General features: G+C 45.7%; 72 protein-coding genes and 3 tRNA genes (1 of these 75 cut by a window edge). 21 read left to right on the top strand and 54 right to left on the bottom strand.

Going from position 1 to position 56,279, the window contains the following annotated elements:
- Together K0A89_00705 and K0A89_00700 are read right to left on the bottom strand one after the other, a co-directional pair.
- Positions 1-436: the 5' portion of a hypothetical protein gene (locus K0A89_00705; GenBank protein ID MBW6517011.1), read on the bottom strand. 2,210 nt of this gene lie to the left of the window's left edge; the window shows 436 of its 2,646 coding nt (coding positions 1-436); its start codon is at positions 434-436; the stop codon falls past the left edge of the window.
- 21 nt (positions 437-457) lie between these two features.
- Positions 458-1,159: a hypothetical protein gene (locus tag K0A89_00700; protein MBW6517010.1), complete on the bottom strand. Its 702-nt coding sequence runs from the start codon at positions 1,157-1,159 to the stop codon at positions 458-460.
- A 382-nt stretch (positions 1,160-1,541) separates the two neighbouring features.
- Between K0A89_00700 and K0A89_00695 the strand changes: the two genes are divergently transcribed.
- Complete coding sequence (locus tag K0A89_00695; GenBank protein MBW6517009.1) at positions 1,542-3,230, top strand: hypothetical protein; 1,689 nt, start codon at positions 1,542-1,544, stop codon at positions 3,228-3,230.
- A 71-nt stretch (positions 3,231-3,301) separates the two neighbouring features.
- On the opposite strand, the gene K0A89_00690 is transcribed toward K0A89_00695, so the two are convergent.
- Both K0A89_00690 and K0A89_00685 read right to left on the bottom strand, forming a co-directional pair.
- Positions 3,302-3,643 carry a hypothetical protein gene (locus tag K0A89_00690; protein MBW6517008.1) on the bottom strand — a complete coding sequence of 114 codons (342 nt, stop codon included), beginning with the start codon at positions 3,641-3,643 and terminating at the stop codon, positions 3,302-3,304.
- 74 nt (positions 3,644-3,717) lie between these two features.
- The gene (locus K0A89_00685; GenBank protein ID MBW6517007.1) at positions 3,718-3,897 is read right to left on the bottom strand and encodes a hypothetical protein; all 180 of its coding nucleotides are present in this window, start codon (positions 3,895-3,897) and stop codon (positions 3,718-3,720) included.
- Between the two features lie 174 nt (positions 3,898-4,071).
- Here K0A89_00685 and K0A89_00680 point away from each other — a divergent pair, with 174 nt between their 5' ends.
- From K0A89_00680 to K0A89_00665, 4 genes are all read left to right on the top strand, one after another.
- Positions 4,072-4,857 carry a hypothetical protein gene (locus K0A89_00680; protein ID MBW6517006.1) on the top strand — a complete coding sequence of 262 codons (786 nt, stop codon included), beginning with the start codon at positions 4,072-4,074 and terminating at the stop codon, positions 4,855-4,857.
- Between the two features lie 159 nt (positions 4,858-5,016).
- Complete coding sequence (locus K0A89_00675) at positions 5,017-7,116, top strand: endonuclease MutS2 (protein MBW6517005.1); 2,100 nt, start codon at positions 5,017-5,019, stop codon at positions 7,114-7,116.
- 172 nt (positions 7,117-7,288) lie between these two features.
- Positions 7,289-7,717 (top strand): hypothetical protein, encoded by a 429-nt coding sequence (locus K0A89_00670; protein MBW6517004.1) that lies wholly within the window; start codon positions 7,289-7,291, stop codon positions 7,715-7,717.
- 73 nt (positions 7,718-7,790) lie between these two features.
- The gene (locus K0A89_00665; GenBank protein ID MBW6517003.1) at positions 7,791-8,972 is read left to right on the top strand and encodes an NDP-sugar synthase; all 1,182 of its coding nucleotides are present in this window, start codon (positions 7,791-7,793) and stop codon (positions 8,970-8,972) included.
- Between the two features lie 70 nt (positions 8,973-9,042).
- Here the strand turns inward: K0A89_00665 and K0A89_00660 are convergent, their stop codons facing one another.
- On the bottom strand, positions 9,043-9,684 hold the full coding sequence (locus tag K0A89_00660) for a glycosyltransferase family 2 protein (protein MBW6517002.1): 642 nt from the start codon (positions 9,682-9,684) through the stop codon (positions 9,043-9,045).
- 110 nt (positions 9,685-9,794) lie between these two features.
- On the opposite strand from K0A89_00660, the gene K0A89_00655 reads away from it, so the two are divergent.
- The 13 genes from K0A89_00655 (at position 9,795) to K0A89_00595 (ending at position 19,994) form a co-directional block, all read left to right on the top strand.
- Complete coding sequence (locus K0A89_00655) at positions 9,795-10,808, top strand: flippase-like domain-containing protein (GenBank protein MBW6517001.1); 1,014 nt, start codon at positions 9,795-9,797, stop codon at positions 10,806-10,808.
- A gap of 221 nt (positions 10,809-11,029) precedes the next feature.
- Positions 11,030-12,025 (top strand): glycosyltransferase family 2 protein, encoded by a 996-nt coding sequence (locus tag K0A89_00650; GenBank protein MBW6517000.1) that lies wholly within the window; start codon positions 11,030-11,032, stop codon positions 12,023-12,025.
- 141 nt (positions 12,026-12,166) lie between these two features.
- Positions 12,167-14,014, top strand: a complete 1,848-nt coding sequence (locus K0A89_00645; GenBank protein MBW6516999.1) for a PAS domain S-box protein — start codon at positions 12,167-12,169, stop codon at positions 14,012-14,014.
- Positions 14,015-14,065: 51 nt separating this feature from the next.
- A complete protein-coding gene (locus K0A89_00640; GenBank protein MBW6516998.1) occupies positions 14,066-14,875 on the top strand; it encodes a PAS domain-containing protein in 810 nt (269 codons plus the stop codon).
- A 9-nt stretch (positions 14,876-14,884) separates the two neighbouring features.
- The gene (locus K0A89_00635; protein ID MBW6516997.1) at positions 14,885-15,262 is read left to right on the top strand and encodes a roadblock/LC7 domain-containing protein; all 378 of its coding nucleotides are present in this window, start codon (positions 14,885-14,887) and stop codon (positions 15,260-15,262) included.
- A gap of 4 nt (positions 15,263-15,266) precedes the next feature.
- Positions 15,267-16,451 (top strand): GTP-binding protein, encoded by a 1,185-nt coding sequence (locus tag K0A89_00630; protein ID MBW6516996.1) that lies wholly within the window; start codon positions 15,267-15,269, stop codon positions 16,449-16,451.
- Complete coding sequence (locus K0A89_00625) at positions 16,452-17,141, top strand: RAD55 family ATPase (protein ID MBW6516995.1); 690 nt, start codon at positions 16,452-16,454, stop codon at positions 17,139-17,141.
- 143 nt (positions 17,142-17,284) lie between these two features.
- Positions 17,285-17,358 (top strand) — tRNA-Val (locus tag K0A89_00620).
- 159 nt (positions 17,359-17,517) lie between these two features.
- Positions 17,518-17,591, top strand: a tRNA-Phe gene (locus K0A89_00615).
- Positions 17,592-17,686: 95 nt separating this feature from the next.
- The gene (ahbD, locus tag K0A89_00610) at positions 17,687-18,742 is read left to right on the top strand and encodes a heme b synthase (GenBank protein MBW6516994.1); all 1,056 of its coding nucleotides are present in this window, start codon (positions 17,687-17,689) and stop codon (positions 18,740-18,742) included.
- Complete coding sequence (locus tag K0A89_00605; protein MBW6516993.1) at positions 18,739-19,194, top strand: AsnC family transcriptional regulator; 456 nt, start codon at positions 18,739-18,741, stop codon at positions 19,192-19,194. The genes ahbD and K0A89_00605 overlap by 4 nt, the downstream gene beginning before the upstream one ends.
- Before the next feature lie 71 nt (positions 19,195-19,265).
- Positions 19,266-19,604 (top strand): TfoX/Sxy family protein, encoded by a 339-nt coding sequence (locus K0A89_00600; protein MBW6516992.1) that lies wholly within the window; start codon positions 19,266-19,268, stop codon positions 19,602-19,604.
- Between the two features lie 183 nt (positions 19,605-19,787).
- Positions 19,788-19,994: a YwbE family protein gene (locus K0A89_00595; protein ID MBW6516991.1), complete on the top strand. Its 207-nt coding sequence runs from the start codon at positions 19,788-19,790 to the stop codon at positions 19,992-19,994.
- Between the two features lie 21 nt (positions 19,995-20,015).
- Here K0A89_00595 and K0A89_00590 read toward each other — a convergent pair whose 3' ends face one another.
- From K0A89_00590 to K0A89_00570, 5 genes are all read right to left on the bottom strand, one after another.
- Complete coding sequence (locus tag K0A89_00590; GenBank protein ID MBW6516990.1) at positions 20,016-20,780, bottom strand: 50S ribosome-binding GTPase; 765 nt, start codon at positions 20,778-20,780, stop codon at positions 20,016-20,018.
- 116 nt (positions 20,781-20,896) lie between these two features.
- Positions 20,897-21,433 (bottom strand): Hsp20/alpha crystallin family protein, encoded by a 537-nt coding sequence (locus K0A89_00585; GenBank protein ID MBW6516989.1) that lies wholly within the window; start codon positions 21,431-21,433, stop codon positions 20,897-20,899.
- A gap of 32 nt (positions 21,434-21,465) precedes the next feature.
- Entirely contained in the window at positions 21,466-23,721 is a 2,256-nt protein-coding gene (locus K0A89_00580) for a CDC48 family AAA ATPase (protein ID MBW6516988.1), read from the bottom strand.
- A gap of 76 nt (positions 23,722-23,797) precedes the next feature.
- On the bottom strand, positions 23,798-24,493 hold the full coding sequence (locus K0A89_00575; GenBank protein MBW6516987.1) for an ArsR family transcriptional regulator: 696 nt from the start codon (positions 24,491-24,493) through the stop codon (positions 23,798-23,800).
- 124 nt (positions 24,494-24,617) lie between these two features.
- On the bottom strand, positions 24,618-25,820 hold the full coding sequence (locus K0A89_00570; protein ID MBW6516986.1) for an MFS transporter: 1,203 nt from the start codon (positions 25,818-25,820) through the stop codon (positions 24,618-24,620).
- A 121-nt stretch (positions 25,821-25,941) separates the two neighbouring features.
- On the opposite strand from K0A89_00570, the gene K0A89_00565 reads away from it, so the two are divergent.
- On the top strand, positions 25,942-27,135 hold the full coding sequence (locus K0A89_00565) for a bifunctional 5,6,7,8-tetrahydromethanopterin hydro-lyase/3-hexulose-6-phosphate synthase (GenBank protein MBW6516985.1): 1,194 nt from the start codon (positions 25,942-25,944) through the stop codon (positions 27,133-27,135).
- A gap of 115 nt (positions 27,136-27,250) precedes the next feature.
- Here K0A89_00565 and K0A89_00560 read toward each other — a convergent pair whose 3' ends face one another.
- The 37 genes from K0A89_00560 to K0A89_00380 form a co-directional block, all read right to left on the bottom strand.
- On the bottom strand, positions 27,251-28,075 hold the full coding sequence (locus K0A89_00560) for a carbonic anhydrase family protein (GenBank protein ID MBW6516984.1): 825 nt from the start codon (positions 28,073-28,075) through the stop codon (positions 27,251-27,253).
- 91 nt (positions 28,076-28,166) lie between these two features.
- The gene (locus K0A89_00555) at positions 28,167-29,807 is read right to left on the bottom strand and encodes an IS1634 family transposase (protein MBW6516983.1); all 1,641 of its coding nucleotides are present in this window, start codon (positions 29,805-29,807) and stop codon (positions 28,167-28,169) included.
- 394 nt (positions 29,808-30,201) lie between these two features.
- Positions 30,202-30,483: a hypothetical protein gene (locus K0A89_00550; protein ID MBW6516982.1), complete on the bottom strand. Its 282-nt coding sequence runs from the start codon at positions 30,481-30,483 to the stop codon at positions 30,202-30,204.
- Between the two features lie 205 nt (positions 30,484-30,688).
- Positions 30,689-30,988: a hypothetical protein gene (locus K0A89_00545; GenBank protein ID MBW6516981.1), complete on the bottom strand. Its 300-nt coding sequence runs from the start codon at positions 30,986-30,988 to the stop codon at positions 30,689-30,691.
- Complete coding sequence (locus K0A89_00540) at positions 30,975-31,310, bottom strand: hypothetical protein (protein ID MBW6516980.1); 336 nt, start codon at positions 31,308-31,310, stop codon at positions 30,975-30,977. Before K0A89_00540 ends, K0A89_00545 begins: the two co-directional genes overlap by 14 nt.
- A gap of 97 nt (positions 31,311-31,407) precedes the next feature.
- Positions 31,408-31,836, bottom strand: a complete 429-nt coding sequence (locus tag K0A89_00535; GenBank protein MBW6516979.1) for a HEPN domain-containing protein — start codon at positions 31,834-31,836, stop codon at positions 31,408-31,410.
- Positions 31,829-32,386, bottom strand: a complete 558-nt coding sequence (locus tag K0A89_00530; GenBank protein MBW6516978.1) for a nucleotidyltransferase domain-containing protein — start codon at positions 32,384-32,386, stop codon at positions 31,829-31,831. The genes K0A89_00535 and K0A89_00530 overlap by 8 nt, the downstream gene beginning before the upstream one ends.
- A 76-nt stretch (positions 32,387-32,462) precedes the next feature.
- Positions 32,463-32,545 (bottom strand) — tRNA-Ser (locus K0A89_00525).
- 37 nt (positions 32,546-32,582) lie between these two features.
- Positions 32,583-33,602 carry an RNA-guided pseudouridylation complex pseudouridine synthase subunit Cbf5 gene (locus K0A89_00520; protein ID MBW6516977.1) on the bottom strand — a complete coding sequence of 340 codons (1,020 nt, stop codon included), beginning with the start codon at positions 33,600-33,602 and terminating at the stop codon, positions 32,583-32,585.
- Entirely contained in the window at positions 33,603-34,142 is a 540-nt protein-coding gene (locus K0A89_00515) for an AAA family ATPase (protein ID MBW6516976.1), read from the bottom strand. It abuts the gene before it with no gap.
- Positions 34,143-34,144: 2 nt separating this feature from the next.
- The gene (locus tag K0A89_00510) at positions 34,145-34,756 is read right to left on the bottom strand and encodes a DUF106 domain-containing protein (GenBank protein MBW6516975.1); all 612 of its coding nucleotides are present in this window, start codon (positions 34,754-34,756) and stop codon (positions 34,145-34,147) included.
- 12 nt (positions 34,757-34,768) lie between these two features.
- Positions 34,769-35,419: an adenylate kinase gene (locus K0A89_00505; GenBank protein MBW6516974.1), complete on the bottom strand. Its 651-nt coding sequence runs from the start codon at positions 35,417-35,419 to the stop codon at positions 34,769-34,771.
- Between the two features lie 4 nt (positions 35,420-35,423).
- Positions 35,424-36,965, bottom strand: a complete 1,542-nt coding sequence (gene secY / locus K0A89_00500) for a preprotein translocase subunit SecY (GenBank protein ID MBW6516973.1) — start codon at positions 36,963-36,965, stop codon at positions 35,424-35,426.
- A gap of 91 nt (positions 36,966-37,056) precedes the next feature.
- On the bottom strand, positions 37,057-37,542 hold the full coding sequence (locus K0A89_00495) for a 50S ribosomal protein L15 (GenBank protein MBW6516972.1): 486 nt from the start codon (positions 37,540-37,542) through the stop codon (positions 37,057-37,059).
- 5 nt (positions 37,543-37,547) lie between these two features.
- On the bottom strand, positions 37,548-38,009 hold the full coding sequence (locus K0A89_00490; GenBank protein ID MBW6516971.1) for a 50S ribosomal protein L30: 462 nt from the start codon (positions 38,007-38,009) through the stop codon (positions 37,548-37,550).
- Positions 38,009-38,629 (bottom strand): 30S ribosomal protein S5, encoded by a 621-nt coding sequence (locus tag K0A89_00485; protein ID MBW6516970.1) that lies wholly within the window; start codon positions 38,627-38,629, stop codon positions 38,009-38,011. The genes K0A89_00490 and K0A89_00485 overlap by 1 nt, the downstream gene beginning before the upstream one ends.
- 3 nt (positions 38,630-38,632) lie before the next feature.
- Complete coding sequence (locus tag K0A89_00480; protein MBW6516969.1) at positions 38,633-39,157, bottom strand: 50S ribosomal protein L18; 525 nt, start codon at positions 39,155-39,157, stop codon at positions 38,633-38,635.
- Positions 39,158-39,163: 6 nt separating this feature from the next.
- Positions 39,164-39,616 (bottom strand): 50S ribosomal protein L19e, encoded by a 453-nt coding sequence (locus K0A89_00475; GenBank protein MBW6516968.1) that lies wholly within the window; start codon positions 39,614-39,616, stop codon positions 39,164-39,166.
- Position 39,617: 1 nt separating this feature from the next.
- Positions 39,618-40,286 carry a 50S ribosomal protein L32e gene (locus K0A89_00470; protein ID MBW6516967.1) on the bottom strand — a complete coding sequence of 223 codons (669 nt, stop codon included), beginning with the start codon at positions 40,284-40,286 and terminating at the stop codon, positions 39,618-39,620.
- A 9-nt stretch (positions 40,287-40,295) separates the two neighbouring features.
- The gene (locus K0A89_00465; GenBank protein ID MBW6516966.1) at positions 40,296-40,832 is read right to left on the bottom strand and encodes a 50S ribosomal protein L6; all 537 of its coding nucleotides are present in this window, start codon (positions 40,830-40,832) and stop codon (positions 40,296-40,298) included.
- Positions 40,833-40,843: 11 nt separating this feature from the next.
- The gene (locus K0A89_00460; GenBank protein MBW6516965.1) at positions 40,844-41,236 is read right to left on the bottom strand and encodes a 30S ribosomal protein S8; all 393 of its coding nucleotides are present in this window, start codon (positions 41,234-41,236) and stop codon (positions 40,844-40,846) included.
- An 11-nt stretch (positions 41,237-41,247) separates the two neighbouring features.
- Entirely contained in the window at positions 41,248-41,415 is a 168-nt protein-coding gene (locus K0A89_00455; GenBank protein ID MBW6516964.1) for a 30S ribosomal protein S14, read from the bottom strand.
- Positions 41,412-41,984, bottom strand: coding sequence for a 50S ribosomal protein L5 (locus K0A89_00450; protein ID MBW6516963.1), 573 nt, complete (start codon positions 41,982-41,984; stop codon positions 41,412-41,414). Before K0A89_00450 ends, K0A89_00455 begins: the two co-directional genes overlap by 4 nt.
- Entirely contained in the window at positions 41,923-42,639 is a 717-nt protein-coding gene (locus K0A89_00445) for a 30S ribosomal protein S4e (protein ID MBW6516962.1), read from the bottom strand. Before K0A89_00445 ends, K0A89_00450 begins: the two co-directional genes overlap by 62 nt.
- A complete protein-coding gene (gene rplX / locus K0A89_00440; GenBank protein MBW6516961.1) occupies positions 42,636-43,001 on the bottom strand; it encodes a 50S ribosomal protein L24 in 366 nt (121 codons plus the stop codon). Before rplX ends, K0A89_00445 begins: the two co-directional genes overlap by 4 nt.
- A 17-nt stretch (positions 43,002-43,018) precedes the next feature.
- On the bottom strand, positions 43,019-43,417 hold the full coding sequence (gene rpl14p / locus K0A89_00435) for a 50S ribosomal protein L14 (protein ID MBW6516960.1): 399 nt from the start codon (positions 43,415-43,417) through the stop codon (positions 43,019-43,021).
- Positions 43,414-43,737: a 30S ribosomal protein S17 gene (locus K0A89_00430; GenBank protein ID MBW6516959.1), complete on the bottom strand. Its 324-nt coding sequence runs from the start codon at positions 43,735-43,737 to the stop codon at positions 43,414-43,416. The genes rpl14p and K0A89_00430 overlap by 4 nt, the downstream gene beginning before the upstream one ends.
- Before the next feature lie 25 nt (positions 43,738-43,762).
- The gene (locus K0A89_00425) at positions 43,763-44,098 is read right to left on the bottom strand and encodes a ribonuclease P protein component 1 (protein MBW6516958.1); all 336 of its coding nucleotides are present in this window, start codon (positions 44,096-44,098) and stop codon (positions 43,763-43,765) included.
- Between the two features lie 13 nt (positions 44,099-44,111).
- Entirely contained in the window at positions 44,112-44,312 is a 201-nt protein-coding gene (gene rpmC, locus K0A89_00420; protein MBW6516957.1) for a 50S ribosomal protein L29, read from the bottom strand.
- Positions 44,312-45,319 carry a 30S ribosomal protein S3 gene (locus K0A89_00415; GenBank protein ID MBW6516956.1) on the bottom strand — a complete coding sequence of 336 codons (1,008 nt, stop codon included), beginning with the start codon at positions 45,317-45,319 and terminating at the stop codon, positions 44,312-44,314. The genes rpmC and K0A89_00415 overlap by 1 nt, the downstream gene beginning before the upstream one ends.
- Before the next feature lie 2 nt (positions 45,320-45,321).
- Entirely contained in the window at positions 45,322-45,777 is a 456-nt protein-coding gene (locus K0A89_00410) for a 50S ribosomal protein L22 (protein MBW6516955.1), read from the bottom strand.
- 13 nt (positions 45,778-45,790) lie between these two features.
- Positions 45,791-46,204: a 30S ribosomal protein S19 gene (locus tag K0A89_00405; protein MBW6516954.1), complete on the bottom strand. Its 414-nt coding sequence runs from the start codon at positions 46,202-46,204 to the stop codon at positions 45,791-45,793.
- 6 nt (positions 46,205-46,210) lie between these two features.
- Positions 46,211-46,924, bottom strand: coding sequence for a 50S ribosomal protein L2 (locus tag K0A89_00400; GenBank protein ID MBW6516953.1), 714 nt, complete (start codon positions 46,922-46,924; stop codon positions 46,211-46,213).
- Between the two features lie 15 nt (positions 46,925-46,939).
- The gene (locus K0A89_00395; GenBank protein MBW6516952.1) at positions 46,940-47,191 is read right to left on the bottom strand and encodes a 50S ribosomal protein L23; all 252 of its coding nucleotides are present in this window, start codon (positions 47,189-47,191) and stop codon (positions 46,940-46,942) included.
- Entirely contained in the window at positions 47,192-47,950 is a 759-nt protein-coding gene (gene rpl4p / locus K0A89_00390) for a 50S ribosomal protein L4 (protein MBW6516951.1), read from the bottom strand.
- 5 nt (positions 47,951-47,955) lie between these two features.
- On the bottom strand, positions 47,956-48,972 hold the full coding sequence (locus K0A89_00385; GenBank protein MBW6516950.1) for a 50S ribosomal protein L3: 1,017 nt from the start codon (positions 48,970-48,972) through the stop codon (positions 47,956-47,958).
- A 55-nt stretch (positions 48,973-49,027) separates the two neighbouring features.
- Complete coding sequence (locus tag K0A89_00380) at positions 49,028-49,921, bottom strand: RNA methyltransferase (GenBank protein ID MBW6516949.1); 894 nt, start codon at positions 49,919-49,921, stop codon at positions 49,028-49,030.
- Between the two features lie 142 nt (positions 49,922-50,063).
- Between K0A89_00380 and K0A89_00375 the strand changes: the two genes are divergently transcribed.
- Both K0A89_00375 and K0A89_00370 read left to right on the top strand, forming a co-directional pair.
- Positions 50,064-50,183 (top strand): hydrogenase maturation nickel metallochaperone HypA, encoded by a 120-nt coding sequence (locus K0A89_00375; protein ID MBW6516948.1) that lies wholly within the window; start codon positions 50,064-50,066, stop codon positions 50,181-50,183.
- A gap of 2 nt (positions 50,184-50,185) precedes the next feature.
- A complete protein-coding gene (locus K0A89_00370) occupies positions 50,186-50,473 on the top strand; it encodes a DUF1805 domain-containing protein (GenBank protein ID MBW6516947.1) in 288 nt (95 codons plus the stop codon).
- 18 nt (positions 50,474-50,491) lie between these two features.
- Here the strand turns inward: K0A89_00370 and K0A89_00365 are convergent, their stop codons facing one another.
- The 7 genes from K0A89_00365 to argB form a co-directional block, all read right to left on the bottom strand.
- Entirely contained in the window at positions 50,492-50,731 is a 240-nt protein-coding gene (locus tag K0A89_00365; protein MBW6516946.1) for a hypothetical protein, read from the bottom strand.
- Positions 50,732-50,743: 12 nt separating this feature from the next.
- Entirely contained in the window at positions 50,744-51,847 is a 1,104-nt protein-coding gene (locus K0A89_00360) for a cytochrome c3 family protein (GenBank protein MBW6516945.1), read from the bottom strand.
- A gap of 26 nt (positions 51,848-51,873) precedes the next feature.
- The gene (locus K0A89_00355; protein MBW6516944.1) at positions 51,874-52,515 is read right to left on the bottom strand and encodes a hypothetical protein; all 642 of its coding nucleotides are present in this window, start codon (positions 52,513-52,515) and stop codon (positions 51,874-51,876) included.
- Positions 52,516-52,596: 81 nt separating this feature from the next.
- Positions 52,597-52,851, bottom strand: coding sequence for a hypothetical protein (locus K0A89_00350; protein ID MBW6516943.1), 255 nt, complete (start codon positions 52,849-52,851; stop codon positions 52,597-52,599).
- A gap of 94 nt (positions 52,852-52,945) precedes the next feature.
- Positions 52,946-54,724: a ribosome biogenesis/translation initiation ATPase RLI gene (locus tag K0A89_00345; GenBank protein MBW6516942.1), complete on the bottom strand. Its 1,779-nt coding sequence runs from the start codon at positions 54,722-54,724 to the stop codon at positions 52,946-52,948.
- 23 nt (positions 54,725-54,747) lie between these two features.
- Positions 54,748-55,218: a hypothetical protein gene (locus tag K0A89_00340; protein ID MBW6516941.1), complete on the bottom strand. Its 471-nt coding sequence runs from the start codon at positions 55,216-55,218 to the stop codon at positions 54,748-54,750.
- A gap of 84 nt (positions 55,219-55,302) precedes the next feature.
- Positions 55,303-56,184, bottom strand: a complete 882-nt coding sequence (gene argB, locus K0A89_00335) for an acetylglutamate kinase (GenBank protein MBW6516940.1) — start codon at positions 56,182-56,184, stop codon at positions 55,303-55,305.
- Positions 56,185-56,279 lie beyond the last annotated feature (95 nt).

Below are 56,279 nucleotides of genomic sequence, written 5' to 3'. Positions count from 1 at the left end.
CAGGTATGCCCTGCGGAGAAATGACACTGAGTTCCACTTTTTGACCCGCCTCGTACACTTCCCTTGTGGTGTTGATGGTCAGGTTGCCGGTAGTTGTTACAATTATTTCAAATTGAGTTGTGTCATTTACCTGCGGACCGCTTGCAACCACGGTATATGTTCCAAGGATAATGCCCTGTTGAGGAGAATATTCTGCTCTGTATCCTGAATCTGATGGAACCAGCACCAATGGAATTTCATTCCCCTGGGGGTCAATGATCCACGCAGTTAATTCAGAAGTATCATTGACAATGATGTTGACGGTATCCCATGGATTATAATATGGCCTGTCTGTGGCTATTACTGGTACCTGGTCCACCAGTGCCGATGCGCCCAGGGTAAAGACCAGGAGAAATAGTAGTATTGTTATCACTAACTGTTTTAATTCCGGTCTCATTTGTATAACCATCCAGAGATTTCATCTCCTGGGTTTCCAGTTGTGATAAGACCAAACACTAACAATAACCAGCATGAACAACCAGAACAATAATGACCACTTTACCGGTGATGTCGGAAGCGGGAGTTTGCTGTACTCATATTTCAGGTTCCACTCATCGGTACCCAGGAACTTCATGGTCCATGTAGTCACTTTATTCGATGTTTCAGGTTTGCTATTTGAATAGGTGACATGTCTCCCATCTTCCAGAACAAGATTTATCACAGCTTTATTGATGGGAATATTTGCATCAATCGGATAATACCCCTGAGTGAACAAAATGCCCTTATCAGTGAAATCAAGCGAATCATATTCAAGTTGTACTGTCATGCTTTCACCCGGAGAGATCGGGAACCACAGACCATAGCGAATCGTCGTACTTTCATCCCCTTTGGTCACAAGTACGTCATTCAACTGCTTACCCTGGACCAGGACCACAACATTCTTAATATCAATGGGGTCTGTCTGTTTTCCCGGAAGGGGGAAGCCAAGGATCTCATTTTGGGATGAACGTTTCAAGGTCGTGTATGCATAACCAGGAACAATGGGTTTATCGATAACATTTTTGATGGATAGGGTCTCTTTGACATGAACACTGTCACTGGCAACAGTTATGTTCACGTGGTATTCATCAAATACCTCTACGATTGTTTCTCCTGAGCAACTTCCGATAAGGAGCACCATGCATAGGAGAATCCAAAAACATTTTTTGTGAGAACTCATTTTATTCCGATTTACTCTTATAAATATGTAGATATATATATTTTATTGAAATGTTAAGTGGCGATTATTACCACGTATATTCTTTCTTTTCTGTCACATCTTATTGTAGTTAATCTACTAATAATTATTGCCATCATAGAATAATTGATTGATCCCGTATTCAGGGTTTACCTCAGTGTACACAACTGTACATGATACCACAACATTTGTGTTTACCGTCTATTGCTGTAATTCCTGTGTACTATATTCCACAGAACATTTATATATAAATTCCATCATATAAGTTGGTGGCAATCATAATGATGGTCATTATGTGAAATAAGATTAACTTTGGGGTGATCAAATGAAAAAAAATACGTTTAAACAGAATATTATCGGAGTGTTAGTAATAGTTTCCATCATAATTTTACCGGCATCTGCGGATAATGTTCTTGATATAACAGTGACAGAATATGCAAGCAGATTAGATACATTCAATGGGACCCAACCTTTATTCAGTGGAGGAATAAACGGTACAGGTCTTATCAACATTACCAATACACTATCTTCAACAACACTATATGACATAAATTTGAATTTAAGTTCGGGAACCACAGACAGTGCAACCTGGAATACAATTTCACCAGGAGTTACCCTGACACCAACAGGCAGCAATGTTATTGTGCACATCAATAACCTGAGTGGACTTGCGTCAGTACTTATCAGTTACAATATGACCTCCGCACCGATGCCGATCATATTCTCAGAAACATATGCGGCCAATAAAATTTTGGTAAATGATTCAACGAATGCCTCATTAACTTTGACGTATAACAGTTCTGTGAGTGTAACAAATATTCAACTAATTAAAGCTGCATCGGATGTGAACTCAAACAGCATTTCTGATTTCATTTTTTCAAATGATGCCGTAACGCTCGGAACTTCCCTCATAACTACGAACGATACGATTACATGGAATATACCGGAATTGAATGCTACCAGCACCACTGCAACTCTGAATTTCACGATCACAGAGAGTGACTCTGATGCCCATAATAGTTCAACGCCTCAATCAGCCACATTATTCAATGTGGGTAATGCAACCCTTTCCTTTACCGCAAGCAACAGTACAATATCAGGAAGTGGAGTGACAGTAAATGGGAATCCTACAGCTACAACACTGAATTTCCAGATAGAACTCCAGAAAAACCAGCTTGGCACCAGCGAAGGCGGTAGCGGTGGTAATGATTGGGGATTCACGCCAACAATTACCAACGGTGATACTGAAACAATCAATTTTTCAATTTCAGCCGTGACAGTATATGTTACTAATACCACGAATCTTGAAGCTGTTGTTAATACTACCACTTATCCGGCATTTACCCTGTCGAATTCAGGTACATGGACCCAATCAGAATGGCAGATATTCGACTTCCCGGACCCTGTGCCCGTGGGTTGGATAGATGTGGACTTATCTGTGAATCTCTCGAATATGGGAGGCCAGCTGACAGAATCATATTATACAAGCAATGGCTCATACATCCTGATCGAGCAGATATATGTCATTAGCGGATACCTCATCGAAGTTCGAAAGACCATTACTCCGAATGACACAACCGATTACTACGACATATCACTGTGGGTGCATAATAAAGGTAATCTTGCAACCCCACCAACAGTCGTAGTATATGATATAGTGCCCCAGAACTTCTCAATGGTCTATATGAGCAGGGCAGCAAACGGAAGCACATCAATAACTTCACCTATCATCGGACAGGCATACTGGTGGAATGTCAGTACCCTGCAGGCGGACGGTACTCCTGGCAACCAGACCTACGTCAACTACACGGTCAATGGTACCGGCATTTACCGGATGATGGACCTGTTCATAGTGGGTATTGATCCAACCTATTCACTGACCATGCAGTCCACTCCGGTGCTGTCCATATCCAACATTATGGTAATGGACGCAAACCTGGAATCACTGCTTGGCATCATGACAATCGGCATGTTAGTGATAGGAACAGTAGGAAGAAGAAGGCGATATAATTAAGGAGAGATGAGATCTCTCCTTTTTATATTTTTTTATAATTTGATTTGTATTCAAGTAGTATCGAAGTGGTCTTAATCTTCCTGCAGTACTATTTCACTGCTTTTCTTTACAATAGAAAATATCTGTTCCATTTCATTTTCATCTGTTATCGGGACCCTGACCCAGTGTTCGATATTTCTCTGTTTTGTTTGCTTTGTCTCGTTCAGACGAGGGGCGGATTGAGTATCTTCAATAGCCTGGTCTATCTTCGTGATAAGTACACCGTTTGTCACGAGAATGGCAAATGTCTTTCCCTCAGCCTGGTAGGAGGGGCATCCGAATGTCGTATTTTGAGTTACATGGGGCCAGCTAAGCACTTTCTTCTCGAAGACTGACCTTATTTCTTTCATTTCCTTTTCTGAATAATATTTCATTGTTACTATCCTGTAAGCTGCCAACTTACCGATTAATGGCTTGCAGTCAATATTTCCTGCAATTTCAGCAGGAATTATTTCTCAGACAGGACCTCGATCTGGGACTCGAGCGTCTCCAGCCTTCCGGCTATCTCGCTTACCACCTGTAACATCTCGTTAAGCAGCTGCAAAGTAGCAGCCCCATCAATGTCATTCTCTTCCACTTTTTCCAGACGGTCCTTCAATACCTGAATGTCTTTAATGAAATCTCCCATACAAACTAACCTCCTCATTAATACTATGTACTGAAAAGTATTAAATGTTGTTTATTACAGAGTGGAAAAATGAATACTACAATAGACTTACCATACCTGCATACAAAAATATAAATAAAATCAATGATGGAATTAATACATAACCTTATTATTTTTGATTAAAAAACAATTGAAGTGATAGTAATGATTCTAAATCATGCAAAAATAGTAACGATAATACTGTTAGCCATTCTTTTAACAGGCTGTACGACGAACGGAGCAGACTTTGATTCGGTAGTAAGGTCTATGCCAGAGATCCAGCAAATAATGAAAGCACACCCGGATGCGAAAATTACGGTCACGTACTGGACAACAGAAGAAGTAGAAACAATTTCTGGTGAAATTGGACTACAATGTGGGAAAAACATTACACCCCGGCCCCTGTATAAAGCAATAGTCAGCGACCGTGAAGTGGAAGTGGTAAACTGGATCGATCCCATCAATCGAGTGATCGTATGTTCACAATTGGTGCTTGTTCAGGAGACTGCCACCCCAAATCCGGAAGTAACTTCAACCGAAACTCCAACTGCTACGTTAACAGCAACAGCAACGGAAACCGAAACTCGCACCGCGACTGCAACTGCTACTATTACAGCAACTGCAACAGAAACGGAAACTGCGACCGCTACAGCAACCCCAACTGAAACTGCTACCGAAATTCAATATAATGTCATTGCAGTAGCAAGGCAATTAGATTCAAGCACATTCGAGATCACCTATTACGGCGGTTCGGATCATGGTATGCTGGAATCATTAGTATACGAGGTCAACGGTATATCTGGTACCAGTCCGGGAAAACCAACAGTAGGCCAGACTTTCACGGTCCATGATGCTGGAACACCGGATGGAAATGACCATATTGTAGTAACCGCGATATTCGGGAATGGAGCAGAACAGGTCATTCTGGATAGATATATTTAATTGAATATTCCTATCCACCCTCTTTTTTTGCGTATCTGGAAGAATATCCCCCCGTATCGGAAGGAACACCGATATTCCAAACCTGAGTCAAATTCAAAAGGTTAACATCCCGCAATAAGGAAAAACCATATATCGTTTAACTCCTCTGTGATATCCTGGATGAGCGATATAAGAGATATCCCGGGAATCGGAGATAAGACAGCCCGGCGCCTCCTCGAGCATTTTGAAAGCCATGAGGAGGTAATGAAAGCATTCATGCACCATAATGTGGCTGCCATTGCGGCAGTTCCGGGGATCGGCGAAAAGAACGCCATTGCCCTGGTGCAGGCATTTATTTTCAAGGACGAGAACATCTCACCGGACGACTTCCTCAGGACCCGCGAAGCGCAAAGGGTGTACCGGAGTTTACTGGATATAATCAAATCATATACCGGTACAGCATATGCAAGGGACAAGCTCAATATTTACTTCCCCATGTCCTCATCAAGAAAAGATAGTATCAATTCAAGGATGAAGGATGTGGCTGCCGCCTGCCGGATGGTGGAGATCATATCCTCCACGACAGGCAGTTCCGTGAAGCTTAAAGAGGTACTGGCAGGCATCAGGCCACTGAGAACAGCAAGCACTAAAAAGATACGGGACAGGGTCATAGTAGCAGCCGGCCATGAGGAATACCAGCAGGTCCAGGCCAGGTTCGGGAGTACCATCGACGTATTGCTGGCAGAATCCCCCCGTGAACTCGCAGATGCTGCTACCGCTTACCATCTCGTCACGGCATCCATAGCCATGGAAGGCGTGAACATACCCTATGATGCCCAGGTAGAGTATGCTGAACTGGCCGGCCTTGAGATGTGGGAAGTTGTACCGGAAGTTGAGGTCGCTTTGTTCTCACTGAACCTGAAAAGCATAACATCTGCAATAGAGGCATACAGGCTGACAGGAAATGCCGGGTCGCATGTCTTTGTGGATATCAAACCGGGCCATGTAGGCCGCCTGGGTTCGGCACTCGAAGTTGTTGGTGAAAATAACGATATCAAGACCGGGACAGATAGTGAGATGGACAGGATACAGTCTGCCCTGGAGAGACTGGATGACCGGGTAAAGACAGAAGAGAAGAGTGCGGACGGGCGGCTCCGGGAATTTCTTGAGAACAGTACTGTCACCCTCAGCGGCAAGGATCTCATGAATGCAATGGGCGGTGATGTGAAAGGGCTGCTGGACAGGGAGATATCGGGGCAGTATACAAGGATAGTAAAAGAAGCAGTGCAGGGAATAACTGGTGGTCTTGACCTTGATCCAAAAGAATCGCTCGTGCTTGATGATCTGTTCAGCAAGGATATCATGACCTCTATTGAAGCTGACAGGAACGTTGTGGAACAGCTCAGGTCGTTATTACGTGCCAGGCTGGCAAAACGCCGCATGGATATATTGAGGGGGGCCGCACGCAAACTATCTGACCTGAAAGATACGGCCAGGGCACTGGTATCGGATGCAATGGAACTGGATATGTGGTTCGCGATCGGCCTCTTCGCCAGGGAGCGCAACCTTACCGTACCCACCCTGGTGGATGAGCCCGGTATCCATATCAGCGCAGGTACAAACCTTTTTTTCCGTGGTGATTTCGAGCCCGTTGATTATGCACTGGGTACGGTTCACCCGGGAAGGAGGGCCAGGGAGTACACACCTGAGCGGGTGGCTGTCCTGAGTGGCGTTAATTCAGGTGGCAAGACCACCACGCTGGACCTGGTCGCCCAGGTGTTTATCCTGTCCCACATGGGATTTCCCGTCCCCGGCAGGGACGTGACCGTGGGGTTGATAGATGAGCTGTATTATTTTGGTAAATCCAGGGGCACCATGGATGCGGGTGCCTTTGAATCAACGCTGCGGGAATTCTCTGTGGTATGGGGGACAGGGAAAATGGCGGTCCTTGTGGATGAACTGGAATCCATTACCGAACCGGGAGCATCGGCACGGATAATCGGTGGCATCCTGGAGTCACTTGCCGAGAATCCCAATGCAATGGGTATCTTTGTGAGCCACCTGGCAGAGAGCATAATGGAACATACTTCGGCACCGGTACGGGTTGACGGGATTGAGGCACGGGGACTGGATGATGACCTGAACCTGATAGTAGACCGCAATCCCAGGTACAATTATGCTGCCAAAAGCACACCCGAGCTCATAGTGGAGAGACTGGTGCGCAGGGCAGACGATGACAAAAAGGATTTCTACCAGCGATTGCTGGACAAGTTCAAATGACGGGGCCAGATATTCTCTATTCCTGAACTCGTTATTCCCGGAGACTCTATTTCCTTTTTTGTTCTTCTCATCGTAACAGACCATATCAGGATTGTCCGGGGTATTGAAATAATTTATATGGTGGAAGTGCCAACTCTCATTAAACGGAAATCTTTGATGGAGTGGAAATAGTATGACATCAGATTATGAATCCTTCTGGGATGCAGATAGTTTCGCTGTGGTAACGGACAGAACAAAACCGGCAATGAAGTGGACGATACATGAACTCACCAGGCGGGGTAAAAATGTATCTACGGTAGACATATCAGATAAACCGGACGCGGGAACATTCAGGGACGTATCCGGACTGCCTGACGGCGTCCAGGGTGCCGTCATAGGAATTACGGGTAAACAACCCGCAGTTATCATGGATGCACTTGCAGCTAAAGGCATCAGCAACATCTGGGTACACTTCTCTATCGACACGCCTGAAGTGAGGGAGAATTGCGGCCAGGACGGGATGCATTGTGTCACGGGAAAATGTCCCATGATGTACCTGGGCGGCAGTATCAGTATCCACGGCATCCACCGGAACATAGCAAAACTCATTGGAAAGTATTGATGCATGCTGGAATTGCCACCGGACATATCGTTATTGATATATACTCCCAAAACCATTGGAATCCGGTGAAAAAATGAAAGCCTGCATCATGTGCGGAGGCGAAGGTACGCGTCTACGACCGCTGACATTCGACCGCCCCAAACCCAATATTCCTTTATTGAACAAACCTTCGGTGGTACACCTGGTGGAACACCTGGCAACCGAAGGTTTCAGTGAGATCGTAATTACCATAGGTTACCTGGGTAACGATATACAGGAGGCACTGGGTGACGGCAGCCTGTTCGGGGTCCATATCGAATATGTGCGGGATAAGATCAAACTGGGTACAGCCGGCAGTATAAAGAATGCAGAGCCACTGTTAAAGGACGAGCCTTTTATTGTTATTGGTGGAGACCATGTGATGGACCTGAACCTTCGCGAATTATACCGCTTCCACGAACACAATGATGCAAAGATAACCATCGGGCTTTTGCCTATCGAAGACCCGCGGGAATACGGTATTGCTGATATGGACGTGTTCAACCAGATACACCGGTTCTATGAAAAACCAAATGCCGGAAATATATTCAGCAATCTTGCCAGTACAGGGATATACGTATGTGACCCTGCCATACTTGAATTGATACCCCCGACAGCAAATTTTGATTTTGCCAAGGACCTGTTCCCGAAAATGATGGAAATGGGTGATAAGCTGAATGGCTATATGGTGAGGGGGCACTGGACCGATATCGGTAATGCTGGCGCGTACAGGCAGGCATGTAAATGGAAACTCGAAAAACTGCCTGGCACAATTATTAATGGGGACCTCAATATACGGGATGCAAGAGTTCTCGGGCCGGTAAATATCGGCAATGCGGTAACGATAGGCACCAACTCTGCACTGGTGGGACCTATTGTGATAGGGGAGAACACCACTATTGGGGATGAAGTGCTCATAGGCCCCTATACCTCGATAGGTGCTCATTGCAACATTAAGAGCGGGGCCAGGATACTGTCTGCTATTATCTTCAATGATGTGGAGATTGGAAAGAACACCAGCGTTTCAGGAGCCATAGTTGACAATGCCACCAAAATAGGTGGTAACTGTACACTGGAAACAGGTACTGTTATCGGACCCAGAGTGGTTATCCGGGATAATGTTACTATACATTCCAATGTGAGCCTGTGGCCTGAACTTGTTATTGAAGAAGGGAAATCCGTGAAAGAAACCCTGGAAAATCAGAGTTATACGAATCACAGTACACACAATTCATGAAAAGCATCTGTTCCATGGAAAGGCATTTGAACTATGTTAATGACTCAAGTTATGTCAAGCACTTCAATCATTAAAATAACTTGAACCTGTACCTGAACATGGCCCTTAGTACAATTATACCGTCACGTACCGGCCTGAACTTGGACGAACCGGTCCGGGCCATATAGGTTATGGGTATCTTTTTCACCTTAAGTCCCAGCCGCACCGCCTTGGCTGTTATTTCCGTCTCTATCCCAAAATCATCTGATTCCAGTTCCATCTTCTCAATGGCCTGCCACCTCAAGCCGCGGAGCCCTGAAAGGTTATCCAGCCGCGATGAATAGAGCACCTGGAACAAAACCCTGGATATGGCATCGCCTACCAGGAAGATTCGCGGCAGGGAATCCCCGTCAAACTTCATCCTCTCACCGATAACAAGGTCGTATTCCACGAGGGCTTCCATCATCAGGGGTATTGCACCCAGAGGATACGTGCCGTCCACATCCAGGAACACCACATCGTCCTTAACGTGGTCAAAGGCACAGCGCAGGGCTTCTCCCTTGCCCAGGCCACCATCGTATATCACTTCCACTCCGTGCTCATTGGCAATCTCAACGGTGCGGTCTGTGGAGTGCCCGTCCACCACGATAATCCTGGGATGGCCGCACAGTTCCAGTATCCTCTCAATGGTGGCACCTATACAGGATTCTTCGTTCTTTGTAGGCAAGATCACGGTGACCAATGTATCACTTCACAAACAATTTCGTTGTCTATTATCACGTATTCATAATTAGCAGGTCATCAAGGTTTATATATGATATTATTATTATCATTCATAGCACCATGCAACGATTGAAGAAATTTCTTGTCATCTCATTAATGTTAAGTATCATGTTCCTGGTGCTGCTCACAGCATTCACGGTAGGACCTGAGACACTTCCTGCCCTGCGTGAAATGAAACCATTGTATCTTTTCACTGCTATGGCTTTGCACATAGGCAGTTATGTTATCTGGGGCATGCGGTTGAAAGTGATGGCCTGGGGGCTGGGTCATCATATCAGTATAAGGGATGCTACAGAAGCAGTGGTATCCAACCTGTTCGCGGCATCGATTACTCCATCCATGGCAGGCGGTGAGCCTGTACGGATACACCTGCTAAACCGTAGTGGAAATATTCCCGTCGGTGATGCTTCTGCTGTTGTTATTGCAGAGCGTGTGCTGGATGCCCTGCTGTTGTTGGTCGCAACTCCATGTGCACTCTGGGTGCTCAGGGCATCGCTGGTCAGCTGGGAACTTGATGCTGCAATTGCGGTTGCAGAGATTTTCGTACTGTTCATGGTCGTCCTTACCATTGCGGGTCTGTTGAATCCGAAATTCATTGCCTGGATATTGGCTCTTGTCACGCGCGGCCTTCACAGGATTATCAGGTTTGACAGGACAGAACACATTATTGAGTTCATAGACCGAGAATTGTGGAATTTCCATAACGGCCTTTGGAAATTTGTCAGGACCGGACAGAGAGGACTGGTGCTTGGGGGCCTGCTTACCGTGGTGTTCTGGTTCGTGGAATTCCTGATAGTACCCCTTATTCTGCTGGGACTGAACCAGCCACCTCATCTCCTGACCGCCTTTGCGGTCCAGGTGTTCCTGACATTGGTCATGGTGGTCCCCATCACTCCCGGTGCCAGCGGAATTGCGGAACTGGGCGGTGCTGCATTGTTCGGCATATTGGTTCCGGTTTCCATACTTGGTATCGTTGTGACAATATGGCGGTTGATAACATATTATCTCAATATTGTCCTTGGTGGCCTGGTGAGTGTAAAGATTCTGAAGAATGGAGATTTGTTACGGGATTGAAACAATAGTTAGTATAGTGTCGGCGTAACTTTCTATACAGTGTTACTTGATTCACACCACACTATATATTAGTGCTACTGCTTAGATAGTAGTATCCATTATAATTACACGGGGTGGGAGTGTAATATATCGGGTAGGGGTGGGGGTGTCATCTTCACTCTACTCTATTTATTCTCTATTTGGATAATTGTATAAACCATTAATTCCAATTGAGGACCCGTATGAAAACGGTCAGTATTCTCATTCCAGTGGCACCTTTTGAGCCGTTGTCGATCATTAAGAAATCTGTTGCATCCTTATCAAAACTTGAATCGACAGATATTGACCCGGATATATTGTACATAATTGACTGCCCTGAGGGACCTGATGAACGTACCCGCTACCTTGAGGATAAAGGTATCAGGCATCTTGTACGCAATAATACCCGCGGTCGCAGGGGAGGTGCCATTAATGATGGACTGGATACATTAAGGGGGCCAGACGGGATACTCGATACGGACCTTATTGCACTTTTTGATGTGGACAGCCGCCCCGACCCGGATTTTGTCCTCAGGTGCATAGATGCCATTGAACGTGAAGAAGATGCCATAATGGCAAGCGGCGCCAGGTACATCACCAACCAGGATTCAGGATGGATAGCCAGGATAATCGCAGCAGAATATTCCTTTTTCGAGGATGTTTACAAACTATACGAACGGTTCGACGGGTTCAAACAATTTAATGGGCTTATCGGTGTTATCGATGCCAGGACCCTTGACGGCACCAGGCTCAACGAAGCTGTTTATTGCGAGGACCTCGAGTTCACTCAGCGGATGTATGTTGCAGGCAAGAAGCCGGTCCTTGCCCGGACTAAGGTAGGAGAACAGGGGCCAACCAGTCTTAAGGAACTCTATAACCAGCGCGTTCGCTGGCTTTCAGGTGCACTGGAAGGAGTTGAAGAGAACATAACGCGGTTCTTGTATGCCCACATCCCGGTAAACCAGAAGATTGCCTGGTTCGGGTCCATGACATTGCCATTCGCTGCATTTGTATTAAGCCCTGCAGTCCCTGTCTATGGAGTCCGGTTATGGATCAAAGGTGATGACCGGGTGCTGTTCAAGACCCTGGGATTGTGCTTCCATGTGTGGCTTATCAGTTTTTGCGGTGTACGGGCAATATTCAACCGTGCAAGGAAGACCAGAACGGTCTGGACTGACACGTCCAGATCTGATATTTGATGTTGTTTTTTTTCCCTGTTCCCGGGCAATACACGTGAACATAATTGAAAATATAATACTCGTTCCTATCAATAAACTCATATAAAATAATATATAATATAATGAATGGGAACAATAATAGTAACTTACCGGGGGGTTTAGATGAATAAACATATACAGGATTCACCCCTTCTTGTTATGGAAAGAGAATATGGGTTAATCAGCCTGGATGTTCTTCTTTTCCTTGATACGAAAGGAATTATCCTTGATGTCAACAACTCAGCACTTCAGACATTTGGCAAGAACCGTGAAGAGTTGATAGGAACTCGTTTCTGTGATATTTTCAATGATCCGGTGAAGGCTGGCAATGCATTGGTCCAGGTACTGAACAATGGAGAGGTCAGGGACTATGAACTGGTCATGGAACCAAAAGATAACGACAATACTATTCTCAACTTCAATATTTCCATCTGCAAAGACAGGACAGGAACAGTAACAGGGGTATTTGCAGCTGGTCATGATATCACCCGGAGTAAACGAGAAGAATTGAAACTGCATTTTTTACAGCGTTACAACAGGGGATTGATCGAGACAAGCATGGATCCGCTCGTGACATTTGATCAGCAAGGGATAATCCTGGATGTGAACGAAGCCACCATCAAGGCAACCGGCAGGAGCAGGGAAGAATTAATCGGCACTCCTTTTGCGGATTATTTTACCGAACCTGAAAAAGCTTATAAAGGGGCCATGCTGGTATTCGAAACCTGTGAGGTCAGGGATTACGAACTTGTTATGAAGGCAAAAAATGGGACCGAGACGATTGTGGCTTATAATGCTACGGTGTATGAGGACCAGTCAGGAAAGGTAGTAGGAGCTTTTGCTGCAGCTCGTGATATCACCTTACGAAAGCATGCAGAACAGGAGATACAGAACCTTCAAAGTTATAACCGGGGATTAATAGAGGCGAATCTTGATGCCCTGGTGACTTTTGATCGGACCGGGGTCATCCTTGATGTGAATGAGGCAAAGGTCAGGATTACTGGCAGAAGTCGTGAAGAGTTGATAGGAACACCCTTTTCTGACCATTTCACAGATCCTGTAAAAGCACACAATGTTGCAATGAAAGTATTCGAGACCGGGGAAGTCAGGGATTATGAACTGGTGATGAAGGCGAAGGACGGAACCGAGACCATTGTATCGTATAATGCGAAGGTCTATACAGACCAGAATGGAACTGTGGTGGGGGCATTTGGCGCTGCAAGGGACATAACTGAGAGAAAGAGAGCAGGGCAGGTAATACAGAATCTTCAACGATATAACCGGGGATTGATAGAGGTCAGCCTTGATCCTTTAGTAACCTTTGACCAGAAAGGAATTATCCTCGATGTGAACGAGGCGACTATTCAGGTTACAGGCAGAAGCCGGGAAGAATTGATTGGTACACCATTTGCAGATTACTTTTCAGACCCTGAAAAAGCATATAAAGGTGCTATGATGGTCTTTGAGACCGGGGAGGTCAGGGATTATGAACTGGTCATGAAAGCAAAGGACCAGACTCAGACAAAAGTGGCCTATAATGCTTCAGTGTATAAAGACCAGACAGGACAGGTTGTGGGTGCTTTTGCAGCGGCACGTGATATCACGCGCCTGAAGAAGGCAGAACATGAACTCAAGGAAACCGTTAACAGGCTTGAGGCTTATACCACGCGGATCAATAGTCTGATGGTAACCATATTAGACCAGATCACCGTAGAAAAAACAAAAGGAGTAGTCCTTGATATTTCAGGATTAGCTCCTGATGTTGAAGTTGCCGAACCCTTGATCAACATTGCCAAGCTGGCAAGACAGCTCGGAGCTACGTGTATCGTTACCGGCATTAAACACGAGGCAGTACAAAGATTAACTGATATTGGCGCCAACCTGGCCCCTATTACTACGGAACGGTCATTACTTGACGGCCTGCGATACACCATAGCAATGATAGAAGAAGAGAATAACGAGGATGAATAACAAAGGGAGTCCGGACACTATGACAGAAGGCAGTTTCAGGGGAGTGAAAGCATGAATGTTGCACCAGAAGATGTGCTTCAATATATTGAAAAGGAGTTGGGAATAAGCAGTCCCGACCCCTGGATACTATTTGACCGTGAAGGAACCATTGCTGATGTGAACGAGGCAACAGTAAGACTTACCGGCAAAAAAAGGATTGAACTGATAGGAACTCCGTTTGCAGATCACTTTACTGACCCTGGAAAGGCAAATAATGGTGTGAAACTGGTCTTCGAGACCGGAGAGTTGCATGATTACGACCTGGCCCTCACGTGTCCGGACGGGACCAGGACTATAATTGCCTGTAATGCTTCAGTCTTCAAAGACCGGACAGGACAGGCAACAGGTGCTTTTGCGGTTGGCCGGGATGTCACTGTTCTCAAGACGGACCATCAAAGGTTACGGGAAACTATAACACGAATACACCATAAATATCGTCATATCCAATCCGAATTATCGAATGCCGAATCGGATTGCAACAAAGCAAAGAGGGAACTCCAGGAAACAGTCAACAGGCTTGAGGCATACACGGGTCGCATAAACAATATGATAGTGACCATGCTCAAGGAGATCACACACAAAGAATGCAGTGTTGTGATCCTTGATATTACCGGTTTGCAGGAAGATGTTGAAGTGTCTGACCATCTGGTCACCATCGCGCAATCTGCCAGGCAGCTCGGTGCTACATGCATCGTGACAGGAGTTAAATCAGATGTTGTGGATAAACTAACTGACCTTGGCGTCACATTATCTCCCCTCTCTACCGAACAATCGCTAAAGAACGGGCTGCGATATACCATTGCAATAATAGAAAAATCATAAGGTGAACATATGGTCCAAACCAAGAAGGAAAAGCTGGATCAGGTATTGACCAAATTCATGCGGGTCGGACAGGTAAAGGCAGTTGGTATTGTGAGTGTGGAAGGTCTGTTGATAACATCTATTATGCCGCCTGATATGAATGAACGCATCGTGGGCGCTTTATGTTCAACGATCATTGCAAGTGCCGAAACGGCAAGTTCCCAGATGGGGACGGGAGCGGTCTCTGAGGTCAGCGTAAAAACCGAACACGGGATATTGCTGCTCAAACCCGCAGGAAAAAAAGCGTTGCTTTTTGCCCTTGCTGAAGTGGAGGCCCAGTTCGGGTTGATAACACTGGAGATCGAGATCCGGGGTAAACAGGTACAGGATATACTTGAAGAGGTATAGGGAAATGGATCTGAAGAAAACCTACATTCCTCGCCTGGATGAAATTCTTGGCGGGGGCGTGCCAAAGGGAACATCGATATTGTTCCAGGCAATGCCGGGTATCATATCTGATGTTTTCGGGTACCAGATCATTTCACAGCGAGCATACCTTGACAAGGATGTCGGTTTCATTTATACCAATACCCGGACACCCGCCGAGATAGAGCGTGTCTTTGACAGATATGGTTGGGACCTGAGAACACCTCTGCAAACCGGGACATTATTTTTTGTTGACTCTATCTCAGAAATGATGGGGGTCCCGTCAATTGGGAAGTTTATCATCAATGACCTTGCCAAAAGTGAAGATATTTTGCTACGTGCCATCGAAGATATCTCCGGCGGAACGGCGGTGTTTGAAAACGTGGCCACGTTAATTGATTCGATTGGAGCGGATAAAACACTGGAATTGATGGAGATATGGAATGGGGCTGCCAGGAAAAACAATGTGAATATGGTGTATATTTTTACCAGATGGGATTATGAAGACCAGACAATTGAAAAATTAAAGACCCTGGTTGATTGTGAAATTGAGCTTTTTGGTATTGAAGAGAAGGTTATGTACAGGCAGGTATTCATGGTGGTAAAATCCAACTGGACCATTGCATCCAAATGCAAAACATTTTTCGAGCTTACTGAACCCGGGGGAATTAAGGTATTTATTCCAAAACTACTGGTAACCGGGCCTTATAATGCAGGGAAGACCACGTTTGTCCATGCAATAGCAAAAGAAGCTGTTTCAGTGGAAAGGCAGGCTTTTGAACTGTTTCCAACAACTGTGGGGCTTGATATCGGGCATGTAGATTACAAAGGTTTTTCTGCTGATGTATTCGGAACTCCCGGACAGGAACGGTTTGACCTGTTGTTGGAGCCGCTGGCAAGGGAATCTATCGGCACGTTCATTATTATCGACTCGACGAGACCCGAAACCTTTACCCGGGCAAAAGAAATGATAAATATGTGCCGTGCAGAGGCCATACCAAAAGTGATCGTTGCCAATAAGAGTGACCTGCCCAATGCCCTGACACCCGATGAGATCAAAAAAAGAATGGCTTTATGGGAAGATGTGCAGATAGTGCCGGTATCGGCCCTGAACAACAAAGGGGTGCATCAGGCACTAGATGCCCTTTTTGAATTAATATACAGAGTTTAAATGATACCAAAAGTTAAGACCGGAATTACCGGTTTCGATGAATTGATTGGTGGGGGATTGCCTGAAAATACCATAACGCTTGTCTACGGGCCCCCAAAGACCGGGAAGTCGATATTCTGCTACCATCTCCTGCAACAGGCAGTGAAAGATGACGAGTTCTTCCTCTACTTAATGACAGATTATAATCTGCCCCAGCTTGAAGAAAAAATGATGTCCTTTAACTGGCTGATTCACGAATATTTCCAAAAAGAAATGCTCTATGTAGTGGATATCGCAGCCGGGTCAATTGGCGCAACACAAAAGGAAACGCATACGTTCAAGATAGCCTCCCCACAAAATCCAACTGAAATAATCAGTGCAGTAATTGATGACCTGCAGTATATTTACCAGAAGACCCATCATTTCAGGTCGGTCCTTGATTCTACTACAGCCCTGTTTTCGTTCAATTCACCTATACTTATGATACGGGTCCTCAAGTCGTACACCATGAGGATGAAGGTGTCAGGGGGTACGGGGATAATTACCTACACGGAAGGGGTCGTGGACTCCCAGATTGAAACCCTGTTAAAAACGATCGTGGACAATATCGTACACCTGGACGGGGAAAAGATCGATGTTGAAGCAATGGTCGGTTGCGAGAACGTATCTGCAAATTATACTCTTACTGATAAGGGTTTTAACATAATTTGACAATCAGGATAGGTTTTTATATTTGATGTATACGTTCCCTATTCGAGTAAATCAGTCATATACAGGGTTATGGATGAAAAACGCTAACATACCCAAAGGTTTATCTAAAATCATTACTTAGGAAGGGGTGCCAAATCCAATGTGGGCTCGTGGTCTAGCTGGTTATGACGTCGCCTTGACATGGCGGAGGTCCGGAGTTCGAATCTCCGCGGGCCCACTCCCCACCTACTCTAACCAGTAGCGGGTTGCACACGTATACAGCCCTACGGGCTGAATACGTGGACTGTGTGCATTTTTTGTGCAACAAGAAGTGGGTTGTGATTGGAGAAAGCGAAGATTTGATATACCATTAAAGAGAAGAGAATATTCCTACCGTGCCCAGGTAGCTCAGTCTGGGAGAGCGCTGCCCTGAAGAGGCAGTTGTCCCCGGTTCAAATCCGGGTCTGGGCACATTTTTTGTATGTGTTGTTTATTTTCAAATATAATTATATTATGTTAGTACCATATCCAGGAGAAGATTATCTTATTATGGAGGATATACCAAATTGACCAGACCACCCAGACTCGTGGCATGGGAGCTGACCAGGGCCTGCAACCTTGCTTGCAGGCACTGCCGGGCCGATGCAGTAACGAAACTTGACCCGAATGAACTATCCACTGACGAGGCAAAGGATTTCATTGACCAGCTTGTTGAATTTGGAAAACCCATCCTTATCCTGACAGGTGGAGAACCACTATTGAGGGACGACTTCTATGAAATTGCCCAATACGGCACAGATAAAGGGCTCAGGGTGGTCCTTGCCACCAATGGTACGTTTGTAACACCCGGGATTGCCAGCCACCTCAAGGAAGTGGGTATCCAGCGTATCAGTGTCAGTATTGATGGCTCGGATGCAAAGACCCATGATGATTTCAGGTGCGAGCAGGGTTCATTCGATGCCGCACTGGTGGGCATCCAGCACATCAAGGATGCAGGTATTGGCTTCCAGATAAATACCACTATTACGAAGAGGAACATCGACCAGATAACCAGGATCCTTGACCTGGCAGTACGGCTGGAGGCTGAGGCCCTGCACATCTTCATGCTGGTGCCAACGGGGAGGGGTAAGGAAATCGAGGCAGATGAGATACCACCTGAGGAGTACGAGCGGGTGCTGAACTGGTTCTATGACCAGCGGGATAAAGTACCCTTGCAGTTGAAGGCTACCTGTGCACCTCATTATTTCAGGATAATGCGCCAGCGTGCAAAGGAAGATGGCATTAAGATAACCATGGAAACGCATGGGTTTGAGGCTATGACCAAAGGATGCCTGGGAGGTAGTGGTTTTTGTTTTGTTTCCCATATCGGCGAGGTGTATCCCTGTGGATACCTGCCTGCGCTGGCAGGGAACATCCGCAAGCAGAGTTTCAGGGACGTGTGGGAGCAGTCAAAGGTCTTTAACGATATCAGGGACGTCAACAAGCTCAAAGGCAAATGCGGGATATGCGAGTACAGGAGAGTGTGTACCGGATGTCGTGCCCGTGCTTATGCGGCTACCGGGGATTATATGGATGAGGAGCCGTACTGTGTGTATATACCTGCCGGGGGCGAGAAGGTTTGATAGAACTGGACGACCTGGACAAGGCTATCCTGAACGATATCCAGGTGGATTTCCCGCTTACAGAACAACCGTTTCGGGAAATGGCAGAAAATCTTGGTTCTAATGAAGATGAAGTTATCAACAGGATCAAACGGCTTATCAAGGAAGGTGCTATCCGCAGGATCGGACCTATCCTGAATGTGAAAAATACCGGAGGGGAAAGTACCCTTGCTGCGGTAAAGGCACCTGAAGAGCGGATCGATGAAGTGGCGAACATTATCAGCAGTTATGGTGAAGTGTCGCATAATTATCTCCGGCCGGCTGAATATAATATTTGGTTCACGGTCTCGGCTCCCACGAAAGAACGGCTCGGCCAGATACTTGAGGAGATTGAGACACGCACCGGATGTCCATTGATCGACCTGCCTACACTCAGGTTGTTCAAGATAGGGGTTAAATTCAATATCAAATGAAAATTCGTACCAGATGAAGTGTCTGAATTTACTGTTCACTTGAGACCGGGAATTACCTGTTCGGTGATACCATGAAGCATTATTCAGAAGATGTAATGAAGGGCCTCAGATTGGCTATTGAGGAGGTCTTGCTGGAGTGGGAGGCAGTCAGCACCAAAAAGATGTTCGGGTCACCCTGTTTTTTAGCAGGCGGCAAAATGTTTTGCCTGCTGGTGACAAAAGGTATTGTCATTACCAAGCTGGACCCGCACGACAGGGATGAACTATCCGGCAAATACCAAAGTGCGCCGCTTGTTGCAGGGAACAAGATAATACAGACGTGGGTGCGGTTGCCGATGGAAAAGAGTGGTGATCTTCATGAACTATTGCCGTTCATCAGGAAAAGTTATGAAGCTGCTTTGAGGCAATAACGGCGGTCAAAAATTAAGACACAGAGCAAATATGCACTGTTTTTCAAATCAAAGGCATATACTTTAATATGTGCATCGTTAGATGCTTTCAAAATACCATTTTGCTTTTGCCTCCATGATATCTTCAAATCTCAATTTATTATGGATGTATATACTTAAATACCCATAGACCCACATTCCACCATGAATGAAGGCAATACCAGGAAAAACATAAAACCGGGATCAAGCGTAGGAATTGTTCTTAAACAGGACCAGAAGAGCGGAAAAATGACCCAGGGTATGGTAAAGAGGATACTGACCAATTCTGCCTTTCATCCTCATGGAATAAAGGTCCAGTTAGAAGACGGCCAGGTCGGAAGAGTAAAGGAAATCCACGCACCTGTTGCATAATAAGCCGATATCCAAAGCCGTTTATACCATAAGCTGCCCTTTTTGCCAGTCAATGATTATCTTGACAGCAGCCCTTGTCTCATCAACCTCACCCTTCTTCTTTAAAAAGTTACTCTCTCTGCCAATCAGTTCAAGCACCTCATAAGAATTCTCTTCCTCTATTGTGATATGATAGAAAGATTCCAGGGAAGGTTTATTTTCATCGCACAGTTTCTCTATTATCTTTAAAGCAACACCGATCGGGTCCTTCAGGTGGGTTGAATCTTTTACTGCAAGCATACCCTGGATATATTCATCGTTCTCGTCAAAAGGAATCACTCCCGGTGTATCAATGAACTTGATTCGTGAACCCGCTTTAATATGCTGCACTCCTTTTGTATGGCCGGAGATGGGTGACGTGCCAGCACTGTGTTTCCCTGTCACGGCATTGACAACCGATGATTTTCCGGTATTGGGATAGCCAACGGAACCGACCAGTATTTCGCGTCCTTTTATGTTGGCGATTTCAAGTATCTTATGCCGCAACATTGTGGTCCCGTACCTGTCTTTACTGGAAATAAATACCGTAGGTGCGATTTTTGACAGGCGGGATTTGGTTCTCTCAAGTTTTTCCTTTGACACGAGGTCGCATTTATTGATAACTATTATAAACGGCTTCTTCGCACGTGCAATATCACGCTCGACTTCGCTGTTTCGGGTCTCGTCGGGAAACCGGGCATCAACGACCTCGAGGAGGACATCGGCTTTTCGTATTACATCCTGTGATATCCTCTTGTAACTTGTCATGCTGTATGGTATGATGTATGTGGATATAAGGATGTATCGTGAGATGATAATAGAATAGAAAAAGAAAACCTGCGCCGGTAAATGCATATATAACCGGCGCTCAATTGTATCAAAGTCTAATTTACCTTGATAGATTTCTTATCAGACCTGTCGTACTGGAAAATCACTTCAAGCACGCCATTTTTATAAGTGGCCTCTGCCGAATCCGGTACTACCTTGGCTGGCAGTTCCACGTGCTCAAAATATTTCCTGTCCTCGGTCAGTGCCTTGATATCCAGGGTTGTCCCGTTGGAATCAAGGGTAATATCCTCCTTGGAAACACCCGGCATCTCAACCACAACGTGAAGTGACTCTTCAGCTTCCATGATATCGATAAGAGGCTTTCTTATCCCCTCCTCAATCTGCTGGGGACGGACCACTGCCTCTTCCGGCAATCCGAATGCAGATCGCAGGTCAACATTCCCGAATTCCCTTATCTCAGGGGGACCGTCACCTCTTTGGGTCATGGAAAAACCCCACACCATAGGTTCCCCATTTGCACTTTCACCCGCGTCCAGCCTGGAATTCAGCATATTCACAATTACCTCATTCATCTCTTCAAACATGTCTTCAAATATATCTTCATACATGTCCCTTCTTCGTCTGTTTCGCATTTTTATTCACCTCATTCATCTAATCTGTATTCTCATGCATATATTCCAAGTTTCTCTTCAGCTTCACCTTTTGCACCTACAGCGGCATACCTGGCAAATTCCTGGGCTATTTTCGAATAGTCCTGAAGTTTGTTCCTTGATGTTGTAGGTTTAACCCTGGCCAATGCCTGGTCAAAATGTCCCATATCTATAGTTATGGATTTAGAACGTTCTTTTACCTCTTCCCTTGTTAAACCCGGTTTGATCATCTCACGTAATGCTACGATGGATGCCTCACGGCATATTGCTTCTATATCAGCACCCACGTATCCGTCAGTCATTCTTGCCAGTTCGTTCAGGTCAACGTCCCTCACGGCTTTATCCTTCATATGTAACTTGAATATGGCTTTTCTTGCTTCGTTATCCGGTGGCATGATATAGATGAGCCGGTCCAGCCGTCCGGGCCTCAGCAATGCAGCGTCCACCATATCAGGCCGGTTTGTCGCGGCAATCACCAGTACGTCCTTTAACTCTTCCATACCGTCCATTTCTGTGAGTATCTGGCTGATAACCCGCTCGGTCACATGACTATCATTCCCGGTATGTCTGGTGGGTGCAATGCTGTCCAGTTCATCAAAGAAGATGATGGTCGGGCTGGCCTGCCTGGCCTTCCTGAACACTTCACGCACTGCCTTTTCGCTCTCACCAACATACTTGCTCAAAAGCTCGGGGCCCTTGATACTGATGAAGTTTGCCTCACTCTCGTTTGCTATCGCCTTGGCCAGCATTGTCTTACCCGTCCCTGGGGGGCCAAAGAGCAGAATACCTTTTGGCGGTTTGGTCCTGATAGCTTCGAAGGCTTCCGGATACTTCAGCGGCCATTCGACTGCCTCGATCAATCCTTTCTTGACATCTTCCTGTCCCCCGATATCGTCCCATTTCACCTGTGGCACTTCAAAGAATACCTCCCTCAATGCCGAAGGTTCAATGTTCTTCAATGCATCTTCAAAGTCAGTGGTGGTAACGATCAGTTTGTCCAGCACTTCATCGGGTATTTCCTCATCAATATTTATCTCGGGGAGGAACTTGCGCAATGCATGCATGGCTGCTTCCTTGCACAGCGAAGACAGGTCTGCGCCCACAAATCCGTGGGTCCGGTCAGCTATCATCTTCAATTTCCCGTCATCCTGCCCCTCACCTCTGAGTTGGGCTGTGAGCGGCATACCGCGTGTATGCACCTGGAGGATCTCCAGTCTGCCATTCACATCCGGGATACCTATCTCTATCTCACGGTCGAACCTGCCGCCCCGGCGCAGTGCCTCATCAATGGAATTTGGCCTGTTCGTAGCTGCGATCACGATGACCTCGCCCCTGGTCTTCAGTCCATCCATCAGGCTGAGCAGCTGGGCAACCACCCTGCGCTCTACTTCACCGGTAACCTCGCCCCGCTTGGGTGCGATACTATCGATCTCATCTATGAATATGATAGTAGGTGCGTTCTTTTCAGCTTCGTCAAAGATGTCCCTGAGGTGCTTTTCACTTTCACCGTAATACTTGGACACAATCTCAGGACCACTGATGGATACGAAATTTGCGTCGGTCTCGTTCGCTACTGCCTTGGCTATAAGGGTCTTGCCCGTTCCTGGCGGCCCGTGGAGCAATACGCCCTTTGGCGGGTCAATTCCCAGTTTCTGGAACAGTTCCGGATGTCGCAACGGAAGTTCTATCATCTCCCTGACAAGTTCTATTTCGCGTTTCAAACCTCCGATATCTTCATAGGTGGTATGGGGTGCACCAATAAGTTCGCTCTGGTTAACAACCTCTTCCTTGAGGTGGATGGTCGTGCTCTTACCCACGAACACCGGACCAGTTGGCTGTGTGGTCATTACAACGAAGTTCAGCGGGTTGCTGACTGTCTCTATCCTTATCTGCTGTCCTTTCTTGATAGGCCGGCCTTCCAGCAGCCTGTGGATGTATTGTGCTCCTCCCACCATCCTGACGGCCTGTGTCGGGGCAAGGGTTATCCTCTTTGCTTCCTTAGCCTCTGCCTTTTTGATCATTACCTTATCGTCCAGGCTTACCCTGGCGTTATTCCTGATATTGCCATCAATCCTTAACAGCTCCTTACCCCTGTCCTCAGGGTAAGCAGGCCATACAATAGCATAGGTGGTGTCCTTACCATTGATCTCTATATAGTCGCCGCTTACCAGTTCGAGCTCTTCCATCTTTTCACGCTCGATACGGGCGATATCACGCCCAACATCCCTGTGATGGGATTCTGCGACCCTCAGAGTTAATTCTTTGGCCATTTGTAATATCTCCTTTTTTCAATGATTGTAATGTAGTTTATAGTGATATTTCCATTATCCATATTATCTGTTCTGTTCATCCATCTATCAACGTTAACAATTGTCTGTTGTTTATGTGCCGTTCATTCATAATACCACGCTCTACCAATGACTGGATATGTAATTCGATGAAGTATTCAGGAAGTCCCATGTTCATGGACAGGGAGCGCCTGTTCTGTGGTTCCCTTATTACTGTCATCAATATATCGGCTTCCAGATAGTTTTGTGCCACATTATGGAGCAAATCGATGCATTGTGCCATGACGTCGGTCATCTCGCCTTCGATGTTACGCTGTTGCTCTGCCAATCCCCGCCTTCTCGATTCCAGTTCAAAGAGTTTGCGGTTCAGGTTTTTAAGCGCATCAACGGCCTTTGCATCACCTGCCCTGCCAGGGAATGGTTCCTCTGTTCCATTCCCCGAAGGATGTTGGTAGACCGTACTTGTTTCTACTGTATAGGAGTAAGGAGACAAAAACACTTCCAGTTTCAGATTTTCTGTTATCTGGTAATATTTCCGCCGCCTTTCGTTCGTGTCTGCACGGATCATGCCGGTCTGCTCAAGCATATCCAGATGTCCCAGGACCGCTTTGGCCCCAAGTCCGATACGTTCGGTAATTTCGCCGACGTAGCAGGGCCTGGAGGCAAGTAACTGGAGTATTCTCCTGCGGTTCTTGTTTCCCAGTATGTCTAGCAGTTGAGTCGATTCCATAGACCTGTCCATCCTGATGTTCATTCAATGTTAACATAATGTTAGTAACATACGGTTAGTACCCACATGTTACTAACCCTTAGTTAGTGTATTTAGTATAAATACTTTGTGGATGGTGGTCGTTAAAACGGAGTGGTTGAAACAGAATCTATTCCAGAGTCTCCTTCAGGAAAAGCGAAATGAAGGTAGCGCACAGGGTTAGTATACCCAGTACGAAAAAACTGGTCCTGGCATCAGCGAGTTCAAGGATAAGACCGGCAACCAGAGGTCCGGTTGCAGCCCCCAGCCAGCGTATCATGTTAAAGGCACCGATTGCAGTCCCGAGAGCGCGTACATCTTTTTTCATTACCTGGTCTGCCAGGATGGCAGTGGACAGGGTGACCACAGGTCCAAGGCACAGTCCTACTAACCCGAAATTAATGGCAATGGCCATTGGAGTGAGGTTTACATGCGAAAGAAGTAAAAGCGCGATACTCCCCAGTAATATCATGATAACCAGCGGGGGCTTTCGTCCTATCCTGTCACTCAGAAAGCCAGTAAGGAACGCACCAAAACTGCTGGTAATGGCATAAGGAATGAATATGAATCCCATCTGGACAGGTGTAACAGTGCCGGTAGCAAAGAAGGGGAGCACATAGGATGCTCCGATAACCGATATCCCGCACATCATGCTGACAAACCCTGCCATCAACAGGGTTGTGTCTTTGAACATCAACAATGTGGCCACCAGAATATTCCTTACACCGAAATCGCTGCGCATGATGCGGGGACTGGTCTCGGTCAGCCAGATAAAGGTAACCAATGCCAGCAATAATGATGTTCCTGCCATAGACAAGAATACGGTCCGCCATCCGAACAGCCCACCAACCACTCCTCCTACTATGTAGCCTCCGACGGTACCCAGGCCCACCGCCATGCTAATGATGCCAAGTCCTTTTCCTCTCTCCCTGATGGGATAAATGTCGTTCACTATGGTATAGGCGGTGGGAAAGAACATGGCAACACCAAGGCCGGATATGGAACGAGCAACCAGTAATTGTATCCCGGAATTGGCAGTACCGAAGACAAGCAGACCGCAACTGAATACCAGAATGCCAGCGGTGACAAAAAGACGGCGTCCGTATTTGTCCGAGAGTACACCGATAGGGACCTGGGGGATAGCCATGAAGATCATGAACGAACCCATGATAATCCCCATAAAAGGTTTACTCACACCCAGTTCGCCAGAGACTTCGGGCAGCATGGGAATAAGGGACAGCACGGCCATAAAAACGATACAAAGCCCGGCTGTCAGGATTGACATAATCCTGGTGCGATTTATTGCGGACCGGTCTGTTGCGGTATTGAGCATAGGGGATAGAGAGTTGATGTGGACTATTAAGTTTTCCAGGGCTAAAATAAAAATACCGGGCAAGTTTCTCGGTATCCTTAAATACTGTTTTATCGTTACTACCCATTCGAGGTGTAATTTATTGTTATTAATTGGAGAAGCGCTTATTGGCGAGGAACCAGAACTCGCACATGTTGATATTATCATAGGAGATAAAAACGGGCCAGCAGGACAGGCTTTTGCAACCGGGTTCACCCAGTTGTCTGCAGGACACACGCCCCTGCTTTCAGTGATACGGCCAAACCTTCTGGCAAAGCCGGCAACGCTCATTGTACCCAAGGTGACAGTACATAATATGGAAGGTGCTGCCAAGATATTCGGGCCGGCCCAGAGTGCTGTTGCACGGGCAGTGGCTGATGCCATGGATGAAGGTATCATACCAAAGGAACAGGCTGAGGACCTGGTTATTATTGCCAGCGTATTCATTCACCCACAGGCTGAGGATTATAGTAAGATATACCGGTACAACTATGGTGCCACTAAACTGGCAGTGCAAAGAGCCATGGAAGGCTTCCCTGATGTTGATACCGTTCTTCATGAAAAGGACAGGACCATGCACCCGATCATGGGATTCAATGTTACCAGGTTATGGGACCCACCATACCTGCAGGTCGCCATCGATATCCCGGATCTCGATTTTGTCAAGAAGGTCTTGAAACAGTTGCCACAGAGTGACCACCTTATAATAGAGGCGGGTACGCCCCTTATCAAGCGCTACGGCCTTGATGTGGTGTCAAAGATACGCGAAGCGCGACCCAATGCATTCATCGTAGCTGACCTGAAGACACTGGATACTGGCAACCTTGAGGCCAGGATGGTAGCTGATGCTACTGCCGATGCTATTGTTATTTCAGGACTGGCACCGCTCTCTACTATTGAGAAAGCCATCAAGGAAGCAAAGAAGACCGGTATCTATGCATGTATTGACATGCTCAATGTATCTGACCCGGTCAAGGTGTTGAAGGACCTGAGCGTGAAGCCGGATATCATTGAACTGCACAGGGCCATTGATGCTGAGGACAGTGCATACGCATGGGGCAGTATCCCTGATATGAAGAAGATCCATCCAAAGCTTCTGGTTGCTGTGGCAGGCGGCATAGGCAAGCTGGAAAAGGGCTCAGCAAAAGTAAGCGATGCCACGGCTGCCGGGGCTGATATCATAGTAGTGGGCAGGGCCATTACCAAAGCCAAAGACGTGCGCCAGGCTGCAGAGATGTTCCTGGAAGACATGCAAAAGGCTGAGGTCGACCAGTACAGGGTCATGACAGATTTCTGAGTGTACATTTTGGCAGCCGGAATGAACGGCTGCCTTTAACATTTATTTTTTTAAAAAAAAGAAGGGGACGATCAGCCCCCATTTTCTGTTCTGTTGATATCGTTATTTAATGATATCAGTAAAATTCACGGTCGTTAAAGGGTTGAACAGGTCGGTAATTATGAGAGTAGATTTCTCTGAAAGCATCTATCTGTTCAGGTGAAAGCTCAACAGGATTACTCATCAGGAACCATTTAACGCCTTCGGTGCATGGCGGTGTTGTGAATAAGCCGTCAAATCTATAATATGTTCGATTTTCAGGAAGCATAGTAACTGCAATAACATTCACACCGCGTATGGTTTCAATGTCTCCCACCTCGGCAGGCATGTTTTCCCATATTGGTGCATATGCATTGTTTTTACTGCCTGCTTCCATCATAACACCTACCACTGCATACTCACCTACATTGCTCTGGTGCACCAAATGCATCTCCATATCAGAGTACTCTCCCATGATCGTATTCTCACTGAGTGAGTGGAAATGTAACTGCAGCAATTGATAAGTATTGTTCTCAACCTCTATAGAACTGCCTTCATCATATTCCACTTCGATGGAATGTCCATTGTTAACGATATTAAGAGCAGATGGATGGTAGTTAAATGAGATGTCAGTGTTGTGAAGTAACGTTCCTGCAGGTATATCAATAGGCGATTGTTCATTGCCTGAACAATCGGGGTTTCCCAGTTCAGCCCAATGTTCCGGTCCCCCTTCACCTTCATATCCCCAGTGATGTTCCGTTACATCTTCTGTAGGTTCGCCTTCATCAGGTAAGTCTTCCAGATGTGTATCATCAACGTCTATACTCGTTGTTTCATCTGTACAGCCGCTTATTAAGATCGCGCCTATAATGAATATGCCTAATAGTGCAAATACTTTGAAATTATTTCTTGTTATTGGCAAATACATCGCCTCCCACCTGAGTTTAAAAGATAATTCAAAAATAAAGAGTGGCCTCTTGCATTGCCATGGTACCTAACAAAAATTAATTAAGTCAGGCCAAAAAATCGCTCAATTCTAAAACAGAAAACAGCTTTGCCTGGGTTGTGTTCATTTCTTCAACTATGAGATTAATTTTAGTTGAACCAGCTTTTACAAAAGCCACCCTTATTCTTTCAAGCTCATGGTCCAGTTCTTTTATACTAAGTCCAAAATTTTTTACCTTCATTGCGATGTACCTGTAGAATAGCATCCCCATAACGCAAAGAAACACATGAACTCTAATTCTATTGTCCTTTCTGATATAAATTGGAGGGACGGGGACAAGCAGTTTATCTTTTAAAAATTTAAAATCATCTTCAACAATATTCTTACCAAAATACGTTTTTGCAATATCCGCAGAATTCAATTCGTGAATATCTGTGAATATTGCAATTTTGCCGAAACTGTTTATTAATTCCGTTTCTGCCACCTCATCCACCCAGTATTCAAAAGATAGGCATTCATCATCATGAATTTCATACTTGAAAATGGTTGTCAGATCGCCTGGAATAATCTTGTTAGCATTAGCGCACAAACCTTTCTTAGTAATCTTTCGGCCCTTCCCATGCTTCCTTTCAGATTTTTCCTTCAAAGATTCAAGTTGTTCAATAACCTTCTGTTTCTTTTCCCTGTATTTTATATCCTTTCTCTTCTGATTTTTTGAATTATATGTGATTACGACAGTATATTCTTGTCCGAATAGCTCATGCTTTGACCTGTAACCAATTATCTCATTCGTATTTGAATTCGTATAAAGGGGAATGTATTCTGATATTGGTATTTCCAACAATGTCTTGACTTGATTACGTTTTGCAGATCCTATAACGTGCATGTCCTCAAGAATTTTGTTTATATTGCCTTCTGAATTATTCCCCTTATCAAAGACAAGCGTTATGTCATGCGTATCTATATCCAATTTCTTCAATCTTGTAATAAGTTTATCAATGATCTGGGGAAATAGTTTCGCGTCCTGAGTATTGCCTGCATTTGTTTCATGCATCAGAGGGATATTCTCCTCACTTACTGCGATTCCAAAGTTAACTAAGTTTTTATCAAATCGTTTTTCTTTACTTTGTCCTTTTTGAGGGAGTGTTTCGCCATTCTCTATGTATGTGAATACATTCGTAGTATCCCAAAAAAGGGTTGTTGGCTTGATTCCGTTTTGAATCATTTTTATTGTCAGGTCTTCTTCGATTTGTCGCATTGATTCTTCGGTGATGAAATCCATGTTATTGAGGAAGTTCTGGCTGTTCAATTTATGTGGAAATTCCCACCGATAATTTAAAAAAGATTCATCAAACCATCTTGCAGTAGACTCTTTACTCAAAGGACCATTGCTTCTGCCAAGAATAATCAAAAGCATATACTCTCCTACACTCAATCCATTTATTTTCTTTTTAGTCACGTTTCGATTTACGCTATCGACGAATCCCAATTCATCACTAATTTTTAAAAATGCAGCCGTTTTACCATATTCAAAAGAGCTGACTTTCATAGGGGGAAGCTCTTGGTCCCGTTCAAATACTTCTTTGATTTTTTCTAAGTTGCCAAGATATTTTTGCCATACCACTTTGGATTTACCATCTATCCATCGGGTCTCTCTAAGGTAGTAATATTCATGCCCCTTGATTTTCTTTTTATGTAAGTGTACCATAAATATTAGTTAGGTCTTTATACCATATATAATTTGCCAATTATTCAATCTATAATTATTGTTTTTTAATTAAAATTTGTTAGGTCTCATGAAATTTGAATGGCAAAAATTATGTGCTAATATAAAAAACAGTAACAAGAGTCTGATTATTTAAATAATATAAAAAATATGTTATAAAAATATTGAGTTTCTTATAAACTCAGGTCCCAGGCATTCACACTAATTATAACAAAATAAAAGCATTTCTAAACGGTCGGGTAATGGTAGTAATTACAGGATGGGGGGACCCGCTTTTCAATCCTGTAAATCCTTTCCATTAAATCATGCAATCTAATCCCAGGTGAGACAATATCTCTTGAATAATGATGTTACCCATACTAATTTTAAAAGACTATTATTGTTTTCCTCCCCATCTCCCCAGCATTATGATCGCAATAACACATAATAATGTTACAACGACAGCAGTAATCACAAAATAGCTCCATTGAGTCCATGTTCCCCCAACTGCAGTTAAAGGTATTCCACCGGTGGCAAAAGCTGAAAGTACGACCTGGGTCCAGATCATACCGATTACAATTCCAAAAGCGGTCCCCAAAGATGTAGCAACAGTTCTTCTAATTTCACTAACAGTTACTTCAGTCATAGTTTTACTCCAATAAATTGTATTCTTATTCATTATAATAATACTTTCTATTCACACTAAATCAAAAGATCATGGTAATCACCGGTTTTAGTGCTGGAAAAATTCTTGATAAAATACTGTATGACTGTTACTATAGACACAAAGTTAAAGGTCATTTTCAAAGTCACAATTATATAATAACTTTTAGGTACCATTTTTTTTCAGGTGTATTTTGAATATATTATTATATTTATAATGTTCAGAATAACATAAGTGAGAGGGGAACACCCTCTCGATATTTTATGGTTTCCTCGTAGTTAATCCCTTTTTGCAATGGTCTTGAATCAGGCGCGGGAGCTGCAGGATTCAAAACTACACTATCAAGTCGCATCATCTCATTGTCCTCGTGGTCGATAATGTGACAGTGCCATACGTAACCGTGGCCGCCATTGGGATCGAAGGGGAAATGCAGTGTTGCAGGATTGCCTGCTACGCCACCAACTGGGATATCAGTCGGCGCCCACCTCACCATGATTCGTGTCACTTCACCCGGGTACATGATCACAGTGTCCTTCCAGCCCCGCTCGTACGTTACCGGTGGCTTGACAGGACCTTGAAGGACCGGTATAATTTGTCATCTGGTGACCCTGGCCAGGCGGGTCGGCCCAGTGCAGCGTCCGGTCTGTGGAGGTATCCCAGGCCTGAACATTGGTAGGCATAGAGCCCAGGTTATTGATGTACGTCACCGTGGTCGGAGTGCCGCGTGTGGCAAGGATCACCGGTCCGATGTAAGAGGTAGCGGTTTGCCCATTGACATCCTTGTAGCCCCATACCCACGTCCCCTGGTAGGTGCCGGCTGCCGGGACGAATCCTGTGGGCATCACTGGGGATTCGAACTCCCGGTGGAACCAAGCCCTACCGCTTGACTACCTCACCGTTTTTCCAATGCATATAAGAACACCATAACTACAATTACAATCATTCGATGAGTTTTTCCATTTCTCCAATGAACTCAAGGCAAGTGGAATAGATAATATTCAAATCCTCATCAACCTCTACAAAATCCAAAGAATACTGGGTAGTGTGTCTCATATCCCGCAAAAAATCGAGAAATAAAACAAACTTCTTATCAAGCCTATTTTTCAAAACATACTCCGATTCCACATACCTTGCCACACAAAAATGACTTCTCTCTTTTATTCCATCTTTAAAAAGTAATGCCCTTGCTGCATGAAAATACGCATTATACAGAGCAAGTACACCCATTCGGGTCATGTCCGAATCAATTAATTTCCCTGCATCCTTGAGAAATATATCAGCCTGCTTTATACTCTTTCTGGCCAAATCGATACTCTGACCGCGCTTTTGCAATAACCCCTTATTGAAACATCTTTCAATTTCAGCCAAACACATCACCATTTACCGCTATTGAACTCAATTTCAACCGGTAAAAAAATTCAGGGTCATTTTCCATGATATCCTTTATCTTTGAATCATGTAAAACCAGGAGTTTTACTTCCATCCCAAAGTCTTTCTCAATCTCCCTGGTGATTTCTCTTAGTTCAATATTTGAAACATTTTCCTGCTTATAGAACCATAGATCAATGTCGCTCTCTTTAGTATCCTCTCCCGATGCAAAACTACCGTAAACCCCCACTTTTCCTGATTTTTTCAGCTTTTTAAAGCTTTCATTCCCTGACAAGTCTGAAATATTTATCAACGAAAATATTTTTTTAAGTATAGGATTATCCCTGACCAGATAGATTGTTTTCCTGTTTTTGACTTTCTTTTCCTCGAAAAATCCCAATTTTTTAAATAACTTGAACGAATTATGGACAGAAAAAGGCGATATTGCAAGTATTTCTGCAATCTCCCTGATATATAACCCCTCTTCCTTTTTTAAAAGTCTGAGGATCTTAAGATTTGATTTCGTGAATACATGGCTCAAATCGTACATATAAATTGTACATATCGTTATATATTTAAAAACGTTTCGTTATATAAAATATAACGATAACAGATAAATAATTAGACGCCGAGGGGGAGATTCGAACTCCCGAGGGGCTAAGCCCCACAAGCTTTCCAGGCTTGCGCCCTACCGCTAGACTACCTCGGCATTTTGGTGTCGTATGTTGCATTTGACTGACAGTTCTTCAGTCAGCCTTATCTCTGTTTTCTGTCTTCGCTGTCCAGCCCTTTGGATAGGTACCTTCAAGCATCAGTACCCGTTTGGTGTCAGCCACCATACCCGTTTGGGCCTCCAACACAGCATCCGTGTCCAGCAGGGCATCTGCCAGCGCCACTGCCTCACCCTTTATGCTCAAGACCAGTACCCTGTCACCGGGATCAATACCGGTATCGATCTTCACCACACCAGGCGCGGCCAAACTGGCCCCGTGGCAGATGGCGTCCACAGCACTATCCCGTATTATCATACGGGGAAGATGCACAAGACCCATTTCCTTCGGCATTATAACCCGGCGCAATTCGCTCTCGTCCCCGGACTCCTGGTATATCACCATCGCATCCTTCAGGTCGAACAGCGTTATCGTGCTGTCGTCTTCCCTGAACGGTCCGCTGCGGGTACGCCGCAACTCCTGCATGTGAGCACCGGTACCCAATGCCGCACCCATATCATGACACAATTTCCTGATATACGTGCCGGACTCGCAGCCAACGCGCATCAGCACATTGGTACCTTCGATCTCCAGTATCTCAAGATAATAGATAGTACGTATCCTGACCTCGCGCTTTACTGCTGATTTGATAGGAGGTTTCTGGTAGATAGGACCGGTAAATTCCTGGACAACCTTCATGAGGGCGGTCTTTTTTACGGTGGAGTGTAATTTCATTAAACATATATATTCTTTACCTGCACTCATCAAGGCACCCACCGACTTTGTGGCATCACCAAGCATTACAGGGAGCAGTCCCGTAACTTTAGGGTCCAGTGTTCCGCCATGTCCTGCCCTGGGCAGGTCCAGTATCTTTTTCACCCACGATACTACTTCATGGCTGGTGGGACCTGATGGTTTATCCAGGTTAATGACCCCGTTATTGATATGTTCCTTTATAGGGCGCTTATTTGGCAGGAATCCATGTTCAGGGTCAGTGGTTTCCTCCACCTTCTCCTTCAATTCCCGCTCGATATCAGCAGGCAGTCGATATTCCATTTACCCCCTCAACTCCTTCTTTTTCATAGATTCTATCGCAGTAATTGCCACTATTGCTGTTGCTTCTTTGTCCCAGACACTTGATTCCAGCACGAGGTCATAAGGTATCAGGTCGCTTATATCAATATCATAATATTCCTTATACCGCTTAGCCTCGCTTTCCTGCCGCTCAACGGTCTCATGCAGGGCCTGAACTATAGAAATATCTTCACGGTCTGCAATCCGCCGTGCTCTGACATTAACATCGGTCTTAAGCATGATCTTCAGGTCTGCATCATTTAACATTCCCGACAATCTGCCTTCGAAAAGATAATTTCCGCCTGTTTTCGACATTTCTACCTGACGCCTGTCAATCTCATTATCAATGGCAGGGTCTACTTCAGCAATATGCCCGAACTCCTCAAGGCTTACACCACGCTCTTTTGCCATAGCACGAAACAGATCGCCCGATGACACAAGATTGAGATTAAAATGCTCAGCAATGGTATTTGACAGAGTACTCTTACCACTGCCCGGAGGGCCGCTGATCGTAATTATCATGTTTAAACGCCGCCTATATTCAGGCTCTTACGTATTATCTGGCTTACAGGCATACTGCAAATAAAGTACCAGTATATCCAGTACTGGATAGGACCAAGTGCAAATCCGGTCAGTATCTTCTCACCCCAAAAGGGGAAGACCAACGTGGGATTCGGATGCTGGCTAATGAACAGGTACGCCCACATGAACAGGGGCAGCGAGATAATACTGATATATGCCATGGGCTTGAACTGCTGTTTGCTCATCTTCATCTGGTCTTCCATCATGACGGACCGCTGTGCTTCGAGTTTCTTCAGTTTAGCCTGATTATCTGCCACCTGGGCCTCCCTGAATTCCTGCTGGAAACGCTTCATCTGGTCCTGTACCCGACGCATCAGTTCCCAGTCCATAGTATATTTCTGTATAAGTGAAGCATACAGGCCGGTAATTGCAGCCATGACGAACAGCATAATGTGGAAAGGCAGCATCTCTGGCAGGGGTCCAAGCATAATTTCAACCGCGTGCCCTACCTGTATCCTGAAACCTTCCCCTAATATGATGATTCCGAACATCATTCCAAAACCAAGCGTCAGTGCGGCTCTATCCAGTATTTGTTTCCAGTTCATATTTGACATATCTAAATCCTGTTACAAAATCAGTTCTATTACGCTATTAATCTCATTAAATATATCATCCACATTTCCGTTGCCACTCACGGACTTTAATAATCCTTTCTCATTATAATAATCAATTAAGGGGTAGGTCAGGCCATAATAAGAAAACAACCGGGTCTTTACCGCATCCTCGGCATCATCATCCCTCTGGTACAGTTCCCCCCCACAAAGGTCACATTTCCCGTCCAATTCAGGTGGGTTAAAAATAACGTGATAACTGGCACCACATCGACACATCCTTCTGCCTGCCAGTCTTTTTACCAGGACCCCATCAGGTACTTCAATATCGATCACCGCATCCAGCTCCTTTTCCATATGGTTCATGATATCTCCCAATGCCTGAGCCTGTGGAATGGTCCGTGGGTAACCATCGAGCAGGAATCCATTATCTGTATCAGGTTCGGATAACCTGTCCTCGATGATCCCTATCAGTAGACTGTCTGGTACCAGTTCTCCGCGGTCCATGAATTCCTTTGCCTGAAGGCCAAGTTTGGTACCTCGTTCAATATTGTTCCGCAAAATATCTCCGGTGGATATATGCGGTATATTGTACAGCTGGGATATCTTCATTGCCTGGGTGCCCTTTCCTGCCCCAGGCGCACCCAGCAATACAAGATTGACCATTGTTTCAGGTACCTCCCAGGAATTGTCTCATCATCGGATGCATTTCCATCATCTGTTCCGATGCCAGGTCTTCATACAACCTGTACACGATACTCACAGCCAGCAACAGCCCGGTACCACCTGCGCCTCCCAGCGTGCCCAACAGGCTTGCCACCAGTGTCAATAAACCGATAAATGCACCACCGATAATGGTAACTCTTGGGATATAACGGTTCATAACCCGTTCGATACTATCTACGTTGCGGCGGAATCCTGGTATCTGCATACCTGAATTATGTATCTTGCTTGCGGTATTTTTAGCGTTCATACCAGTGGTCTCCACCCAGAACAGGGCAAATATGATTCCACCAATGATCAACATTGCAGCATCTGCCAGCACATGCACGCCTATCTGCCAGGTAGCAGGCACATCCACAGGAGAGAATCCTGTGGTATTGGCATACTGGGTATTGAGGTCTGCAAAATTCTGGCTCACCAGACTGGGTATCCAGTCCCTTGGACTGTTTAGCGGTGATAAGTAATACATGAGTCCGCTGGTTGCAGTGCTACCCCTGAACTCGCCAAATATGGTAATTCCCTTATTGAACAGCAGCAGACCTATCATCTGGATATTGGCCTGCAATGCTCTGACCAGGATCATGGGAAGTACACTGGCATATATGAGCTTGACAGGAAACCGGCCTCTTGCACCTCTCACTGCACTATGCGCCAATGGAATCTCGATACGGGTTGATTCAACGTACACTACCATGAGGAATATCAATATTGTACTGAACAATGCCAGTATACCGCCTTCAATGAACACGTTCTGGAACGCATTGTCTGCCAGTAAGTTACCCAATCCCACATCAGTAGTGAAAAACAACCATTTTGGCAGCAGCCCCACAGGAGCGCTGCCAGACCCACCAGGTCTGGTAATACTGAAAAGACCCGTGACGATCTGCTGGGCCACACCTGCAACAATGAACAGGCCGACGCCTGAACCGATACCCCATTTGGATACTACTTCATCCATAAACAGCACCAGGGTACCGCCAATGAAGATCTGGATAAAGATTATGAAGACCACCAGGTTCATCCCGCCTGCCGATGAAAGGTTGAAATCCGCTGAAAACATCGTTGCCAGACCGATATCCGGACGGATATACCCGCCAAGTATCTGGGGCAAAGATTCCAGCACTATCATAACAAACACCAGCAACTTCTGGGCGCCCTGGAAGATAGCCTGGTCCTGCGGATCACTCAGGTCCATCTTGATAACATCCGCACCAACCAGCAACTGCAACACGATAGAAGCAGTAACGATCGGACCTATACCCAAGAGCATAAGCGAGCCCGAAGCCCCGGCAAAGAATGCCCTGTATTGTTCAAACAAATCTATGGATTCTGAGGACATGCCAAAAAGAGGAATATTGGACAGGGCAAAATAGAGTAACAATATACCTATAGTCCAGCCCAGTTTCTTCTTAAAATGCACATGCCCTTCAGGTCTAGATACTGCAGGCAATTTTTTTAAAAATGGTTCGATAGTATCCTTGAAGGTCATCTGATGCACCTGTGTTATATTAGAATAATTGAATAGTAAAACAATAATTTAACATTATTGTTTTCTATTCCGATCTCACATATCAGTCGCTTTATTCATCAGCCAGTTCCAAAGGTTCTTTTGGTTCTGGAAGTTGTTCCATTTTCGACGATATATATTCCACAACGCTACCCCCGGCCTCTTCCAATTTGGACCTTGCCCTCTCGCTGCATTGTGAAACAGTCAGCACTATGGATTTAGTTACCATGCCGCCACCAAGCACCTTATCAATGTCCAGTTCTGCCAGATTAATATGGTACATGTCGCCTTCCTTTTGCGCCTGACCATCTAATACCAGCTGTTCAGCCAGTTCGTCCAGTTCACCGACATTCACTATGGGCGTATAGATTAACATCTTTTGCGGGCGTTTGAACCCGTGTTTTCCATAAGCAAGTCCATTGAGGTAGTTGCGCACAAAATGGTGTTTACATCCACCTGCATTGCCACGACCTCCACGGCTGCCACCGCCACGCCGGTTCTTGGAAGTACCTCCTCCGCATGTCCGTGAACCTCTGAATTTGGATACATTCTTTTTCATGTAAATCACCTCATCTTGTGAAGTAAAGTATTTATATCATCGCCATGATAGCCCAGAACTCCACCTTCAGCTACACTCTTCTTTATACCCCTGTGTCCTTTTCTGGGAGGGTGAAGCCTGAACAGCGGTTTAAGCTGCGGTACATCCTTTACGGAAACATTACCTGCATGGATGGCCTGTGCCAGGGCATCAATATCAGTGAATGATGTATTCTCCTTCACATACTCGTTTGTCAACCGTGCACCGCCCTTCAATTCGCCCCTTTTATGCATTAACTGGGCCAGAGCTTCCGGGGTGATATTGCCCCATGCCACGTAATCCTTAACCTTCAGTATCATGCCTTTGTTCTGGGGATTCTCATTCAGGACAACACAATGATTGACCTTGTTCAACCTGAGCATCTTAAGAGTATCCCTTATCTCTGGCCTGGTATTTACCGTACTTCTAAGCCGCACTACCGTGTACATTACTTTGCACCCCTGGTACGTATTACTGCTGTTCTTTTCAGCGCTTCGTAAGTAGCTTTGGCAAAGTTCAGGGTGGTCCTGGTCTGACCCTCGGTCCTGGTCCAGACATCCTTGATACCTGCCAGTTGCATAACCGTCTTTGCAGTCTTTCCTGCAGCCAGTCCTAAGCCACGTGGAGCAGGTTTCAATATCACCTTGACACTACCCACTTTACCCTCAACCTCGAAAGGAACAGTATGCTCAGTCCCGCAAACGCATTCCCAAGAACCGCAACCTCGCTTCACTCCTGAAATATTAAGCTTGGCAATGTCAATAGCTTTGCGTATTGCAGGCCCGACCTGTGCGTCCTTTGCCTGGCCCATACCGATAAAACCATCTTCATTACCTACAGCCACTACGGCTCTGAACTTTACTCGCCGACCAGAGTCGGTCATTCTCTGGACCATGTTAATGTCCAGGACTTCTTCTTTCAGTTCAGGAAGAAGTGCATCCACGATCTGTGGTTCCCTGATAGGAAGACCTGATTGCAGTGCCTCCTCCATTGAGGTAACCTGGCCTTCTTTAACCAGCGTTCCCAGTCTTGTCCTGGGAATCCATTCTGTTTCATAACCATATGCCATTGTTTAATCCTCCCCAAATTCATTTTTGATCTTTGCCAGGGTCTCATCGAACATGGCAGGGATATCAATCCCGGTATATTCCTTTATCTCTTCGCCCCTTATTCTGGGCTCACCAGGAAATATCTCGGGATTATGGGGTACATCCAGACCAGAATCCACAATGCCTTTCAGGGCAGCATATATCCGGCTGCCTTTTGATGAAACCTGAAGTCCCATATCCAGCACTGCGTTCTCATATCCGGCCTTTTGAGCCTTATATCCGAAAAGCAGACCTGTAAGGTATGCTGATGGAGTATTTCCCGTGGGACCGGTATAACCATAACTACCGAGTTCGGTAGAATCAGCATGAACTAAAGTCCGGTCGCCTTCAGGCTTTGGTACTACCAGCTGGAGCTTCATATGTTTCAAGCTCCTGCGTGCTACTACCCGGGCCTGTTTAGACACCAACAATTTGAGCCGCTGATGATAATCGGTCCTCCCTTCTCTTCTACGTCTGAATGCTACTTTGTATCTAGGTCCTGTTGCCATGTATCATCACGTCTCCGTATGTTCAATGGATTCAATATGAGCTTCCATGTGTGCCACGTTCCTGTACACGCCACCTTTTGCCTTGCGGCGCATGGTACAGTAAGCCGATTTATCCAGCGTACCGTCAGTTTTCAGTTCACGTAACTTTTTCCTCAGGGCACGTATCTTCGTGATCCATTGCTGTTTTCTGGGATTGCGTGCGCCTTTGGCGCCACTTCTTGAACCGTGACCTTTGCGATGTCCGTATGCCCTTTTGACATCTACCTTCCGGGCACGTCCCCTGGACACGCCTTTCACAGGTCTGGCTTTTACAGCACCGCTGGAAATAAGTCCTCTTATATCTTCACGGGTGATAGCATTAGCAATGTCGCCTGCTGCTTCAGGGTTGAGCCAGATCCGGTTCACCCCGACTTTCAGCACACTTGCTGCAATTTTCTTCTGGTTCTTGAGGTCTGACATTTCACTGCACCTCCTCTTGATATGGTAGATTGAGTATCTTCAGTCCCAAGCTCTGTGCTTTCTTCACAATATCTATGCGTTTTCGCTGTCCTACGGTCCTTGCAATACGAACGGCCTGCGTGGCCGGATCAACATTGTCAAGGTCCTGGGCCCTGGATAAGAGTACTTCCTCAAAGCCTGACGGATGCAGTCCTTTTACTGCAACAGGACTTCCATATCCGACTCGTGCGATCTCACCTTTGCCAAGGATATATTGCCGTTTCTTATTATGCAGTCCTCTTGGCTTTCTCCAGGTATCCTTTAATTTCTTTTTCTTATGCTGGTCAGTCTGGACAAAGTGTGGTTTCTTGAGTTTCTGCCTCTTCCTGACATTGAGAAGCCTCTTTGATTCAGGTCCCATCTCAAGTTCTGCAGTTGGGATAAGTTCCGTATTTTTCTCAACTTCTTCTTCCAATTCCTCTTCAGCATTGACTTCATCTATGAAATGAGACACTTCATCCAATATCTGCCCAGCCAGTGCCTTCGTTATCCCTTTGATTTCAGATAACTCCTCGACTGTGGCTTTTTTCAGGTCCTCAAATGAAGTATATCCTGCTTCATACAGAGCCTTAGCCTTGGATTCGCCGACCCCTTTGAGTGAAGTGAATTCTTCGATTATCGCATCTTTCATTACAATCACCTACGCTCTCGCTTTCTCCACCACATATATTCCATCCTGGAATACCCTTGGGTCAAATCTCTTTATCTTGGTCGCCTGCTGGATATTAGCAGCGGTCTGACCAACATCTTCAATGTTGATACCGGTTACCACTACCTCATCTCCTTTAACATCCACCTTTGTCTCTCCCATTATCCTGGCCTTCCTCGGCTTTTTCTCGCCAAGGAAATTCCCGATATTCAGGGCACCACCCTCAACTTTCAACTGGATAGGGAAGTGAGAATATACCATTTTCATAGTATAGGAAAATCCAACAGTGACACCTCGTACCATATTGTTAATGTGGGACGAAATGGTACCGATCATGGCCTGCTGTTTTTTCCTCGGATTGGGTGAATCCACCGTAATCTGGTTATCAACCAGTTCTATAATGATACCGGGATACCAGAGTGAGCGGGAAATGGTGCCTTTTGGACCTGTTACAGTACACATACTGCCCTCCATCACCACTTTCACCTCACCGGGGATTTCCACGGCTCTTTTTATCTCCTTTGCCATTCTGTCACACCTCAATACACGTATGCAAGCAACTGGCCGCCAACCGTCTGGGCCCTGGCGTCATGTTGAGACTGCACACCATTTGGTGTAGTCAGTATCAGTGCACCGAAATTACTTGCCGGGAGGTAGCGTTTCTCCCATTTCTCAAAGTCTCTGTACCCAACTGCTGATCTGGGTTTTATGACTCCGCATTTGTTTATCTTTCCAATAAGTTCCACTTTGATCATACCGGCCATGCCGTCATCAATGAACTCGTACTGTCCCACATATCCCATATCCTGCATGACCTTCAGTACATTTCCGATCAATTTGGAGGCAGGATGAATGATGCAGTGGGACTTACCTGTGCTCTCAGCATTCTTCATTGTGGAGAGGGCGTCTGCCAGTGGGTCTAATAATACCATATTTTTTCACCTCATGAATTCTTAGTAAATCCCATGTCGGGAGCAACTTCTCTGAAACACTGACGACACAGGTATATTCCATATTTCCTTACAAGTCCCTGTTTCCGGCCGCATCTCTTGCATTCATTAGCACCCCGGCCGAACTTATGTTCATTTTGGGCTACTGTATCTTGATTCATGCCAGCACCTCCACGCCATATGCATCCTTAACATAGGCAATGGCATCCTGTTTGGTTAACTTATGGCGGTTTGGAACCTTTTGTTTTTGTATTCTGCGCCTGCTAACCCGATACCCGGGTCGGACCAGGGATACGGTTACATCCATACCATAAATTCCGATATTGGGGTCATACTTCATTTCAGGGAAGTCAGTATGTTCTTCAATCCCAAAACTGAAATTGCCGGTTTTATCGAATTGTGATTCTTTTAACTGGTTCTCAATGATGCCAAGACTGGTCCTCAGGAAACTCTCTGCCAATTCACCCCTCAAGGTAACTTTGCAGCCAATAGGTTCATGCTTCTTTATATGGAACGCCAGAAATGTTCGCTTGGCCATGGTCCTTACCCCTTGCTGGTGGGCAATCGTATTGAGGATATCCTCAGCTTTGTTGAGGTTATCACCACTCTCACCCACACCAATATGGACTGTGAGTTTATCGACCCTTGGCGTCCTCATTACATTACTTTCACTCACGGACAACACCTCCCAGATTGAATTCTGGTTTATCAGTTCCAACAACGAACACATAATCTTCGATAGTCTCGAAATCAGTACCATCATCCCGCGTAAGCAAGACCATGTTGTGCCTGCTACTGCGCACTTTCTTAATATCAGTGATACTGGCAAGTTCCCCTGAATGGGTACCCCCTGTGATGACTGCCTTATTACCATTTTCGTACTTGATATGCTTGTGAATACTTTTATCAGGTATATTCAAGATGACCGTATCGTTAGACTTGTAGTCATTACTGGCAATGATATTTGTTCCATCATGAAGGTTCAATTGTACCTTTGCGCCTTTTACCGTGGTTTTGTTCAGTATCTTGCAGGGTTTCTTTGGATTTTCCAAATCCAGCTTATTGACCGTTAACCTGCCTTTAGGGTCCAGGAGTATCCTGTAACTTATCGCAAGCTTTGGAATCTGGATAACATCAAAGACACCCACAGGGAATTTATGATCTCTCCTTACGATACCATCAACCAGCACATTGCCTTCATGTAAAATTCGTTTGACTTCCCTCGAATTATCTGCCAGTTTCAGGAGATCCCTTAAAAGGACTCCCAGGGGTAGTGCTTGTTTACCAGAATGGGGTCCTGGATTGGATTTGGTGATCCAGATATTTGTCTTCTTGGATACAGGCCAACTCTTTGGAGAAGCGATTCTTTTAAGATGTCTGCTCACTGTTCTTCGCCTCCTCGTGATAGTGTCAGTTCTCTCATTTCGTCACTGAGATTAAGCTTGGTAATCATTACATTGGATGGATGTACAGGTCTGGGTACTTCAGTGCCATCTGCTTTTGGTACACTTACACCTTCCACAACAATAGTAGTGTGTTTTAAATTTACCAGTTCCACCTTTCCTTCAGTACCAGTGTGATCCCCTCGCATGACCATGACAGTATCTCCTTCCCTGACAGGCAGGTTGCGTCTGTTATACTTTGCACGCAACTCATGTGACAGGGAAGCGCTCAGCAATTTCTGGCGCTGATGCAACGTTGCATTATAACGAGCTTTTCTCTGTTTTCTTGGTTGTGTTGATTTTATCTTCATATGGCAACACCTTACACTATAATTGAAGCAACTGATGCGATCTTAGTAAACCGCTCTGCAGCTTCCCGGGCCACAGGACCCTTAATCTCTGTACCTTTAGGTATGCCTTCATCATCCGTGATAACCACAGCATTATCCTCAAAAGATACTCTCAGTCCGTCCGGTCGCCTGAACTCTTTCTTCTGCCGCACTACGACGGCTTTCATTATCTGTTTGCGCATCTCTGGCGTGCCTTTCTTAACACTGACCACCAGCATGTCACCTATGCCACCCTTGGGATGCCTGTTCTTCACACCACGATATCTCTTCACAGATATGATCTCTACCTGCCTGGCACCTGTATTATCAACACAGTCAAGCCTGGCACCTGCATTCAAGGCACGTGGTATATTTGCTTTCATACCTCTCATTTCGTCACCTCGATCACAACAAAGGTCTTGGTCTTGCTCAATGGCCTGCATTCTGCAATCTTTACCTCATCTCCCTCTTTTGCATCAATGCATGGGGGGTTATGGGCATGAATCTTTGATTGTCTCTTTTCGAGTCTCTCATATTTTGGGATGAGCTTCTCGAAAACCCGTTTCACTACAACTGTCTTATCCATTTTACTGGCCACTACCGACCCGGTAAAAACCTGGCCCCTTACGGATAATGTACCATGGAAAGGACAGTTGATGTCAATGCACTCCTCTGAAGGAGCGTCGACGTCCAGCCCTATATTTCGTGTCATTATTATATACCTCAATATTTGTATTTCAGAGATTTATTCTCCGCCTGATAGTTTTCTTGAACTTTGATTGAATGCGATTTTCGGGTTGTGAGAGCAATAAAGTTCCATCCACTTTAACCCACACGCTCGTGACTGGCAGGTAACGTCTACCATCACTTGCGGGTATTGTGAACATGAATTGAGTATGGGATTTGGGTACGGTCTTAACGCACCTGTTACCCACATCAATGCGTATCGTGTTTCTCGTTTCGTTAATCACCTTTCCTCTTATTCCTATTTGAGCAGAATTGGTGCAACCCACCACCTCAGCCTCAAGCCCTATCAATTCATGGTGGATGAGGTTTTGGGGTGTTATCTGCATGTATAACCTCTAATTATTCACCAATTTCATTCTGAATGGTCATGACCCGTGCAATGGTCCTGCGTATCTCTCCAATGCGGCCCGGATTTTCAGGTGCACCACCAGCAGAAGCAATGGCACGTTCCCTTATGAGTTCAGCGTTGAGAGTATCCAGTTCATCCAGCCTCTCCTCGCGGCTCATGTTCCGTATCTCATCCACTCGCAGTATGGCCATTACTCATCATCCCCGTCTGCCTTGTGCACCCTTTTGGACGGATGCCAGTAATCGTAGCCTTCATGCTTGTGCTCTTCAACATCGTTGTTCATGCGTGTCTGCTCACTAACCAATTTTTCACTCTCTGGCTGTGCGACAGTTCCAGCCAATGGTTTAGCTGGTATCTCGTCACCCACACTGGTCCCTTTTGAAGACTTTGCCTCACCAACCTTTTCTGGTTTGGCAGTTGCGGGTGCATCGTGTGGCCTGGACATAGGATGCCAGTCCATATCATCATGCCTGTGCTCCCATATACTGCCGACCTGTCTGAGGTTAGTCATTTCAGCCTTCTTTTTATCAGGAGCCTTTTCTACTACCTCTTTTATGCTTTTCTTTGCCTCAGGTCCAGCAATTTCAGGTGCCACAGGAGCAGTCTCTTTGAGCATATGGAACTTGCCGGGAAGTACTGTGCCAGGAGGTACGATGCGTACACAGCAACCGATTGCGCCCAGTTTTTTCACTGCCATGGCATAACCAGTATCTACCAGCTCTTCAGCTGGCTTACCTGCATGTTTAATGTAACCGTCGACCATCTTGGAAATCCTTGAACGGGGACCGGTAAGTTTTCCGGAAATTATGATCTGGCAGCCCAGTGCTCCGGATTCCATGATACGGCTAAGCATATTGTGCCCGGCCTTCCGGAAATACCATCCTCTTTCGAGGGCATTTGCCAGGCGGTTTGCCATCATCTGAGCATTGAGTTCAGGTACTTTAACTTCCTGTACCTCTATCTGTGGATTGTCCACGTTGAAGAGATATGACATATCCCGGGTAAGACGCTGTATGGTCTTTCCACCTTTACCTATGACCATTCCCGGTTTCTCTGCTAACAGAGTTATCTGGGTGCCCATGGGTGTGCGGTTCATGATCATTCCACCATATCCGGCACGCTCGAGCTGTTTGGTGAAATACTCGTTGATCATTGCTTTGGTAAGCCCGTCCTGTACGAACTTTCTCTCAACTCCCATGTTCACTGCACCTCCTGGAGTACTACTTCTATGTTCACGGTTTCAGTGTTCTTGGGTGAAGAGCTACCCCGTGCCCTGGCCATATAACCATGTATCACACGTCCCTGTTTGGTTGAAATGTGACTGATCTTCATATGCTGGGGGTCAAGCCCCTTATATTCGGCGTTAGCCTCTGCATTCACCAGTATTTTGATAAATTCCTTTGCAGCTTTCTGGGGGTACCTTCCCGCGGCCATGGGACCTCTGCGGTGTCCCATACTGTCATTATGTCGCTTGAACGGAACTGCCGTTTTAAGGGCAGCAACCTCTTTAAGGTACTGTTTTGCACGTTCGCTCTTCATACCCTTGATAGCCCTGCATATCTCCCTGGAATGCCTGGGTGATATATGTAATTCATGACCCATTGCAGTGGATGTAGTTTCCGGGTCTGCCTGAACTGAATATTGAATTCTTGACATCCTTTTTCCTCCATCACTTCAAGGGTACGAACTTGCTGGACTTGGTAGCACCAACACCGGCTGAACCGTGGCTCACGCGCTTTCGGGTCATGGAATACTCACCGAAATAGTGTCCCATCATCTCTGGTATGACCTCGATCTTCTCGAAGCTCTTACCATTGTATATTTCCAGATTACGACCTACCATTTCAGGAAGAATGATCATATCCCTTCGATGCGTCCTGATATCGGTCTCGCCTTCCTTGATCTTTTGCATTATCTTTTTATGTTCATCGCTAAGCCCGCGTTTTATTGTCCTGCGCTGTCTTGCAGGTATAAGTTGGGAAAACTCTTCCGTACTTAATGTCTTTAGCTCATCAACGGTCTTTCCGCGATAAGTATATTCACCTTTTCTCTTTGGGAGTTTGGTGGATGTTTTCTTTGCCATACCTTCTCACCTCTTTCCTGTTCGTCTTGCAGCTATCGAACCGACCTTCCGGCCCGGTGGTGTCCTTCTACTCACCGTTGTGGGTCTTCCTGGATGCTGCCAACCACCGCCACCGAATGGGTGGTTTATGGCGTTCATTGCCACGCCACGTACCCGGGGATACTTTGTAGCCCTTGTTTTGAGCTTATGATACTTCTTTCCTGCTTTGACAAATGGCTTATCGGTCCTGCCGCCGCCTGCCACCACACCAATGGTAGCTTTGCACAATGGGCTCAGCCACTTCATTACACCACTTGGAAGCTGCACTACACTCTTGCCCACATCATGGGCAACCAGTACAGCATACACACCACTTGAGCGGGCAAACTGTCCACCGTCTCCCGGCCTGTTCTCGATGTTACATACCAGCACGCCTTCAGGTATCTCGCCCAGGGGTAATGTATTACCTGGCTTGACCTCGGCAGATATCCCGCATGAGATCTGCTGTCCTACAGAAATACCCTCAGGGACGAGTATCAGTCGTTCTTCCCCGTTATCAAGTTTCACCCTCGCAATAGGGGCTGAACGGGCAGTGTCATGCAAAATCTCGATGACATCCCCTGTGACTGTCTGGTCTTTGTCTACCTTAATATGTTTAAGTTCAGCTTTGAACTTGTGGGAGGGTGCCCGGTACGTGGGTGACCCTCTTCCTCGGTTCTGTGAGATTATTCTCTTTCCCATACCTTTCACCTCTCCTTAGAATATACCAAGTTTTGAGGCCAGCTCTCCAGCAGTGGTACTGCCTTCAAAGGATACGATGGCCTTTTTCTTGCCTTTCATTGTTATCATGGTATTCACGCTGATAATGGGGATGTTATAGAGTGCTTCTATCTCCCGCTTTATCTGGTACTTGGTAGTCTTAATGTCCACTATGAACTGCAACTTATTATTGTCCTCGATATGATAGGTTGCCTTTTCTGTGACAAAGGGATGTTTTATGGCAGACATCTACGCCACCCCCCCCAGTGCCCGTATGGCAGATTCTGTCCAGATGGCCAACCTGCCTGCGTGGGTTCCTGGTGCCAGCAGTTCTGCATTCAGCTTGTTGACCATTACCACATCCACTCCAGGCAGATTTCGTGCTGCCCGTACGATGCCGTTATCCTGGCCTACCACGATAAGCAGACTCTTGGGTCTCTTGTATTTCCGACCGCGTCTTTTACCGCCGCCTGCCCTGATGTGCTTGCCGTTCTTGGCACGCATGACATCCTGGAACACGTTGATGGTCTCCATGAAGCCTACAACGTCTTTTGTGGTCTGTACATCCTGGAACTCATCCACAGCAACGATAGGCAGTTCTGCATCGAACCTGTGCCCGCGCTGCTTTGTCAGTTCAACATTGCCAGTGGCCGCTATTGCCGAATTGATGGCTTTTAAGCGTTCTTTCTTATTGATCTTCTCAGAGTAATCTTTCTCCACCTTTGGTGGATGGGCTTTCCTGCCGCCTCTTGCCTGGGATATCCGGGCAACCCTGTTACCGTTCTGTATTCTTGGTACCCGGGCAGAACCTCTGCCTGGACCCGCATTATCTGCCGATGTCTGCATACCGGCATAAGGGGTAGGACCGTAAGCCTGTAACCTGTTTGCCTGAGCAGCCAGTACTGCCCTTTTGATCAGGTCTGGCCTGTAGATCTCATCAAATACTTCAGGGAGCTCAATTTCACCTTTTTGTGCACCTGTTAAATCCATGATTTTTGCCTTGCTCATCTATCTCACCCCTGTTTGGATTCCACACTGATATGTGAAATCTGTGGCGCTCCAACGTTCTTGATCTCAGACCTTATAGCCGGTCTTAACCTGATAAGTCGCTTTTTAGGACCAGGTACACTGCCCTTAATGAGCAGGTATTCGCCATTCACTTCTCCATAATTTAAAAACCCGCCCGCAGGAGTTACTTCTTCACCGTTCCCACCGATCTTGAGGATACGTTTATTATATTCTGTCCTCTGGTGATAGCCAGTCTGGCCCAGTTGAGGTACCCTCCAGCTCACCCTGGATGGATTCCAGGGTCCTAGTGTACCTACCTGCCTGAGACTTCCCTGCCTGCTGTGCTTGCTTTTCATCAAATTGATATGCCATCTTTTAACAGGTCCCTGAGTACCCTTGCCAGTGGTGATGGCAGATGTGTCCACAATATCGCCTGAATTAAAAACATCAGAAACAGTAATCGATTTACCAAGGATGGATTTGGCATATTCAAGCCTTGCAGCAACGTTTCCGCCAACAATCCTGTTCTCCATCACATCAGGTTTTTTCTTGGGTACTCCTGATATCTGAGATGGTAATGTATACGTGATTACATGAATATTTTCCACCGCTCCCTCCTCGACCAGTTTTTCCATACTGGCAAGAGCTTTGTCCGGTTTGGCTTTCTTTGGCCGGACCATTTTTCGGTCCAATGTTGGGTCAAGGTCATTGGATAGAGCTTCACCGAGTATCTTTACACCGTATGGTCCTTTCTTGCCATAGGCCCTGATGGCTGCAATCCTCATGGCAGGTACTTCAAGCACCGTTACAGGTACTGATATCTCCATACCTTCTGTAAGGCTTTTCGGCTTATCATCCATCATTATCACATGGCTCATGCCGACCTTGTATCCTGCAAAACCGCCCATTTTGGGTTCGTCATCACTTATGGACCATGATCGTATTGTAGGTACCTGACTCTTTGCCCTTTTTCTGGGACTGAATGACAGGGAACCTCGCCTTGGTCTGTGTACGTTTGCCATTGTTTTCCTCCTTAATCTCCTGGAATATGCTATTTATCGCGATTTATTTCCAACCTTACCTGACGAGGTTCAGCATTGACAGTGTGGCCCACACGGCTTCTTCTGTCCTTACAGTGGCTGTGCCTTGTTCAGGTACGGTATTCAGTGATTCACACTGATATTTTGAGAGGTCTGTACCCTCTCTTGCTAATATGGACTCCACGCCCTGCCTGGGTGAACCGAATACAACAACAGTATAAGACTTTAACCTTATTTGCCTGCCCAATTCCTCAAGGAACCGGGTATCAAGTACCCGGCCCTCCCGTGAGGTGGCCAATATCAGGGCATCCTGTCCGGATACGATATCCAGTGCCCCTGCAAGGCTGTCTACAATTGCTGTCCGGTATCCCCAGTACACAGGGATATTGTCCGTTTCTACAAGTTCAACTTGTATCGGTCGTCGCGAAAAGATCCTGACATTGACACGTTCACCCATTCGCACCTTCCTTGAGGAAGGTTTGAGGGGAACCGGGCTATCTATACCGATATCGACCCATGTGATTGTGTCAGATCCGACTTTTATCTCGCTCTTCTTTGGTCCTGGGACCACGACCCCAACGCGGAATTCTCCATCGTTCAGGTCAGATGATTTTGATGCTGTTGGATGATGTGGTGTACGCAACGGAGGTAATATTCCGGCGTACTTCAGCTCCTTCTGAAGCGGGAAAAGGTGTTTGCGCAGGTATTGGGGAGTTTCTGCATATCTCAGTAACAGGTCTATGAACCTGCTGTCATCGAACTGCGGATCCCGGTAGATAATAATATTATCAACCCGAAACACCGATGCTGCCCTCGCGACCTGGCCGACCTTGTAGGTCCTTATTCTCTCATCCCTTGTCTCTGATGTCAGGGATGAAGGTATAAGTATTGTCAGGCCTGATCTTTCTTTAACCGCTGGTGAAGGTATCATCTATACTTTCCGGTTATGATAACATTAGGGGTATATAAGTGTTTGGCACACAGGCAGTAATTTTATAACCTATAATAGAATTCTATTCATTGAGGTAATTACTATGTGTTTTGTTGATTCGAGTACTGCGGATAGCGTTGACATGAGTGGTGCTGCAATGTCAGGTTATAAATGTAATGCATGCGGTAATAAATTCAAGGGTATGGGCTCCAAACTGTCCTGTCCGACCTGCCAGTCCACTGACCTCAAGAAGATGGATTAACTATGCTCATTGAACCCATCGAACTTGAAAATGGTACAGCTGTGGGGTTGAAAATCGATATGGAACATGCTCCATTGCTTGTCATTAAGGCACCAAAAGGTTTTGTCATGTGCGGCTACCTGCACATTGACACAGCCGAGCGTCTGGGTGATGTGGCCGTAAAAGTAACTGGTGTCGGCAGTTTTAATGATGTGCTGGCGGCCACTGTGGTAGAATCCACAACAGCTGCCCAAAACCTGGGAATTCAAGAGGGAATGACCGGGCAGGCAGCACTGGAACTCATGTTCTAACAACTTACGTTCATGAAATCAGTGATTATGGACGGAAGTATGCTCTTTATCAAGGTATTTCTTCTTTAAATCCCATAGTATCGCCACACACAATATCAATAAACCTAAGCTCAATATGCCCAATCCAGATACCATCATCATCAGAGTGGCAACTGACTTGAAAGGAATAAATATCAGCAACATTGTCACGGCAATTATACCAAAGAACACAGCCACATAATACAAAATCACGTCAGATTTTAATATTGCAGGTATCATTTACATCTCTCCTCATTCTTTAATCCATAATTCATGTGCTGAAATGTGGCATCGTTTGCAATCAGTTGTGGTACTGGTGTGCGGTGTACCATGACAGTCCATACAGGTCGGAACCTGAGCGTGGTTAGGGTGACACTTGACACATTTTAACTGGGCATGCCGAGTATTACTATTCAATAAATTATTCCCGGTCTGCTCATGGCATTCAAGGCATAATGATGTCGGTGTATTGCCCGAATATTTTACATTCCTGGGAGTATGCCCTCTATGGCAAACAAAACAATCTGCCTGGGTAGATTCCTCACCATGCGGTTTATGGCATTTGGAACATTGCTGTTTCTGGCCATGGGATGGATGACACATTATACAGTCCAGATTAGAGTGTTTCGATGGTTGTACATTGAAAGTTACATTAACATTGTAATGACATTTGATACACAGACTTTTATTAATAGCCACCTCGGTGAATTCAATATCCGCAGGTTTATGGGCGTCGCTGTGGCATTCTTTACAATCCACAAATACCCCTTGATGGAATGAACCATGACACTGTACGCATTCCATGACATAACCATGTGATGGATGGCAGAATGCGCAACCTTTCTTGGAATGCTTGCCCCCCTTCTCTTCTAATGAAGTAAATGGTATCGGATGACACGATGCACATGTTTTTTCAGGCATTCCTCGTGTGTGGCCTGAATGACATGATGCACAGTCAGTTACGTTTGCATGGGGATCAAGCGGCCGATCATTCAGTATTATCTTGTAATTCTCATGACATACCAGACATCGTTCCTTATTCTCCAGTTTAGTATCCTCTTTGTTCTCAGGAGGATGCGTTCCGAGCACGTCACGAACCATCATTTTGGTCAAAAGGCCCGTGTATGCCACATGATCATGTCCCTCATGACATCCTGCACATGAAATATCATAATGCGAATGGGCGTAATCCAGTGAATCCCCGGGGTCATTGTAGGAATCGTATTCTTTTTCATGGCATACCATGCAAAAACTGTTATTTCTTACAAAATGAGATGCATCAATAAATACAAATACCGCAATCAAAACGAAAAACAGCATAATAACTGTAACAATCACCTTTCTCGTATCAACCATAAATAATTCACCATATGTGTTTTTGCCTACTCTTCAGTATAATGCCATGTATACTCACGTTGAACTTTTTCCTGGATCTGGGCAACGGTATGATCATGTGCAGGTCCATGACATGTAATACATGTCTGGGTACTATAACCTACATCAGTCACGTTCTCATGCAATCCTACTACATTCATATGACAGCTTGTACATTCGGGTTTATAGAGGTGATAAATATGGCACCCTTCGCACTGCAAGGTCTGATGTCTGCCCCCGGCAAGGGTAGGTTGCGCAACATTGTGACATGTCGAACATGTTGAATGGCAAACCATACACTCGTTCGTAGACATCTTTTCCTCATGAGGGTCTTTTGCATGGCAGGAACTGCATACAGTATATGCCATTGCCGTGCCTCTGTCGGTAGTATGGCAGTGGTCACATTCGTCCAGTTCAAAACCACCATGTGATAGTTCAATACTTTCATGACAGTTTGTACAATCCCTGTTTACAAGACCACCGGCCACATGTATATTTGCAGCCTGTTCAGATAATTCCCTACCTTGATGACAGGTATTGCAATCCTCTTCAATAATTAAGGTCGTTGTCATAGAAGTGATCAATCCGATTGAAAAAAAGACCAGTGTCAGAATAGTTAACGCACCCGGAACCAGCTTTCTTAAACTCATACCCTTGCCCTCATTTTTATTTTTGCCAGTCGATATATTCAATAATTGAATCTCTTTTACTTTTGTCTCACCTTTTAACCATCACGTTTTTTTACAAAATGGTTTTGGCAGGTTGAATGAATACGCCAGGAAACCGTATGTGAACCACATAATTGCGTAAACCAGTAATGCACATATTATAGTGCCTCCTATCCGGGTCAGTCCTGATTCACCCGGATGGGCATTAGCACCCAATATCCAGTTGAACATCCAGTATATTCCCCAGTAAACACCTGTGAACCATACAGGAATTTGAAGTATCAATGACAATATGAATTTAATGTCTTTTGAATCCAACAATACTCACCACATTTGATAATAAGAATTTCTTATATAAAACTTGTTATTTTAATTTATTGCCAATCATTTTTTTAATTAATAATAGTTAATTCTATTCCAAAGCATAATAATATTCACCCACAGACTTTTGCTGTCTATCCAACTTTGAATTTGTTTTATTTACCCTGGGCCTGCGGGTTTCATCATCCCGCCTGAATGTGATATTCAGGTTCTTCAAAAACAGGTTCATACCCTCACGCATGTTAAAGGGACCGTGGACCTCTCCTATTACTCCCGGGTTTCCCTCAAACACTACAAGCCTCTCGGCCAGCATATCAATCAAATAAATATCATGGTCCACTACCATGGCAGTCACATTATTATTTTCTGTGAACCTGCGGATAACCCTGGTTGCCAGGGAACGCTGTTCCACATCAAGGTGTGCGCTGGGTTCGTCGAAGATATACAGGTCAGCATTCTTGCCAAGACAGGCAGCAATAGCAGCACGCTGCAGTTCACCTCCCGAAAGTTCAGTCAGCGTCCTGTCCATCAGGCCGTCCAGCTGCAGCGGCTTGATTATCTCGGTCTGGTAATAACTGGTATCGAACTTGGTGTTAATACCCCGTAGAAAGCTCCTCACGGTAACTGGATAGTCGCCCTTCAAGTACTGGGGTTTGTATGCGATGGTAAGTTCAGTCTCAAGATTGCCTGTTGTAGGTGTTTCGTCACCTGCCAGAATTTTCACAAATGTTGTTTTTCCTATCCCATTGGGTCCCACAATACCTATGACCTCGCCCTTTTTTATTACACTGCCGATGGTATCACTTCCAACTACCAGTTCAAATCCATCCTCGCCATATTTCTTGGTGAACCTGCCAAATTCAAGCAAAGTAGGGATAGCTTTTTGCTCCCGCGGCGGATGTTCCTCGAACTCGATGGCTTCGGTGCGCAATCGTATGTTCTCCTCAGCCAGAAATCCATGGAGGTACTGGTTAATGGCAACCCTCACACCTTTTGGCTGAGTTATCACTCCGTAACCTGCAGGAATACCATAAGCGATATGTACGGTATCTGCCAGCAGGTCCAGGAGGGCCAGGTCGTGTTCTATCACCATCACTGCACTGGTTTCTGCAAGTTCCTGAATGATACGCGCCGAATTGATGCGCTGGTAAATGTCAAGGTAAGGACTGATCTCGTCAATGAAATAGAAATCAGCTTCCCTGCTCACACATGCAGCCAGTGCCACCCTTTGAAGTTCACCTCCGGAAAGCTCTTTAATGTCCCTTCCCAGCACATGCTCTATCTCAAGCTTGCTTGCCATTTCATCCATGATACCCCGCTCATCGGCTTTACTGAGCAATTGAGATACATTGCCTTTCACTGCTTTGGGGATGTTATCCACATACTGCGGTTTATGGGAAGCTTTGATATTACCTTCCGAGAGGGCTTGCATATAATCGTACATACCTGAGCCGGAATAAATCTCCAGCACTTCATCCCAGGTAGTGTTGTCTTTACCCAGGTTAGGCATCATGATACCACTTAAGATATTGACGGTTGTTGATTTTCCCACCCCGTTCTGGCCAAGGATACCCGTGACCTTACCCTGTACCGGTGTTGGCAACCCGTAGAGCGCAAACCCGTTGGGTCCATACCTGTGCACAGGGTTGTCCAGCTCCTCGGGCAGCCCGATTATCATGATTGCATCAAAAGGACATTTCTTTACACAGATGCCACAGCCTACGCAGAGTTCTTCTGATATTACAGCCTTGCTATCCTCACCGATAACTACGGTCTCGTCCCCGGTACGTACCCTGGGACAAAAATGAATGCATTCGCGACCGCATTTCTTGAACTGGCACCTGTCTTTTTTAACGATGGCTATCCTCATAGAGATCACACCTGAAAAATGGTTCAAAGGGGAGGGTTCAGTAATAGTGTCCAGACCACAAGCCAGAAAATGATTGTCATGAACTCAACATAGAACCAGTCCTTCTTACCGAATTCTTTCATATCCAGCCCTAGTATAGGATATATAATACGCTGGGCATAGTATGAGAAGATTGCCACGAACAGAATAATAGAAAGCCAGGGATATTCGGTACCATCCCCCATGTTAAAAAAACTAATGAATCCGGCAAGTGCCCCTATTAAGGCAGGAACCACTGTCTTAATAATGCCGAGTTTGTGGAGCTTCTGCTTCTCCTCAGGAGTCTTTTCCACTGGCGGAGAAGGAACTGATAGGGATGGAGTTGAGGGAGATTTTTCAGTCCCTTTTTTTTGCTTTGCAGCTTTCTCACGCTCTGCCAATGCCTGTTGCTGTGCCGCTGATTCTTTGGCCCGCTCCCAGAATCCTTTCTTTGCGCTTTTGGTCTTTTTACTCAATGGTCGCTACTCCAGACAATACGATTTGACCTAATAGACTTCGGATACCTTATATGCTTAACTGTGGTAAAACAGGATACATTTTTAATGGAATATCATGGTCCCTATACCCTGGTCCGTGAACAGTTCGAGCAGTATACTATGGGACTTGCTACCGTCAATGATATGTACTTTTTCCACACCTTTTTCCACTGCGCTCGCTGCTGAACGTACCTTTGGGATCATTCCCCCCGCAATGGTGCCATCCGCTATCATGTCCTCGATATTTTCCAACTGTATACGGGAGATGCGGGTGGATTTGTTGGCAGGATCCTCCAGTACACCCGGTACATCGGTCATGAGTATGAGTTTCTTGGCCCGCATGGCTGCGGCTATGTCACCGGCAACGGTATCAGCATTGATGTTCAGGCTGTTGCCCTTCTCATCAACTGCAATAGGAGCAATGACCGGAATATAACCCTTGCCCGCCGCTATTAAGAGTATCTCCGGATTTATAATTTCCACATCACCCACCCAGCCCAGGTCAACGTCATGTTCCCTGCCTTCCACGGTGACGTGCTGGAGGGCTTTCTTTCTGGCAACAATGAGCCGGCCGTCCTTGCCTGATAGCCCCAGCCCTTTACCGCCAAAGGTGCCGATGGCAGACACGATGCGGGTGTTGATGTTACCCACCAGTACCATGCGGGCTATTTCCATGGTCTCGTCATCGGTGATACGCAGTCCTGCCACGAACTCGCTTTTCTTGCCCATCGCTTCCATTTTCTGGGTTATCTCGGGTCCGCCGCCGTGGACAATGATGGGGTGGATGCCCACATAGCGCAGGAGTACCACGTCCTGCACAATGTCCTCCATGAGCCCGGGGTCCACCATGGCATGGCCTCCTACCTTGATGACCATGATGGAGTCGTGGAACTCCCTGATATACGGGAGGGCTTCTATCAATATCTGCTCGCGGCTGATGTTCATGATTGCGGGTGCTCCTTACTTTTCTGGGGATTATATGTTATGGAAGGATATAAAGGTTTTAATGGTGTTGTTCATCTACCTTTCCACCTGCACAT

It is taken from the genome of ANME-2 cluster archaeon (assembly GCA_019429385.1).
GTDB lineage: Archaea > Halobacteriota > Methanosarcinia > Methanosarcinales > Methanocomedenaceae > Methanocomedens_B.
Note: the sequence above shows the minus strand (reverse complement) of the source record. Positions and strands in the feature narration are given on the sequence as shown.

Excerpts from the sequence above, each read along its gene's own strand:
- K0A89_00460 (MBW6516965.1), bottom strand. The coding sequence starts at position 41,236 with ATGGTATTATTAGACCCACTGGCAGACGCCCTCTCCACAATGAAGAAT.
- K0A89_00575 (MBW6516987.1), bottom strand. The coding sequence starts at position 24,493 with ATGAACATCAGGATGGACAGGTCTATGGAATCGACTCAACTGCTAGAC.
- K0A89_00405 (MBW6516954.1), bottom strand. The coding sequence starts at position 46,204 with ATGGCAAAGAAAACATCCACCAAACTCCCAAAGAGAAAAGGTGAATAT.
- K0A89_00400 (MBW6516953.1), bottom strand. The coding sequence starts at position 46,924 with ATGGGAAAGAGAATAATCTCACAGAACCGAGGAAGAGGGTCACCCACG.
- K0A89_00690 (MBW6517008.1), bottom strand. The coding sequence starts at position 3,643 with ATGAAATATTATTCAGAAAAGGAAATGAAAGAAATAAGGTCAGTCTTC.
- K0A89_00655 (MBW6517001.1), top strand. The coding sequence starts at position 9,795 with ATGCAACGATTGAAGAAATTTCTTGTCATCTCATTAATGTTAAGTATC.
- K0A89_00385 (MBW6516950.1), bottom strand. The coding sequence starts at position 48,972 with ATGGCAAACGTACACAGACCAAGGCGAGGTTCCCTGTCATTCAGTCCC.
- K0A89_00590 (MBW6516990.1), bottom strand. The coding sequence starts at position 20,780 with ATGACAAGTTACAAGAGGATATCACAGGATGTAATACGAAAAGCCGAT.
- K0A89_00345 (MBW6516942.1), bottom strand. The coding sequence starts at position 54,724 with ATGAGGATAGCCATCGTTAAAAAAGACAGGTGCCAGTTCAAGAAATGC.
- K0A89_00370 (MBW6516947.1), top strand. The coding sequence starts at position 50,186 with ATGCTCATTGAACCCATCGAACTTGAAAATGGTACAGCTGTGGGGTTG.
- K0A89_00375 (MBW6516948.1), top strand. The coding sequence starts at position 50,064 with ATGAGTGGTGCTGCAATGTCAGGTTATAAATGTAATGCATGCGGTAAT.
- K0A89_00645 (MBW6516999.1), top strand. The coding sequence starts at position 12,167 with ATGAATAAACATATACAGGATTCACCCCTTCTTGTTATGGAAAGAGAA.
- K0A89_00520 (MBW6516977.1), bottom strand. The coding sequence starts at position 33,602 with ATGGAATATCGACTGCCTGCTGATATCGAGCGGGAATTGAAGGAGAAG.
- K0A89_00455 (MBW6516964.1), bottom strand. The coding sequence starts at position 41,415 with ATGAATCAAGATACAGTAGCCCAAAATGAACATAAGTTCGGCCGGGGT.
- K0A89_00595 (MBW6516991.1), top strand. The coding sequence starts at position 19,788 with ATGAATGAAGGCAATACCAGGAAAAACATAAAACCGGGATCAAGCGTA.
- K0A89_00530 (MBW6516978.1), bottom strand. The coding sequence starts at position 32,386 with ATGTACGATTTGAGCCATGTATTCACGAAATCAAATCTTAAGATCCTC.
- rpl4p (MBW6516951.1), bottom strand. The coding sequence starts at position 47,950 with ATGAGCAAGGCAAAAATCATGGATTTAACAGGTGCACAAAAAGGTGAA.
- rpmC (MBW6516957.1), bottom strand. The coding sequence starts at position 44,312 with ATGGCCATACTGCGAGTGGATGAGATACGGAACATGAGCCGCGAGGAG.
- K0A89_00665 (MBW6517003.1), top strand. The coding sequence starts at position 7,791 with ATGAAAGCCTGCATCATGTGCGGAGGCGAAGGTACGCGTCTACGACCG.
- K0A89_00700 (MBW6517010.1), bottom strand. The coding sequence starts at position 1,159 with ATGGTGCTCCTTATCGGAAGTTGCTCAGGAGAAACAATCGTAGAGGTA.
- K0A89_00670 (MBW6517004.1), top strand. The coding sequence starts at position 7,289 with ATGACATCAGATTATGAATCCTTCTGGGATGCAGATAGTTTCGCTGTG.
- K0A89_00685 (MBW6517007.1), bottom strand. The coding sequence starts at position 3,897 with ATGGGAGATTTCATTAAAGACATTCAGGTATTGAAGGACCGTCTGGAA.
- K0A89_00380 (MBW6516949.1), bottom strand. The coding sequence starts at position 49,921 with ATGATACCTTCACCAGCGGTTAAAGAAAGATCAGGCCTGACAATACTT.
- K0A89_00570 (MBW6516986.1), bottom strand. The coding sequence starts at position 25,820 with ATGCTCAATACCGCAACAGACCGGTCCGCAATAAATCGCACCAGGATT.
- K0A89_00475 (MBW6516968.1), bottom strand. The coding sequence starts at position 39,616 with ATGTCAGACCTCAAGAACCAGAAGAAAATTGCAGCAAGTGTGCTGAAA.
- K0A89_00470 (MBW6516967.1), bottom strand. The coding sequence starts at position 40,286 with ATGAAAGATGCGATAATCGAAGAATTCACTTCACTCAAAGGGGTCGGC.
- K0A89_00465 (MBW6516966.1), bottom strand. The coding sequence starts at position 40,832 with ATGGCAAAGGAGATAAAAAGAGCCGTGGAAATCCCCGGTGAGGTGAAA.
- K0A89_00625 (MBW6516995.1), top strand. The coding sequence starts at position 16,452 with ATGATACCAAAAGTTAAGACCGGAATTACCGGTTTCGATGAATTGATT.
- K0A89_00510 (MBW6516975.1), bottom strand. The coding sequence starts at position 34,756 with ATGTCAAATATGAACTGGAAACAAATACTGGATAGAGCCGCACTGACG.
- K0A89_00675 (MBW6517005.1), top strand. The coding sequence starts at position 5,017 with ATGAGCGATATAAGAGATATCCCGGGAATCGGAGATAAGACAGCCCGG.
- K0A89_00585 (MBW6516989.1), bottom strand. The coding sequence starts at position 21,433 with ATGCGAAACAGACGAAGAAGGGACATGTATGAAGATATATTTGAAGAC.
- K0A89_00430 (MBW6516959.1), bottom strand. The coding sequence starts at position 43,737 with ATGACACGAAATATAGGGCTGGACGTCGACGCTCCTTCAGAGGAGTGC.
- K0A89_00540 (MBW6516980.1), bottom strand. The coding sequence starts at position 31,310 with ATGCCCACAGGATTCGTCCCGGCAGCCGGCACCTACCAGGGGACGTGG.
- K0A89_00365 (MBW6516946.1), bottom strand. The coding sequence starts at position 50,731 with ATGATACCTGCAATATTAAAATCTGACGTGATTTTGTATTATGTGGCT.
- secY (MBW6516973.1), bottom strand. The coding sequence starts at position 36,965 with ATGACCTTCAAGGATACTATCGAACCATTTTTAAAAAAATTGCCTGCA.
- K0A89_00695 (MBW6517009.1), top strand. The coding sequence starts at position 1,542 with ATGAAAAAAAATACGTTTAAACAGAATATTATCGGAGTGTTAGTAATA.
- argB (MBW6516940.1), bottom strand. The coding sequence starts at position 56,184 with ATGAACATCAGCCGCGAGCAGATATTGATAGAAGCCCTCCCGTATATC.
- K0A89_00485 (MBW6516970.1), bottom strand. The coding sequence starts at position 38,629 with ATGGCATATGGTTATGAAACAGAATGGATTCCCAGGACAAGACTGGGA.
- K0A89_00490 (MBW6516971.1), bottom strand. The coding sequence starts at position 38,009 with ATGTACACGGTAGTGCGGCTTAGAAGTACGGTAAATACCAGGCCAGAG.
- K0A89_00600 (MBW6516992.1), top strand. The coding sequence starts at position 19,266 with ATGAAGCATTATTCAGAAGATGTAATGAAGGGCCTCAGATTGGCTATT.
- K0A89_00480 (MBW6516969.1), bottom strand. The coding sequence starts at position 39,157 with ATGGCAACAGGACCTAGATACAAAGTAGCATTCAGACGTAGAAGAGAA.
- K0A89_00450 (MBW6516963.1), bottom strand. The coding sequence starts at position 41,984 with ATGTGTTCGTTGTTGGAACTGATAAACCAGAATTCAATCTGGGAGGTG.
- K0A89_00415 (MBW6516956.1), bottom strand. The coding sequence starts at position 45,319 with ATGGGAGTTGAGAGAAAGTTCGTACAGGACGGGCTTACCAAAGCAATG.
- K0A89_00495 (MBW6516972.1), bottom strand. The coding sequence starts at position 37,542 with ATGAAAAAGAATGTATCCAAATTCAGAGGTTCACGGACATGCGGAGGA.
- K0A89_00550 (MBW6516982.1), bottom strand. The coding sequence starts at position 30,483 with ATGAATAAGAATACAATTTATTGGAGTAAAACTATGACTGAAGTAACT.
- K0A89_00580 (MBW6516988.1), bottom strand. The coding sequence starts at position 23,721 with ATGGCCAAAGAATTAACTCTGAGGGTCGCAGAATCCCATCACAGGGAT.
- K0A89_00395 (MBW6516952.1), bottom strand. The coding sequence starts at position 47,191 with ATGTCTGCCATAAAACATCCCTTTGTCACAGAAAAGGCAACCTATCAT.
- K0A89_00545 (MBW6516981.1), bottom strand. The coding sequence starts at position 30,988 with ATGTACCCGGGTGAAGTGACACGAATCATGGTGAGGTGGGCGCCGACT.
- rpl14p (MBW6516960.1), bottom strand. The coding sequence starts at position 43,417 with ATGAGAGGTATGAAAGCAAATATACCACGTGCCTTGAATGCAGGTGCC.
- K0A89_00515 (MBW6516976.1), bottom strand. The coding sequence starts at position 34,142 with ATGATAATTACGATCAGCGGCCCTCCGGGCAGTGGTAAGAGTACTCTG.
- K0A89_00630 (MBW6516996.1), top strand. The coding sequence starts at position 15,267 with ATGGATCTGAAGAAAACCTACATTCCTCGCCTGGATGAAATTCTTGGC.
- K0A89_00505 (MBW6516974.1), bottom strand. The coding sequence starts at position 35,419 with ATGGTCAATCTTGTATTGCTGGGTGCGCCTGGGGCAGGAAAGGGCACC.
- K0A89_00640 (MBW6516998.1), top strand. The coding sequence starts at position 14,066 with ATGAATGTTGCACCAGAAGATGTGCTTCAATATATTGAAAAGGAGTTG.
- K0A89_00360 (MBW6516945.1), bottom strand. The coding sequence starts at position 51,847 with ATGGTTGATACGAGAAAGGTGATTGTTACAGTTATTATGCTGTTTTTC.
- K0A89_00650 (MBW6517000.1), top strand. The coding sequence starts at position 11,030 with ATGAAAACGGTCAGTATTCTCATTCCAGTGGCACCTTTTGAGCCGTTG.
- K0A89_00410 (MBW6516955.1), bottom strand. The coding sequence starts at position 45,777 with ATGTCAAGAATTCAATATTCAGTTCAGGCAGACCCGGAAACTACATCC.
- K0A89_00355 (MBW6516944.1), bottom strand. The coding sequence starts at position 52,515 with ATGAGTTTAAGAAAGCTGGTTCCGGGTGCGTTAACTATTCTGACACTG.
- K0A89_00425 (MBW6516958.1), bottom strand. The coding sequence starts at position 44,098 with ATGCAGATAACACCCCAAAACCTCATCCACCATGAATTGATAGGGCTT.
- K0A89_00555 (MBW6516983.1), bottom strand. The coding sequence starts at position 29,807 with ATGGTACACTTACATAAAAAGAAAATCAAGGGGCATGAATATTACTAC.
- K0A89_00635 (MBW6516997.1), top strand. The coding sequence starts at position 14,885 with ATGGTCCAAACCAAGAAGGAAAAGCTGGATCAGGTATTGACCAAATTC.